The sequence below is a fragment of the ANME-2 cluster archaeon genome (assembly GCA_014237145.1).
Lineage (GTDB): Archaea > Halobacteriota > Methanosarcinia > Methanosarcinales > Methanocomedenaceae > Methanocomedens_A.
Window position 1 is genome coordinate 1 of the sequence record JAAXOC010000100.1, and the last position, 57,671, is coordinate 57,671.

At 43.2% G+C, this 57,671-nt stretch carries 65 protein-coding genes, 2 tRNA genes and 1 pseudogene (1 of these 68 running past the window's edge); 28 read left to right on the top strand and 40 right to left on the bottom strand.

Annotation, left to right across the window (positions count from 1 at the left end; genetic code table 11):
* Positions 1-149 precede the first annotated feature (149 nt).
* Positions 150-710 (bottom strand): hypothetical protein, encoded by a 561-nt coding sequence (locus HF974_13575; protein ID MBC2699331.1) that lies wholly within the window; start codon positions 708-710, stop codon positions 150-152.
* Positions 711-991: 281 nt separating this feature from the next.
* On the opposite strand from HF974_13575, the gene ccsA reads away from it, so the two are divergent.
* Positions 992-1,765, top strand: a complete 774-nt coding sequence (gene ccsA / locus HF974_13580; protein MBC2699332.1) for a cytochrome c biogenesis protein CcsA — start codon at positions 992-994, stop codon at positions 1,763-1,765.
* A 223-nt stretch (positions 1,766-1,988) separates the two neighbouring features.
* On the opposite strand, the gene HF974_13585 is transcribed toward ccsA, so the two are convergent.
* The 3 genes from HF974_13585 to HF974_13595 all read right to left on the bottom strand — a co-directional run bounded on the left by HF974_13585 (position 1,989) and on the right by HF974_13595 (position 4,819).
* Entirely contained in the window at positions 1,989-2,519 is a 531-nt protein-coding gene (locus HF974_13585; protein MBC2699333.1) for a tRNA (cytidine(56)-2'-O)-methyltransferase, read from the bottom strand.
* Positions 2,520-2,538: 19 nt separating this feature from the next.
* On the bottom strand, positions 2,539-3,774 hold the full coding sequence (locus tag HF974_13590) for an MBL fold metallo-hydrolase (protein ID MBC2699334.1): 1,236 nt from the start codon (positions 3,772-3,774) through the stop codon (positions 2,539-2,541).
* A gap of 280 nt (positions 3,775-4,054) precedes the next feature.
* Positions 4,055-4,819 (bottom strand): DUF1624 domain-containing protein, encoded by a 765-nt coding sequence (locus HF974_13595; GenBank protein ID MBC2699335.1) that lies wholly within the window; start codon positions 4,817-4,819, stop codon positions 4,055-4,057.
* A gap of 373 nt (positions 4,820-5,192) precedes the next feature.
* Here HF974_13595 and HF974_13600 point away from each other — a divergent pair, with 373 nt between their 5' ends.
* Both HF974_13600 and HF974_13605 read left to right on the top strand, forming a co-directional pair.
* Positions 5,193-5,342: a hypothetical protein gene (locus HF974_13600; protein MBC2699336.1), complete on the top strand. Its 150-nt coding sequence runs from the start codon at positions 5,193-5,195 to the stop codon at positions 5,340-5,342.
* A gap of 228 nt (positions 5,343-5,570) precedes the next feature.
* Complete coding sequence (locus HF974_13605; protein MBC2699337.1) at positions 5,571-5,723, top strand: hypothetical protein; 153 nt, start codon at positions 5,571-5,573, stop codon at positions 5,721-5,723.
* A 199-nt stretch (positions 5,724-5,922) separates the two neighbouring features.
* On the opposite strand, the gene HF974_13610 is transcribed toward HF974_13605, so the two are convergent.
* The 5 genes from HF974_13610 to HF974_13630 all read right to left on the bottom strand — a co-directional run bounded on the left by HF974_13610 (position 5,923) and on the right by HF974_13630 (position 7,639).
* Positions 5,923-6,294 carry a DUF2283 domain-containing protein gene (locus HF974_13610; protein MBC2699338.1) on the bottom strand — a complete coding sequence of 124 codons (372 nt, stop codon included), beginning with the start codon at positions 6,292-6,294 and terminating at the stop codon, positions 5,923-5,925.
* 2 nt (positions 6,295-6,296) lie between these two features.
* A complete protein-coding gene (locus HF974_13615) occupies positions 6,297-6,608 on the bottom strand; it encodes a hypothetical protein (protein MBC2699339.1) in 312 nt (103 codons plus the stop codon).
* 102 nt (positions 6,609-6,710) lie between these two features.
* A complete protein-coding gene (locus HF974_13620; GenBank protein MBC2699340.1) occupies positions 6,711-6,857 on the bottom strand; it encodes a hypothetical protein in 147 nt (48 codons plus the stop codon).
* A gap of 189 nt (positions 6,858-7,046) precedes the next feature.
* Positions 7,047-7,406, bottom strand: a complete 360-nt coding sequence (locus HF974_13625) for a DUF5615 family PIN-like protein (protein MBC2699341.1) — start codon at positions 7,404-7,406, stop codon at positions 7,047-7,049.
* The gene (locus HF974_13630; GenBank protein MBC2699342.1) at positions 7,403-7,639 is read right to left on the bottom strand and encodes a DUF433 domain-containing protein; all 237 of its coding nucleotides are present in this window, start codon (positions 7,637-7,639) and stop codon (positions 7,403-7,405) included. The genes HF974_13625 and HF974_13630 overlap by 4 nt, the downstream gene beginning before the upstream one ends.
* A gap of 29 nt (positions 7,640-7,668) precedes the next feature.
* Between HF974_13630 and HF974_13635 the strand changes: the two genes are divergently transcribed.
* Positions 7,669-7,875, top strand: coding sequence for a hypothetical protein (locus HF974_13635; GenBank protein MBC2699343.1), 207 nt, complete (start codon positions 7,669-7,671; stop codon positions 7,873-7,875).
* 208 nt (positions 7,876-8,083) lie between these two features.
* Here HF974_13635 and HF974_13640 read toward each other — a convergent pair whose 3' ends face one another.
* From HF974_13640 to HF974_13655, 4 genes are all read right to left on the bottom strand, one after another.
* Positions 8,084-8,671 (bottom strand): hypothetical protein, encoded by a 588-nt coding sequence (locus HF974_13640; protein ID MBC2699344.1) that lies wholly within the window; start codon positions 8,669-8,671, stop codon positions 8,084-8,086.
* A gap of 174 nt (positions 8,672-8,845) precedes the next feature.
* Entirely contained in the window at positions 8,846-9,655 is an 810-nt protein-coding gene (proC, locus tag HF974_13645; protein MBC2699345.1) for a pyrroline-5-carboxylate reductase, read from the bottom strand.
* 16 nt (positions 9,656-9,671) lie between these two features.
* Positions 9,672-11,534 carry an aldehyde ferredoxin oxidoreductase family protein gene (locus HF974_13650; protein MBC2699346.1) on the bottom strand — a complete coding sequence of 621 codons (1,863 nt, stop codon included), beginning with the start codon at positions 11,532-11,534 and terminating at the stop codon, positions 9,672-9,674.
* Positions 11,531-12,079: a 4Fe-4S dicluster domain-containing protein gene (locus HF974_13655; protein ID MBC2699347.1), complete on the bottom strand. Its 549-nt coding sequence runs from the start codon at positions 12,077-12,079 to the stop codon at positions 11,531-11,533. Before HF974_13655 ends, HF974_13650 begins: the two co-directional genes overlap by 4 nt.
* Positions 12,080-12,203: 124 nt before the next feature.
* Between HF974_13655 and HF974_13660 the strand changes: the two genes are divergently transcribed.
* The 3 genes and pseudogenes from HF974_13660 to HF974_13670 all read left to right on the top strand — a co-directional run bounded on the left by HF974_13660 (position 12,204) and on the right by HF974_13670 (position 16,206).
* Entirely contained in the window at positions 12,204-12,878 is a 675-nt protein-coding gene (locus HF974_13660; GenBank protein ID MBC2699348.1) for a metal-dependent transcriptional regulator, read from the top strand.
* A 67-nt stretch (positions 12,879-12,945) separates the two neighbouring features.
* Positions 12,946-14,880: pseudogene (gene feoB, locus HF974_13665) on the top strand (ferrous iron transport protein B).
* 417 nt (positions 14,881-15,297) lie between these two features.
* Positions 15,298-16,206: an Rpn family recombination-promoting nuclease/putative transposase gene (locus HF974_13670; protein ID MBC2699349.1), complete on the top strand. Its 909-nt coding sequence runs from the start codon at positions 15,298-15,300 to the stop codon at positions 16,204-16,206.
* Positions 16,207-16,385: 179 nt separating this feature from the next.
* Here the strand turns inward: HF974_13670 and HF974_13675 are convergent, their stop codons facing one another.
* The 9 genes from HF974_13675 to HF974_13715 form a co-directional block, all read right to left on the bottom strand.
* Positions 16,386-17,342, bottom strand: a complete 957-nt coding sequence (locus tag HF974_13675; protein ID MBC2699350.1) for a DNA polymerase subunit beta — start codon at positions 17,340-17,342, stop codon at positions 16,386-16,388.
* A gap of 97 nt (positions 17,343-17,439) precedes the next feature.
* Positions 17,440-19,113, bottom strand: coding sequence for a hypothetical protein (locus tag HF974_13680; GenBank protein ID MBC2699351.1), 1,674 nt, complete (start codon positions 19,111-19,113; stop codon positions 17,440-17,442).
* A 156-nt stretch (positions 19,114-19,269) separates the two neighbouring features.
* Positions 19,270-19,644: a hypothetical protein gene (locus HF974_13685; protein ID MBC2699352.1), complete on the bottom strand. Its 375-nt coding sequence runs from the start codon at positions 19,642-19,644 to the stop codon at positions 19,270-19,272.
* A gap of 1 nt (position 19,645) precedes the next feature.
* Positions 19,646-20,320 (bottom strand): hypothetical protein, encoded by a 675-nt coding sequence (locus HF974_13690; GenBank protein MBC2699353.1) that lies wholly within the window; start codon positions 20,318-20,320, stop codon positions 19,646-19,648.
* Positions 20,308-20,787 (bottom strand): hypothetical protein, encoded by a 480-nt coding sequence (locus HF974_13695; GenBank protein ID MBC2699354.1) that lies wholly within the window; start codon positions 20,785-20,787, stop codon positions 20,308-20,310. Before HF974_13695 ends, HF974_13690 begins: the two co-directional genes overlap by 13 nt.
* Positions 20,788-20,795: 8 nt before the next feature.
* Positions 20,796-21,656, bottom strand: coding sequence for a hypothetical protein (locus tag HF974_13700; protein MBC2699355.1), 861 nt, complete (start codon positions 21,654-21,656; stop codon positions 20,796-20,798).
* A complete protein-coding gene (locus HF974_13705) occupies positions 21,653-23,587 on the bottom strand; it encodes a hypothetical protein (protein ID MBC2699356.1) in 1,935 nt (644 codons plus the stop codon). The genes HF974_13700 and HF974_13705 overlap by 4 nt, the downstream gene beginning before the upstream one ends.
* Complete coding sequence (locus tag HF974_13710) at positions 23,587-26,061, bottom strand: type II/IV secretion system ATPase subunit (GenBank protein MBC2699357.1); 2,475 nt, start codon at positions 26,059-26,061, stop codon at positions 23,587-23,589. The genes HF974_13705 and HF974_13710 overlap by 1 nt, the downstream gene beginning before the upstream one ends.
* A 76-nt stretch (positions 26,062-26,137) precedes the next feature.
* Positions 26,138-26,557 (bottom strand): type IV pilin, encoded by a 420-nt coding sequence (locus HF974_13715; protein ID MBC2699358.1) that lies wholly within the window; start codon positions 26,555-26,557, stop codon positions 26,138-26,140.
* A 548-nt stretch (positions 26,558-27,105) separates the two neighbouring features.
* Between HF974_13715 and HF974_13720 the strand changes: the two genes are divergently transcribed.
* From HF974_13720 to HF974_13750, 7 genes are all read left to right on the top strand, one after another.
* Positions 27,106-27,972, top strand: a complete 867-nt coding sequence (locus HF974_13720) for a hypothetical protein (protein ID MBC2699359.1) — start codon at positions 27,106-27,108, stop codon at positions 27,970-27,972.
* Positions 27,932-28,693, top strand: a complete 762-nt coding sequence (locus HF974_13725) for a KaiC domain-containing protein (GenBank protein ID MBC2699360.1) — start codon at positions 27,932-27,934, stop codon at positions 28,691-28,693. The genes HF974_13720 and HF974_13725 overlap by 41 nt, the downstream gene beginning before the upstream one ends.
* Before the next feature lie 189 nt (positions 28,694-28,882).
* Positions 28,883-30,031 carry an SIS domain-containing protein gene (locus HF974_13730; GenBank protein MBC2699361.1) on the top strand — a complete coding sequence of 383 codons (1,149 nt, stop codon included), beginning with the start codon at positions 28,883-28,885 and terminating at the stop codon, positions 30,029-30,031.
* A gap of 9 nt (positions 30,032-30,040) precedes the next feature.
* On the top strand, positions 30,041-30,751 hold the full coding sequence (locus HF974_13735; protein MBC2699362.1) for a hypothetical protein: 711 nt from the start codon (positions 30,041-30,043) through the stop codon (positions 30,749-30,751).
* Positions 30,744-31,091: a peptidyl-tRNA hydrolase gene (locus tag HF974_13740; GenBank protein ID MBC2699363.1), complete on the top strand. Its 348-nt coding sequence runs from the start codon at positions 30,744-30,746 to the stop codon at positions 31,089-31,091. Before HF974_13735 ends, HF974_13740 begins: the two co-directional genes overlap by 8 nt.
* Positions 31,092-31,170: 79 nt before the next feature.
* Positions 31,171-31,839 carry a glutaredoxin gene (locus HF974_13745; protein ID MBC2699364.1) on the top strand — a complete coding sequence of 223 codons (669 nt, stop codon included), beginning with the start codon at positions 31,171-31,173 and terminating at the stop codon, positions 31,837-31,839.
* Between the two features lie 494 nt (positions 31,840-32,333).
* Positions 32,334-33,497, top strand: a complete 1,164-nt coding sequence (locus HF974_13750) for a methionine adenosyltransferase (GenBank protein MBC2699365.1) — start codon at positions 32,334-32,336, stop codon at positions 33,495-33,497.
* A 275-nt stretch (positions 33,498-33,772) separates the two neighbouring features.
* On the opposite strand, the gene HF974_13755 is transcribed toward HF974_13750, so the two are convergent.
* The 8 genes from HF974_13755 to HF974_13790 all read right to left on the bottom strand — a co-directional run bounded on the left by HF974_13755 (position 33,773) and on the right by HF974_13790 (position 39,096).
* On the bottom strand, positions 33,773-34,030 hold the full coding sequence (locus HF974_13755; GenBank protein ID MBC2699366.1) for a type II toxin-antitoxin system HicB family antitoxin: 258 nt from the start codon (positions 34,028-34,030) through the stop codon (positions 33,773-33,775).
* Complete coding sequence (locus HF974_13760) at positions 34,023-34,283, bottom strand: type II toxin-antitoxin system HicA family toxin (protein ID MBC2699367.1); 261 nt, start codon at positions 34,281-34,283, stop codon at positions 34,023-34,025. Before HF974_13760 ends, HF974_13755 begins: the two co-directional genes overlap by 8 nt.
* Positions 34,284-34,556: 273 nt before the next feature.
* Positions 34,557-34,706, bottom strand: a complete 150-nt coding sequence (locus HF974_13765) for a hypothetical protein (protein ID MBC2699368.1) — start codon at positions 34,704-34,706, stop codon at positions 34,557-34,559.
* Positions 34,707-34,750: 44 nt separating this feature from the next.
* Complete coding sequence (locus tag HF974_13770) at positions 34,751-34,891, bottom strand: hypothetical protein (protein ID MBC2699369.1); 141 nt, start codon at positions 34,889-34,891, stop codon at positions 34,751-34,753.
* A gap of 157 nt (positions 34,892-35,048) precedes the next feature.
* The gene (locus HF974_13775; protein MBC2699370.1) at positions 35,049-35,519 is read right to left on the bottom strand and encodes a methyl-accepting chemotaxis protein; all 471 of its coding nucleotides are present in this window, start codon (positions 35,517-35,519) and stop codon (positions 35,049-35,051) included.
* 2 nt (positions 35,520-35,521) lie between these two features.
* Positions 35,522-35,659, bottom strand: coding sequence for a hypothetical protein (locus HF974_13780; GenBank protein ID MBC2699371.1), 138 nt, complete (start codon positions 35,657-35,659; stop codon positions 35,522-35,524).
* 43 nt (positions 35,660-35,702) lie between these two features.
* Positions 35,703-36,344 carry an MBL fold metallo-hydrolase gene (locus tag HF974_13785; protein ID MBC2699372.1) on the bottom strand — a complete coding sequence of 214 codons (642 nt, stop codon included), beginning with the start codon at positions 36,342-36,344 and terminating at the stop codon, positions 35,703-35,705.
* Positions 36,310-39,096 (bottom strand): DNA polymerase elongation subunit, encoded by a 2,787-nt coding sequence (locus tag HF974_13790; GenBank protein MBC2699373.1) that lies wholly within the window; start codon positions 39,094-39,096, stop codon positions 36,310-36,312. The genes HF974_13785 and HF974_13790 overlap by 35 nt, the downstream gene beginning before the upstream one ends.
* 271 nt (positions 39,097-39,367) lie before the next feature.
* Between HF974_13790 and HF974_13795 the strand changes: the two genes are divergently transcribed.
* The 8 genes from HF974_13795 (at position 39,368) to HF974_13830 (ending at position 46,910) form a co-directional block, all read left to right on the top strand.
* On the top strand, positions 39,368-40,090 hold the full coding sequence (locus HF974_13795; GenBank protein MBC2699374.1) for a hypothetical protein: 723 nt from the start codon (positions 39,368-39,370) through the stop codon (positions 40,088-40,090).
* On the top strand, positions 40,060-40,698 hold the full coding sequence (locus tag HF974_13800; protein MBC2699375.1) for a protein-L-isoaspartate O-methyltransferase: 639 nt from the start codon (positions 40,060-40,062) through the stop codon (positions 40,696-40,698). Before HF974_13795 ends, HF974_13800 begins: the two co-directional genes overlap by 31 nt.
* Before the next feature lie 101 nt (positions 40,699-40,799).
* Positions 40,800-42,008 carry a hypothetical protein gene (locus HF974_13805; protein MBC2699376.1) on the top strand — a complete coding sequence of 403 codons (1,209 nt, stop codon included), beginning with the start codon at positions 40,800-40,802 and terminating at the stop codon, positions 42,006-42,008.
* A 239-nt stretch (positions 42,009-42,247) separates the two neighbouring features.
* Positions 42,248-42,874 carry a site-2 protease family protein gene (locus tag HF974_13810; protein MBC2699377.1) on the top strand — a complete coding sequence of 209 codons (627 nt, stop codon included), beginning with the start codon at positions 42,248-42,250 and terminating at the stop codon, positions 42,872-42,874.
* Positions 42,875-43,108: 234 nt separating this feature from the next.
* Entirely contained in the window at positions 43,109-44,167 is a 1,059-nt protein-coding gene (locus tag HF974_13815; GenBank protein MBC2699378.1) for a methanogenesis marker 9 domain-containing protein, read from the top strand.
* A 258-nt stretch (positions 44,168-44,425) separates the two neighbouring features.
* Positions 44,426-46,162, top strand: coding sequence for a histidine kinase (locus tag HF974_13820; protein MBC2699379.1), 1,737 nt, complete (start codon positions 44,426-44,428; stop codon positions 46,160-46,162).
* A 4-nt stretch (positions 46,163-46,166) separates the two neighbouring features.
* Positions 46,167-46,376, top strand: coding sequence for a hypothetical protein (locus HF974_13825; GenBank protein MBC2699380.1), 210 nt, complete (start codon positions 46,167-46,169; stop codon positions 46,374-46,376).
* A gap of 222 nt (positions 46,377-46,598) precedes the next feature.
* The gene (locus tag HF974_13830; protein ID MBC2699381.1) at positions 46,599-46,910 is read left to right on the top strand and encodes a DUF2627 family protein; all 312 of its coding nucleotides are present in this window, start codon (positions 46,599-46,601) and stop codon (positions 46,908-46,910) included.
* A 5-nt stretch (positions 46,911-46,915) separates the two neighbouring features.
* On the opposite strand, the gene HF974_13835 is transcribed toward HF974_13830, so the two are convergent.
* Positions 46,916-48,043, bottom strand: a complete 1,128-nt coding sequence (locus HF974_13835; GenBank protein ID MBC2699382.1) for a replication factor A — start codon at positions 48,041-48,043, stop codon at positions 46,916-46,918.
* A 148-nt stretch (positions 48,044-48,191) separates the two neighbouring features.
* Here HF974_13835 and HF974_13840 point away from each other — a divergent pair, with 148 nt between their 5' ends.
* Positions 48,192-48,962 (top strand): peptidylprolyl isomerase, encoded by a 771-nt coding sequence (locus tag HF974_13840; GenBank protein ID MBC2699383.1) that lies wholly within the window; start codon positions 48,192-48,194, stop codon positions 48,960-48,962.
* Between the two features lie 44 nt (positions 48,963-49,006).
* A tRNA-Ser gene (locus tag HF974_13845) sits at positions 49,007-49,091 on the top strand.
* Between the two features lie 65 nt (positions 49,092-49,156).
* Here HF974_13845 and HF974_13850 read toward each other — a convergent pair.
* From HF974_13850 to HF974_13865, 4 genes are all read right to left on the bottom strand, one after another.
* Positions 49,157-49,390 (bottom strand): addiction module toxin, HicA family, encoded by a 234-nt coding sequence (locus HF974_13850; GenBank protein ID MBC2699384.1) that lies wholly within the window; start codon positions 49,388-49,390, stop codon positions 49,157-49,159.
* Positions 49,387-49,608: a type II toxin-antitoxin system HicB family antitoxin gene (locus tag HF974_13855; protein ID MBC2699385.1), complete on the bottom strand. Its 222-nt coding sequence runs from the start codon at positions 49,606-49,608 to the stop codon at positions 49,387-49,389. Before HF974_13855 ends, HF974_13850 begins: the two co-directional genes overlap by 4 nt.
* 155 nt (positions 49,609-49,763) lie before the next feature.
* Complete coding sequence (locus tag HF974_13860) at positions 49,764-51,050, bottom strand: ATP-binding protein (protein MBC2699386.1); 1,287 nt, start codon at positions 51,048-51,050, stop codon at positions 49,764-49,766.
* A 73-nt stretch (positions 51,051-51,123) separates the two neighbouring features.
* Entirely contained in the window at positions 51,124-51,306 is a 183-nt protein-coding gene (locus HF974_13865; GenBank protein MBC2699387.1) for a hypothetical protein, read from the bottom strand.
* A 101-nt stretch (positions 51,307-51,407) separates the two neighbouring features.
* On the opposite strand from HF974_13865, the gene HF974_13870 reads away from it, so the two are divergent.
* Positions 51,408-52,781 (top strand): ATP-binding protein, encoded by a 1,374-nt coding sequence (locus HF974_13870; protein ID MBC2699388.1) that lies wholly within the window; start codon positions 51,408-51,410, stop codon positions 52,779-52,781.
* 133 nt (positions 52,782-52,914) lie between these two features.
* Here the strand turns inward: HF974_13870 and HF974_13875 are convergent, their stop codons facing one another.
* The 4 genes from HF974_13875 to HF974_13890 all read right to left on the bottom strand — a co-directional run bounded on the left by HF974_13875 (position 52,915) and on the right by HF974_13890 (position 54,130).
* Positions 52,915-53,088 carry a hypothetical protein gene (locus tag HF974_13875; protein ID MBC2699389.1) on the bottom strand — a complete coding sequence of 58 codons (174 nt, stop codon included), beginning with the start codon at positions 53,086-53,088 and terminating at the stop codon, positions 52,915-52,917.
* 180 nt (positions 53,089-53,268) lie between these two features.
* A complete protein-coding gene (locus HF974_13880; GenBank protein MBC2699390.1) occupies positions 53,269-53,487 on the bottom strand; it encodes a type II toxin-antitoxin system HicA family toxin in 219 nt (72 codons plus the stop codon).
* Positions 53,480-53,731 carry a type II toxin-antitoxin system HicB family antitoxin gene (locus tag HF974_13885; protein ID MBC2699391.1) on the bottom strand — a complete coding sequence of 84 codons (252 nt, stop codon included), beginning with the start codon at positions 53,729-53,731 and terminating at the stop codon, positions 53,480-53,482. Before HF974_13885 ends, HF974_13880 begins: the two co-directional genes overlap by 8 nt.
* A 75-nt stretch (positions 53,732-53,806) precedes the next feature.
* On the bottom strand, positions 53,807-54,130 hold the full coding sequence (locus HF974_13890) for a GNAT family N-acetyltransferase (protein MBC2699392.1): 324 nt from the start codon (positions 54,128-54,130) through the stop codon (positions 53,807-53,809).
* On the opposite strand from HF974_13890, the gene HF974_13895 reads away from it, so the two are divergent.
* Both HF974_13895 and HF974_13900 read left to right on the top strand, forming a co-directional pair.
* Positions 54,103-54,187: transfer RNA gene (locus HF974_13895), tRNA-OTHER, on the top strand. The genes HF974_13890 and HF974_13895 overlap by 28 nt on opposite strands.
* Positions 54,188-54,349: 162 nt before the next feature.
* Complete coding sequence (locus tag HF974_13900; protein MBC2699393.1) at positions 54,350-55,390, top strand: Fic family protein; 1,041 nt, start codon at positions 54,350-54,352, stop codon at positions 55,388-55,390.
* Between the two features lie 17 nt (positions 55,391-55,407).
* On the opposite strand, the gene HF974_13905 is transcribed toward HF974_13900, so the two are convergent.
* Positions 55,408-57,009, bottom strand: a complete 1,602-nt coding sequence (locus HF974_13905) for a tRNA uridine(34) 5-carboxymethylaminomethyl modification radical SAM/GNAT enzyme Elp3 (protein ID MBC2699394.1) — start codon at positions 57,007-57,009, stop codon at positions 55,408-55,410.
* Between the two features lie 216 nt (positions 57,010-57,225).
* Here HF974_13905 and HF974_13910 point away from each other — a divergent pair, with 216 nt between their 5' ends.
* On the top strand, positions 57,226-57,671 hold the 5' portion of the coding sequence (locus tag HF974_13910; protein MBC2699395.1) for a type II/IV secretion system ATPase subunit. The gene runs 1,645 nt beyond the window's last position; 446 of the gene's 2,091 nt are visible here — the first part of the coding sequence; the start codon lies at positions 57,226-57,228; its stop codon lies off the right edge, out of view.

Genomic DNA, 57,671 nt, shown 5'->3' on the forward strand with positions numbered 1-57,671 from the left:
ATATTTTACTTAGAATTTCAATTAAAATATTTATAAATAAATTTTTTAAAAATATACACCTTAACAATCTCATAAATCAAAAAATAACGAATATACTCTAGAATGCCAGAGCCTCAAATGAATTGAAAAAAAAGAAAAGTGGCGGGTAATTAAAACCCACCAAGTCCGCCAAGTCCAATTGCTGCGATAGATGCAATTATTACAGCCATTAGCAATGCAATGATCACTCCAAAGATTACTAATGGTAATAGTACCGCAATAGCAGATTTTACAGTGGTCAGATTGTGAACATGTTTTCCGCCTACGATATTAAGCCAGATACCATATAAACTGGCAATCCATCCGATTACGGGTATCCATGCGAAGACCTGGACTGCGCTTGAATATGATAATATCCTTACAGTACCTTCATATTCGCCTGTGCCACCAAATATCTTGAAGAATATGAACAATATTATTCCGCCGATGAACAGTCCGACAATGCCGCCAATCACAGCACCGACCAGGATTGACACTGCCGAAATAGCATCGGCGCCACTTATAATAACAGCAATAATTCCTGAAAGCAATCCAACGATTGCGAAGTTAATAGCTGCAAATGTTAATGGTTCCTGATAGCCCCCTTCTCTCGGCATTTCCGAATAAAAACCTTCAGGGTCGGTAAGAACCTTCTTTAATGTATCTACATAATTATCCAATGTATTATCCATCTTATATTTACCTCCGTTTGGTATAATAAGAGGTTTCCCCTCTTATAACAAGAATACAGTCTTTTACGGCTGTAACAAGAAAATGCTCATATCGTTCGCATTTACTTAAGTATACAAAGTTATACTCAATATACAATAAAAATTTATTTAGTGTCAAGGTATTTATACTTTGTGTACATTTATGTTGATTTTTCATTTGGAATTGCTGCTCATTCCGAAATCATTTATTATACATGAAACATCTAATGACACTGCAAATATCGCTGAAGAAGGGCTTTAGCATGGTAAAAAATATGAAAAACACTGATCGCAAGAAATACCTCTATGCTGCCACTGTTATATTTATACTTGCAGCCATCCTTATTATTTTCTTATATGCACCTGTACCTATAAACCCTGGCGAACGGGGTACATATACAGATACTGAAGGACAGGTTCTTTATGTATCCAATGATGCCCAATGGGCGAACTATGTATACAGTTTCTATATCGCATATTTCCATATCGCAATAGCCCTTACCTCATACATGGCCTTTCTGCTGGTAATGATATTCAGCATCCTCTACCTGCGGGATGGGGAACAGAAATGGGACCTTAAAGCTGCAGCATCGGCTGAGGTTGGTGTCATCTTTGCAGGACTGACCCTCATCTCAGGTTCCATATGGGCCAAGGCGGCATGGGGACACTACTGGCCGCCCGGTGATATACGGCTCAATACCTCGCTGGTACTGTTCTTCATATATATTGCTTACCTCATGGTAAGGCAAGCTGTTGACATGCCAGAGAAAAGGGCTCGTCTTAGTGCGGTATTCGGCATTATAGGTTTTATCAGCGTCCCTATCAGTTTCATGAGCATCAGGATATGGTCTGCTACCAATCATCCGACTGTACTGGGTCCGGGCGGCGGTGGAATTACAGGAAGTGCAATAATAATCCCTATGCTAATGAATATAGTCGCATTTTTCCTATTGTGTATTTCATTGATAATCTACAAAACAGATAATGTGACTTTACAGGAAGAACTTATAGCAGCCAAACAAAAGAAAGGCGTTTGATTCACCCGGCACCAGGCTGTTGATCTTGTCGGACATCCTCATCTCTATCCCCATCATCCGGTATAGCCAGAGCTTCAGGCCGAGGGAGGGGGATATCCTGGCCAGGCGCATAAGGATATTATTGTAGGTCACTCTTGCAGGGGATACTACATGCTTCCAGTACCACAGCGAATTGTATTTTCCATGTGACGGGAACCGTTCCAGTTTTCGCTGTGCTGTAACCCTATACCTCCTTTACTATTTTTCCCCGCCCGGATGGGACGATCTTCAGTGTACCTCCCTGGAATGCCTGTGTCAAAGGGTCCGTGCCCCGAATCGCATGAAGCCTGTCAAGGAACACTGCCAGGGATGCGATCTCTGAATGGGGCTGGTTTCCAACTGCCACGTTCCAGTCAGCCACCTGGTAGATATCAGGAGGGACCTTTTCAGCACCTACAACCACCATTACAGACTTTGTGCCTGATATCTCATCCAGTACACCGGGCAGGTTCTGGCCGTACATGGTCAGGTGCACCACCTTACCGCCTGAGTCCTGCCACTGTCGTACCTCCTGTTTCCACGAATCCACTGACCTGGCAAAGAAATCGCCGCCCCAACGCCCGGTCACTTCGTTTATGCTGTTAATAACACCACGGTCATCCGAAGCAAGCAGCATTCCCGACGCACCCAGAGCCCGGGCTGTCAGCCCGACATGTGTGGTGACCCGCTGGTCCCGCTCGGGCCGGTGGCCGAGCCTCAGCACTACAATATTCATGTTTTCAATAAAGGCCTGATTAAATATAAATCTGGTCACCGTTGACAGGTGATACCGCATTCACTTCCAGGTTCTGGCTTATCCATGATGCAAAACCCTGGGTATTGTCGCCGTGCATGCAAACCACAAGCTGGCAGCCGCCATTCACCTGCTGCGTGACCAGTTCCTTGAGGCTGCTGTCACCACTGTGTGCTGAGAAATCATAGAGTTCGATCTGTGCGCTGATCCGGACGGACCTGCCCCTGTCCTCGTAGTATCCCCGTTTAAGTGCCATTCTTCCGTTGGTGCCTTCTACCTGGTACCCGGTCAGTAATATCTTTGACCTTGGGTCGTCATGGATGTGCTTCAGGTAGTACAATACAGGACCCCCGTTCAACATACCTGCGGTGGTCACTATGACACAGGGTTCATCCATTAATCGTGACCGTTCCCTTGGATCCACTCTAAAAGCGTCCTTGAAAGCTTTATCAAGACGGCCCGGGTCCTTTAGGTATGAAGGATGTTTTTTGAGGAGCTTGTAGACATCCACTCCCATGCCGTCCACATAGGGCCGTATACCGTATTTTTCAAGTATCATGACCACTTCCTGGGTGCGCCCGATAGCAAAGGCAGGTATTATTGCCCATCCTCCGCCTTCCACAGTCTGTTTTATTGAATCTATAAAATCCCGCTCAAGCTTCGACCTTACTGTGTGTTCAGTACCGAAGTAGGTACTTTCCACTATTGCTATATCTGCAACTGGCAGGTTTTCGGCCGGACCAAGCAGGTTGGTGTCCCTGGTGTCTATATCACCTGTATACAGCAGGCTGCCGCTCTTGTTCTCAAGATATACGCTTGACGAACCCGGGATGTGTCCGGCGTCATACAGCATGCCTTCATAGCCTGAGGCATCAAATCCGGTGCCGTAATCTATTGAATAGGTATGCAGTTCAAAATCCCTGACATCTTCGATAATAAATGGTAGCACCTGGCCCTTTGCTCTTGCGATCTTCATGGTGTCCCTGGCCAGTAGTGATGACAGGTCTTTGGTTACTGGTGTCATGAATATGTTAGGTTTTATGTCCATTAGGTTGGGCACCACACCACAGTGGTCCAGGTGACCATGGGATACGATGACAGAATCCGGGCGCACACCACCGACCGGGTATAAGGGGGGTTCGGCAGGTTTCATGCCGTAGTCCAGCAGGACGTTATCGTCAAGTAGTATTGCAGAGCGGCCTACTTCACCGCAGCCGCCAAGGAATCGTAGGTTTATGTGTATCGCCTCTGTGATGTATGGTTTTGATTATGTAATAGTTAATTTATGTATAGGAAATTATAAACGCATTTCGATATCGATACAGGTAATTTCCTGAGTTTCAATCAAATTTTTTGACAGGATTTACAGGATATACAGGATTGGATCGTATCCTGTCAATCTTGTTTAATTTTACACGCTCTCGGATAAATGATCATTAAACACGATTCAAAGCAACAAACCGTTTTATTTAAGCATACAAAAAAAACACCAGACAATTGATGTTTGCAGGAACTCATCAAAATAGTAACCCAATATCCACAAAACCAAAAAGGTACAACAAAGCGATCAGTATTGGTTGATGGATCAGGTATATCAGTAATGATCTTCTCCCAAGCATGCAGAACAATCGTATCGGTAAAAACCCGGTGTGGTTTTTGATGTCAAATTTTCTCGTGTGATCAGGGTACAATGAATTGCCGGCAAATATGCCGATCAGGATTATGCCAAACCAAGGGAGGATCGGGAAATAGTCGAAAGTGTAGAATCCGTATGGCTTAAACCCAAGCCATAGCAACCAGGGGAAATTAAAAGCAAGGTCGCTTAAATACAGACCTGAAAATATGATGCCCGCACCTATCAGCAGGTTGTATGTGCGTAGTCCTAAAAATGGATATGCCAGTATGATCGAAAGGCCGATGAAATGAAGTATTCCGAATACAACAACGCCATCTTTCAAAAATAGCCACGTGATGAGGGTGATGATAAGACCCCATGAAAATATCCGGGCTCCTCTTTTTATGTATTTTTGATATATCTCCTGTTTCGAGATATTCTTTCCTGCTACTCTTGAGTGACTTAGGGTCAGGGATATTCCAACAACAAAAATGAACATAATGGCAGATGTACGCCCTACAAAGGACCATAGTCCTGAATGGAGATTAAAATTGTAGTTACCAAAGTAATTGAAGTCATATAGTGCATGAAAAATAATCATCAGGAGTATCGCAATTCCGCGAAGGAAGTCAATTTCCCAGAATCTTTTGTCTGCAAACTTATCCATCACATTTACCTCAATCTATGTTGCTTTAAGCCGAGACCGTCACATTACATGTTGGTATTATCAAACTAACCGCAGACGAACGCAGATAAACGCGGATACGCTACCTGAAAATCTGTGTTCATCTGTGTTTATCTGTGGTTTAATTAAATTCACCAACACGAATTGTAACGGTCTCTTTAAGCCACACAAGATATATAGGTGGTACGAAACAAAAAAAATGATAATGGGTTGAATGTTCCATACACACAATTTCGATAGACCACGATTTTCCCAGAGAATGCGAGTGATCAGATTAAATTGTTACTAAAATATTGTAGAATGGAATTATATTGCGAAGGCAGTGGCACCAGAAGAATTAATGGAGGTGTAATCCATGTGGAAAGACCCAATTGTCCAAGATGTCCGCAAAGCATGTGAAGAGCTTGCAAAACATGCAAATTATGACCTGCATATCTTCTTTGAAAACCTGCGAAATAATGAAAAGAAACGAAATTATAAAGTGATTTCGAGAATAAAGCAATAATAGACATTTAAGGATATCATACATCAATAACAGTGTATTATCATTAAATATTCGCAAAATGTTAACCAAATCCCACCCCACTTATGCTTGCAGTTCATCGCATTGCCCGATCTCCATCCTATGGATGCCTCAGACTTGTATGATGCAAATAATAAAAATCAGTAAAAAACAACAGTTCACAATCCCAGACCAATTCCAGAAAAAATCGAACATCATAGAGGCAGTGAAATGTTAATTGAAACGCAGGATAACGAACTTATTATACATCCTCTTGTATCGGACCCCATAAAAGAAGGATTTGGCTTATTTGGAAAAGAAACACTGGACAGTCGTGAACTAAAAATGTTTGCACAAACATCTCGTGTAATATCCAAAGTTTGATACCGATTTTGATCGTGTTGAATATTTCACAAGGTCAGGAATTTAATCCCTCAACCTCTCCCGCCCCACAAACACCTTTTCAATCACCCCATCAAGCCCCCTGGCCTTCTTTACATCACTTTTCCAAGCGGATTCCATTAACTTGTGCATCCTTCAAAGCTAAAAATGGGTATAGAAAAATATTCGAACTGAACCTAAATCAACAAGTAACAGCAATTCCTTGTGTGCTAGATGGAAGATTCATGGTATTTAATGTAAGTGCGTTCAAATTTGTATCAATTAATTTGTTTCTTTTATAATATTCCATCTTCATTCGTACATCTATGTTTTCTTTGCTAATTATTATAGTCGCATCAAAATTTTTAATGTTAAGGAGGTCAGCTTTTGAAATGTTGAATTTTTCAGATGCATCTAGAATTTCAATGCCTGTTAAATAATCTTCTTCATTAAAATCAAGAATAACACCTTCTAATTCAACGGAAGACTTGTACTTTTTGTCTTCTCCATAAAAGAAAATACTATCATTTTGGAGATCGTAATCGTATTTGCTTAATTTTGACTTTCTTACCATCTTTAACGTCTCCTTTTCTTAGAGTACTCTTTATAGCATGTCACCAAATTAATAGTAAATGGTTTTGGAGTTATTACATTTAAAACAATTATTAGATCGTAATTTTTGTCTAACTCATAACATAATCTAAATTTTGTGTCATCTTGCTTTGAGATGCAAACTGGCTTTTCATTGATAATTGTTTCATCTATACTGTTTAATTTTAACTGTATATTATCTTTACGTTGATCAACTCTTTTCTCAAAGTGGATCGTTTTATGTAGATTAGTTTTATCAATTTGTGATAGACAAACTAAAACATCATCTATATCCAAAATATAGCCACCTTGTTATTAATTGACTGAGTTCAATCTGTTTATAGTATTTAAGATTAATTAAAATATTATGCATAATGCACCTTTCATGAGGTGGGGAATTTAACCCCTCAACCTCTCCCGCTCCCCGAACACCTTTTCAATCCCCCCATTAAGCCCCCGGGCCTTCTTTACATCACTTTTCCAACCGGATTCCATTATCTTGCGAAGTTCCCGATGGTACGGACGGCCATCATCTCTGGGCTCCAAGCTGTTACCATGGCTCTGTGGGTGCTGGCTGGGATGTGTTTGAGAAGTATGTCTCAGCACACAATACATATGAGCATAATAGGAGGTAAATACAGAAAAATCGCTATTTACAGGTCCGGAACATTTGTCAGGGGTATACTGGTGACGCGTCCTTGGATGGATATCTTAACATTGTGCTCCTCAGTCTGATTAGCTCCCCCCACCAGTCCGCCACACACTTTGCATCACATCCCGCATCACAACCAGCGAATCACGCCACTCCTCTGCCGTAAATAAAGCCATTGCTTGCATGACGCGCTCGTGAATCTTGTATCGATTCGGCTGTTTGAGGCGCACAATCAGAATGCCGTGGTGGAGTTCCTCACGATGATGCGTAAACCCCTTGTCTGTTGTGATCAACAATCGCCCTTCTTGCTGAGCTATCTCCCAGAGAGCATCATCGGTCATACCCATCTGCGCTGTGCCGCGAATGTCTCGCACGTCGTGCCCCATTTCACGCAGCACCCGAACGGTCATCAATGGTATGTTTTCGTCCACGAAAATCTTCATACTGCACTCGCCAACGCCTCAATGGGAGTAACTTGCTCTTCAGCCAGTGACGCTGCGTAGTCAAGACAAGTAAAAATATCCTTCCGTTCGAGTGAAGGATATTCTTCCAGGAGTTCCTCAATTGTGTCTCCATTGGCCAGCATGTGTATGATCTGGTGGACAGGAATACGGGTCCCTTTGATGCAAGCCTGCCCGTGGCAAATCTTTGGATTGATTGAAATACGGGGATACATAACATCACCTAATAAACTTTGACAACAACATGAAGATAATTGCAGATAACGGTTTTGGTGTATACGAAGTTCCACCGAAGCTTATGGCTGAACTCCGATCATCGTTTACCTCTCTTCATTATTCTTCTGTAATCAACTTGCATCTGATGTCAATGGCGTGCCTTGAAGCATTAAAAGAAAAAGACAAAAAAACAGTTCACAATCCCAAGCCAATTGCAGAAAGAATCCAACATTAAAGAGGGCAGTGAAATGTTAATTGAAACACAAAATAACGAACTTATCATACATCCTTTTGTATCGGACCCCATAAAAGAAGTATCCGCCTTATTCGAAAAAGAAACACTGGACAGCCGTGAACTAAAAATGTTTGCAGAAACATCTCGTGTAATATCCAAAGTTCAACACCAATTTTAATCGTATTGAATATACCACAAACTCAGGAATTTAACCCCTCAACCTCTCCCGCTCCCCGAACACCTTTTCAATCTCCCCATCAAGCCCCCCGGCCTTCTTCACATCCCCCTTCCCGCCGGTCTCAATGATCTTGCGCAGCTCCCGCCGGTACGGACCCAGCCGCCGCCCGATACGCACATAATCATCCTGCGAGATACTCTTCTTACCCTCAAGTTCCTCCCCTGATATCAATTCGATCCTGGCCTTTATCATCTCAAGCTTTTCACCGAAATTTCCGGCATCCTTTCTGGACGCAGCCTTCTTTGTTTTCTTTCCTGCTGTCCGCTTCTTCCCGGTCTTTTTACCATCCAGTACCGCAGAAAGTTCCTCGACCAGCGCCGCCGTATCCTCACCTTTTTGGGTCAGCTCCACTCGTTTCACACGGTTATCGCTGCCGTCCTGTTCGAATATGACAATTCCCTGCTCTTCCAGCTTGCCCAAAATATTGGTAGTATGCGAAAAAGTAGACTCGATCTCCCTGGAAATAACAGATGCGTAGGTTCCACCCTCCCTACTTACAGCAAGCAGTACCCTTGCAGGCTTTTGCTGCAGGATCAGGTTGAAAGCATCGTTATCCATATATCCTCCCTATTTGCGAGACTTTGTATTATTTCCTGGAACGGTTTATAACCACAGAGTCACAGAGAAAACAGAGAAAACAGAGAAAACAATAACGCTCTGTGTGCCTCTGTGGTTTGTCATCTTTGCCTTGATCCATTTATTATACTTGATCAGAATAAATTAAAATGTCTCCTATTTGCCAAGTTCCCTGGACCTTTCGGATGCAGCTATCACCGCACTCATAACAGCACCCCTGACCTTCCTCTTCTCAAGCGCCTCAATACCCCTGATAGTAGTACCGCCAGGAGAGGTCACCATATCCTTCAATTCACCCGGATGCTGGCCAGACTCCAGTACCATCTTTGCCGCACCCAGCACGGTCTGGGCCGCTAACGTCTGCGCCGTAATCCTGTCCAGTCCCTGGTGCACGCCGCCATCTGCCAGTGCCTCTATTATCATAAAAACAAATGCAGGTCCGCTGCCGGATAGCCCGGTAACAGCATCCATCAGGTGCTCATCCACAACAACAGTCCGGCCCACTGAACCCAGTATCTTCCGGGTGGTTTCCACGTCCGCTTCAGTAGCTGCATCTCCCGGACATATAGCCGAAGCAGCCTCGCCAACTGTGGCGCAGATGTTAGGCATGACCCTTACAATCCGGGTCCCTCCAGGCAGTTCATCAGCCAGGCTGTCGATATTCACACCCGCTGCAATAGAGATGAACAGGTGCTCCTTTATGATTGATTCCTTGATACCCTGCAGCACATACCTGATTATCTGGGGCTTCACTGCAAGTACGACCACATCCGCCTTCTCCAGTGTATGCAGGTTATCGCAGGAAACAACAATTCCCAGTTCCTCTGCCATCGTACTTAGTTTCTGCTCATCAATATCACTGGCACATACCCTTTCAGGTTTCACCAGGCCGGCATTTATCATGCCCCTGATAAGTGCCTCCCCCATCTTACCTGTTCCAATAAATCCTATGGTCAAGTTTTTCATCTAAATCACTTCCGGTTTACTCTGCCTTTCGCTTAGGCTTCATATACTCTATAGCATCCTCAAGACCGCTGGCTTTCAGCGTCTCATCCGTGGGTATGCCATCATTATCCCAGCCCCTGCGCTGGTAATATATATCCAGTATCTCCCTGAACTCATCCCTGTTCAACACCTTTCCCGCATGGGGACCCGTCTTGATCGGGTCATTGAACACCCGTTCAGGCGGCCTGTCATCATCCCTGGTCAGTCCCAGCCTGATATTGATAGCACGGGTCAGGTTGTATACATCATTACTTAGTTTCAATAGTTCTTCCAGTGTGAACTCAATACCTACAGCCGCACTAAAGAACTCGGCATAGGTATTCTCATCAAATCCCAGTTCTATCCAGGGCAGCCTGCACACACCCAGCATATCGAACAGGGGACGTACGGTCTGGTGATATATGACCAGATCTGCCTTTTCGTTAAGGTCCCAGTTGCATCCCATCTCCAGTTCTTTTGCAACAGGCCAGGCTCTTGCATGGTGTGCCCCAATATCTGAAGTGGCATATCCCAGCGCCATGGTTATGGCAACCCTGGCATCGTATGCAGACTGGTCCAGTCCCTTCACATGGTTTACAATGGGTGCCAGTTGAGGCCAGCGTTCTATCACGCCATATGCACCCTCTGCCAGTGTATCACCAACACCTTCCCTGAAGGCTATCTTGCGTATCATTTCCATGACACTTTCGTCATCGCCCCAGTTCAGTGCCATGCCGTCCAGGTCTTCCAGTGTGACCAGGTCTTTCTCATAGGCCTCTATCATGACACTGATGAGGCTGCCTGCTGTAATGGTATCTATACCGTATTCGTCACACAGGTAGTTGGCCCTGAGTATGGCACTAAAATCACTAACACCTACATTGGAGCCGAACATGGCAGCAGTCTCGTATTCGGGGCCCTCGATGACCGTGCCCGCATACTTTCCGTCCTTGACCAGGTTCACATTACCACAGGCCATGGGACAGCCAAAACAGGCAGTATCACCAATCTTGTATTCCAGTTCCATGACGTCGCCGTTTATCTTATCAGCTTCCTCGAAATGGGTATCCTTGAAGTTGTGTGTGGGTATGATGCCTGCCGTATTGGCATAATCGATGACACTCATCAGGCCCTGGCGCTGCCAGAACTCGAACAGGTTGTGCCTGGAAAGTTTCTTGAATGATTTGTCACTGATTCCGGTAAGGCGTTTCAGGTCTGCAACAGGCAGGTCCCTGGTGCCCCTTATGGCAATGGCTTTCAGGTTCTTTGAACCCAGAATGGCACCCATGCCGGTACGTCCGGCATTGCGTCCCCAGTCAGCAGTAATACACGCCATTTTGACCATTTTCTCACCGGCAGGACCGATCGATGCCACCTTCACGGTCTCATCACCGATATCCTCACGCAACTGGTGTTCGGTCTCTATGCTGCCCATACCTGCATAGTTTTCAGCACTCTTTAACTGGATATCATCATCATCTATCCAGAGGTAGGATAACTCGGGTGCCTTACCCTTGATAACCATTGCATCGAATCCTGCCTGGCGCAGTTCCACTCCGAACATGCCGCCTATATTACTGTCCCCGTATATGCCTGTGGTCGGGCTGATGGAACAAATGGATGTTTTTCCGGCTGATGGCAGGTATAATCCTGACAGAGGGCCGGGAGCTATTACGATGATATTTTCGGGGCTTAAGGGGTCAGTATCCTCTTTCAAGTGCTCCCATACCAGCCTGGCACCCCAACCTCTTCCACCTATGTATTTTAAGGCAAACTCCTCATCTACTTCTTCTACATAGGTTTTGCACTCGTTCAGGTCAACATGCAGGACCTTCATGAAATATCCGCCATTAATGCTCACCTGGAATCACCTCTTGTACCGCCGGTCTCTATCTCGGCGTATCTCAGTTTTTTCTTCTCACCATGCTCAAAATATTCTACTTCCTGCATATTGGCATACTGTAATGCTGATGCTAAGCGGTGTGCCTGACCCAGGGTATGCTCGGGGACATACAGGATGGCTTTTTTGGGACATGCTGCTACGCACTTTGGGTTGCCGCCGCACATGTCGCATTTGAATGGTGTGTCGATATCTTCATGCACGAATATGGCACCGATATGACATGCGCTCACACAGGCATGGCAGGAGATACACCTATCCTCCAGTATGGTTACCACACCATCTGTGACCACAATGGCATCGGTGGGACATGCATCCCTGCATTTCGGCTTCTTGCACTGCTCACATACTATGGGCATCTTGATAACAGGATGCGGATAAAGTGAAATGACTCTTATGTTAGCCTTTTTTGGATTGTTAACACCGGCATGGGATATGGCACATACAAGTTCACACACCCTGCAGCCGGAACATCTTTCCGGTATCACTGTCAGCTTTTTGCGCAATTTATTTCACCTATATAAAATTTTAGTTATATTATATTATAACTATTACTTATTAGTTCTCTGGATACCTACTTTCACAAACTATATACTTAGGAAAGCCTAAACATGTCGCAGTGTATTTACAATGACAAACGAACGAATTGAAGAATATCTTGAAACCATACTTTACCTTACCAATAAAAACAAGGGTCCTGCAAAGACTAACCAGATAGCTGAAGAATTAAAACTCTCACCCCCAAGTGTTACTGAGATGATCCGGAAACTTTCCGGATCCGGTTATATTAAATACACACCTTACCACGGCGTAACCCTAACCTCAAAAGGATGCACTGAAGCAATGAGGATCAAACGCCGCCATCAACTGCTTGAAACCTTCCTTGTTGACGTACTGGATCTGGACCCTAAGTTTGCCCATACAGAAGCCTGTGAAATGGAACATTCCATCTCAGAGACAACACTTGAAAAGATGTGCGCCTACATGGGGCATCCGGAAATATGCCCTGACGGGAATCCCATCGGCCATGGTGAATGCTGTCCTACCAAAGCGCCCAACGCATCATATCGTGATTATATTCCGCTGTCAGAATTAAAAGAAGGTGAGCAAGGCACCATTAAGATCATATCCTTAACCAGGGAGATAAAAGACAGGCTGTCGTCCATAGGCCTCATACCTGACCAGGAGATACAGGTGAAACGAAAACTGGGGGAGGGCACCCTCTCTATCACAGCCATGGGCACCGAAGTTGCTGTGGGGAAAAATATAGCCAGCAAGATAATGGTCCAGAGCCATGGGGCGTGAATAATAATTGAGCTCCTGTTGTAATACCGATACCGATACAAACATTAATTCCGATGCTACCACCCCCATTACCATTGCACTGGTAGGCAACCCGAACGTGGGCAAGAGTGCTTTCTTCTCCAGGCTTACCGGTGTAGGTGTGGAAGTATCCAACTATCCGGGCACAACCGTAGAGATCATTAAAGGCACCTTGAAACATGAAGGTGAGTCCATCAATGTTGTAGATCTGCCAGGTATCTATTCATTATCAGCATCCACTGAAGATGAAAAGGCAGCCATGAATTACCTGATCAGGGAACGCCCTGATGTGGTAATAAATATTATTGATGCCACCAGGCTTGCCAGGAACCTTAACCTGACACTGCAGCTGCTTGAGATCGACATACCCATGGTAGTAGCATTAAACCAAGTAGATGCGGCTGAGCAGATGGGTATCAAGATCGATGTGGAGGCATTGGAGGCAGAACTGGGAGTGCCCGTGATCCCCACCATTGCTATTCGCGGCAAGGGTATTGATACTGCCCTGCACAGGGCAATTGAGGTGATACGTCCCCTGCCTGTTGAATTACCACACTTCGGGCGCAAACGGTGCAGACGCTGCCAGGTGAAATACGACGACCATGTAGAGCAGGCTATTGAAACAATTAGGGAGCAAATTCCTGACATCAGCCGTGGCATCTGTATCAGGGCTCTCGAAGGTGACCGCGACTTCATTAAAGGATTCTGCGAATATCCGGAACAAGTGATGGAAGCCGCCACTATACCGCCCGGGATCGAGGAAACCCACGGCCAGCCCATCAAGGATACCATCATAAAGGACCGCTATGGCGAAGCCGGTGCCATTGAGCAGACTGCCCAGGAAAAGCATCAGGTGCCAAGGCAATTCATTGACCGGATAGATGAAATACTGACATCCAGCCGCTGGGGGCTGCCGATATTTGCCGTGCTGATGCTAACAATGTTCTATGTAGTATTCAAGGTGGGCGGGTATCTGGAGACACTTATCATCGATATTTTCCAAACGTACCTGATAACTCCGGTATCTTTGGCATTGAGCGGGGTACACCCGCTGGTTGTAAGCGCTATAATCTTCGGACTGCTGGGCATGGAAGCGGGGCTTGCTATTGTAATACCCTTTATAGGCACGTTCTACATCTTCCTGTCGGTGATGGAGGATACGGGATACCTGCCAAGGGCAGCATTCCTGCTGGACCGGTACATGCACAGGTTGGGACTGCACGGCCGCGCTATCATCCCCATGCTGCTGGGATACGGGTGCAATGTCCCTGCCATTATTGCGGCCCGCACCCTTAACACCCACAGGGAGCGCATCATCACTATAACCATGGTCGCACTGACGCCCTGTTCTGCGCGGACGGTAATAATCATGGGGCTTGTGGGTGTCTTTGTTGGATTCTGGGCTGCTATGTCCATCTATTTCATCGAACTGGTGATCATACTGCTGACTGGGTGGATGCTGGGTAAAGGGCTGCCTGGGAAGCAAATGGGCTTTATCATGGAAATGCCGCCACTGCGGTACCCTGATATGCAGGTGATAGTGAAAAAGACTTGGTTCAGGATGAACGGGTTCGTTTATGTGGCATTCCCTATACTGATAGTGGGCAGCAGCATTCTGGGCGTGGTTGATGAGCTGGGCATGCTGGCAGTATTCGAGGACATGTTAAGTTCTGTATTCGTATGATTCCTGGGGCTGCCGGCATTTGCTGCGACGGCATTCATATTTGGCATCCTGCGTAAGGAGATGGCACTTGAGATACTGGCTGTACTGGCTGGTAAGGCTGTGTTCATTGATGTGATGACACCCCTGCAGATATACGTATTCGCACTGGTGGCAACTATCTATGTTCCCTGCGCTGCTACCATAGCAGTGATAGGTAAGGAACTTGGATGGCGCAATATGGTGCTTATCTCCGGATTCACTATTGTACTGTCTATTGCGGTAGGTGGTGCTGCCAATTTCCTTGGGCTGGCGCTGCTGTAAAAAAAATAGTGGGATAAAAGCCAGAGCCTGGCCGCGATGCCTTTGAAAACTGCCTCGTTTTTTTTTAATATCCTGCGGCGGCAGGTATGATAGTAAGGGTTGTATCTGCTGCGATGTCCCTGCCATATTATTAAAGTGAAGGGGTGCCGGCCCGAGTCATCAGGTCACGGAAAATTTAGGTGGTGGATAAAATATTTATCACCATTGCCATGAATTACTGCAAGGTATCCTAAGCACCTCATATGATGTCCAGGAAAAAACCGAATTGACTCAATTCTAGGAGGATAAAAGGAAAAGGAGGATCGGAGGCTTTTGATGATAGTTCAAAATTGATCGAATACTTTCACCATGCTTAGCTAACCACTATTACCAATATAGCCGTTATACAGGGATAGCAATACAGCAGGTGGAAATAGATTGCAGAAAACTTATGACATTACTCTTAAATTTTTATCGAGTAAGTTCCCGGAACATTTCGTGAGCCTCATCTTCGATGAGTTTGAAGGTGATGTTATGCCTCTGGATAAGGAATTGCCGTTTAGTGGACATGATTCTGACTATGTTGTCAAAATTGAGGACAAACGTGCTGATTGTGAAGATGACAAATTCATTTTGCATATTGAATTCCAGAGTACACGTGATTCGAATATGCCGCTGCGTATGATGTCGTACTATGCCAGAATTGTTGATAAATACGGGTTACCGGTTTATCCGGTGGTGATATACCTGAATTCAGACAATTTCGGACCCAATACTCCTGATACGTATGTGAATTCAATATATAATGAAGAGATTATGAGATTTAAGTACAGGGTGTTGAAAGTCTGGGAAATGGATCCGAAGATGATCATCGATAAGGATTTATACGGTTTGTTCCCAATACTTCCATTAACAAATCATGGAAATACAAATGATAATAAATGTTTGGAAGCATGCTTTGACCTGATACAGAACGCCGATATAAAAGATGGGGCTTTAAAAGCGGATATGTCTGTATGCACCGGCGTACTGGCAGGATTGAGATACCCGAAGGAATTAATTAAAAGCTTGATGAAGGTGGAGATAATGCAAGAATCAGTAATATATCAGGATATTCTCAATGAAGGAATTGAGAAAGGAAAGAAAGAAGGAATTGAGGAAGGAAAGAAAGAAGGAATGGAAGAAAGCATCATTTCTGTATTATCAGCCAGGTTTGGAAACATTTCCACTAATATGGTTGATATGATCCATCATATCAAGAACAAGTCCAGGCTGAATGAACTTTTAAAATTAGCAGCTACGAGCAGGACCATTACCGAATTTGAACAGAAGATACGAACTGCGTAGTTTTTTCGCAGCTCCTTATCTTATTTTTAATGTGGCAATACGAGAGTATAATCAAGGACATTATATTCATTACATATCATATGACTACTTTGCGCTCATTGCGTACTTTGCTGTAATGAATGTTTGAATAGCATTATGTTAAATTTCTCCCGCTGCTTGAGATACAGTTCAGTATATTACTATTTACCAGAAGACCCAAGCAGGGTCAGCGAGCGGATCCATTCACCTTTTGGTTCCCTGCTTGTACCCACAACCAGCCGCATGTGGCCATTCACCTCTTCCACCATGCCCCTGGCCTCTATGGTCTCGCCTGCCAGTGCCTGCCCGGCATAGGTATGGGTGTAAGATAACACATACCCGATCTCTGGATGGTCCACTTTATAGACTGAGGGGCTGTCAAAAGCCAGTTCCGAATCCGTTACCACTGCCTCTATGGTCTCATGACCCAGGTCAGTGCCCCTGCCCAGTGGTTTACTGACCTGGTCCCAGTCCCTGACAAAGAGCAGGTCGAAATATGTATCTCCAACCATTCCCCTGTTACCTTTTCTCATCTCATGGAGTTTGAACTCCCCGAAATCGATCTCAGGAATTCGCTTATTGTAGATACGCTCCCACATTCCCTCGTCCAGGTGCTCGATGCTGCTGTGGGGATCGTCCTTTGCCCGGGCTATTATATCCCTGGCCCTGAACCACTGTGGACCGTATACCACAAGATCAATGTCAGAACCACTTATCTGTAATCCGGGCAGAAATGACCCTGTTACTCCTATACTGTCCATGGGAATCCCGGCCTTAAGCAGGGTATTGGTTATCTCTTCAGTCCTTGGGTCCAGGCGCCATATCTCTGCCAGCCGGTCTGTGGGGCTCAATACACGTTCGACCTGGTCCCAGGGTATGATATGGACGTCCTGCACCCACTCTGGCTTGTGGATGTCCATGTAATCATATGCCTCGTCAAAATCGTATTTCCGGTAATTCCGGTTGCCGTCTGTACGCTCGCCTTTTGGGTCCGGTACATAGCGAAGCACGCCCCTGACACCATCGGGATGGTGGTAATCGGCTGATGAGAATATCCACCCGTCCCTGGTGACAATAAAATCCCTTAGACGTATTCTCGGATGATCTGAATAATTCATGCGATTTAATTGTAGATTTTAGCTTCCTTAAATATTATTATATCCGAGTTTCGCATTAAATATAAATTTCAATTGTGTAAATGAAATGTTTCCAATTTTACTTATACCACAGCACCATTCGAAGTTCCCTCATGAATCCGAGTCCACTACCCTGGTTGAGGTGGATGAGTTTATTTACGGTCACTGCTTCTCCTGTGGGATAGCCGTTGATCATCTCTTCAAATTCCGGACAATCGTCACATAACGTGCCGTCCGGATTGATCAGGTACAGATTATAATTTACATATGCCGGCATGTTGAAGCGCATGTAATCGTTGAGCTGTGTGATATTGATACCACCACAATTAGAATCGCTGTAAAGAGTATTTTTGCCATCGATTGGGAGTACATGAATTAGGATTGTGTTGGTCTCTGCCGCTGCTGCAGGGTCCGTTCCACCAGTAGTTCCATAAAATATGTAATAATCTCCTGATGTATTTGCTGTTAATTTTACATTTTGATTGCCGTTGAATGGATCTGATAACGATAATTTATTACGATCGTAGTTAGGACCGTTATATCTCTCTAAATTAATATTGAATTTATTAGTGTTCTGGGGGAATGAATTTAAACTCCCACCTAAAATAAATGTGAGGAGTGTTGAATCCCCTTCATAAATCACATACTTATCGCTAACAATCAAACCATCATCAGAAAAAATTATTCTATGTCTATTAGATGTATTCTCATCTAAGTCTATTGCTTGTATATAATATGATGCTGCCTTATTGGTAAGATCAGGAGGCCAAATATATGAAAATCGCCCTTCTCCTGCAATTAAATTGTCGAATAAATAATATTCATTGTTGGTGATGTTTGAAACTTTTATTTCAATTGTGTCAGCATCTTCAACTGTTATGTTGCCTTCAGCTTTAGAAGGATATTTCAATATTGTATTTATTTTATTCCACCCCGAGCTTAAGGGATTAGTATTATTCCAAGTAAGTTTACCAGTGACACTTGCACTACTGTTGGACAACTCCACATCAATCGTTTCATTCTCATTTATTGAAAAAAAGTAAAATGATAAAATATCATTTTGATCAAAATTATATGTAGTGCTTATAGTTTTTTTAAGCCAAAAACTTGAGCCACTATTTACAGATATCGAATGACTTTCATTAATATTACTAACATTAGTACTATTCAATCCTAAATTGCCTGATGAGGTCCACAAACTGAAATTTTCACAATCATCAACAATTATCCCATATGTCGTGTTACTCACAGGAGATTTTATAACAGTTGGTTTATAATTCAAAATCTCTATACTCAAACCGGGAACTCCCGAACCCTTTGAATCGTATACAACCCCACTTACATTCTTATCACCAGCAGCAGATATTCCACTTATATCAGTATCCAAAAAATAATGGCCAACCTTAATTGTAACATAATTTGACCACGTTGATTCATCGTCGTCAATTGCTCTTACATTATATTCACCAACAGAAGAAAAATTCGTTACCATCGTTCCATTTATGGTTCCTATATTCGTTTCAGTTTTTAATCCCAGAACTGACCTTTCAAGTGAAAGATTCTGGTATAGTATCTCAGTATAGCCCAATGTATATACTGTAAATGTGACATTCTCCCCTGGTTCCACAAATGTCTTATCTGCCACCAGGGTATAATTCCTGTAAATAAGACCGAGACCAGCCCAATATCCGGGAACAATATCTACAACTGGTGTTACTTCTATCAGGTCAAGATTATCCCTGCCTATGTTCATCAACTGCACCTTAGAATGTTCACCTGTTTTCTGCGCCACGTCAGGCAGGCTGTTGGAAAAGAACAGGACTGTACTGATAATGAGGGCAGCACCCAATATCGCCTCTAGCGTATAGGTCAAAGCGTGCTCGTTCTCGGAAAGTTTCGGTGACATTATTCACACCTCTGGCAATTCTTCTTCAATTCTAATATCTTTATCCACAAACACAATAGTGGTCTTTGAGCCATTGTCATTGTGTATGAAATCTATACTATAACCATGCAAAATGGCAAGGTCTTTCATTTCATTTTCAAACACTGTGAGATTAATTGGTTTTGAGTAATTCAAATATTCCGATTTATCGTAGATATTAATATATCGTTCCCTGACATCCTGGTAGTAATAAGTTGAGTCCATATTCTCACGATTGATAGACTTCTCGCCGGTAACAAGCGTTGAATACTCATACGATGTTATCAACACGATAGCAAGCGCTACAGTTACACATGCTATCAATATCAACTGCCCTGTTTCATCATCAAATTTCCGCATGCTACCACACCCACATGTTAATTCTGTAATGAATCACTTTATTATTATTATTATCATTAGATTTCAGATACTCACCCGTAATAGGATCCTTTATGTAAACATACCTGTCCACTGCTGATACAGTATTGAGGCGGGCCCCATTCACATTACTGAGATTTGTTTCAAGAGGTGTCGAACTAAATTGTAGTTGTCCGACCGGATGTATTTGCATATAGAAATCGTACCCTGTGAGACCCAGCGCCCTGGTGGCGTTCTCACGCTCGGCCATTGGCGTGCTAGAGTTAGGGAATTCCCACCATTTAACATTAATCTCACTGGAATTATAGCCAGGTCCCATTAAAGCCTTCACTTTTGCCACATCAAGTACTTTATGTGCCGTATCCTGATTGCCAACACTATAGACCAAACCTATATTCGTTACGTTTGAGTAGTTTCCAGATTTCCATTCATCTTCCCACTCCGGCCCCCCGGCATTCTTCGACTCCCCTATATTCTGCACTAAATTATCCGTAGCCCTTGTGGCAGTCATATACTGTTTGATACGCCAGTCCCTATCTTCATAGGATATATTTGGCATGATCATAAGTGCGCCTATCATAGCCGAAATAACAAGTACTACTGCAAACATTAGATCGATGGTGACCGATGCATTGTCATTCCTGGTTATTCTATCCAAAGCCATGCCCCTGAATTGTTCTTTATCATTTTGATGTTCATCTCACCTGATCCGCTGTACACGAGTCCCTTAGCGTTCACATGAGTGTCAATAGAATTGAGCATAGTGATGACCTCATAATTTCCCCCTTCAATGTTCACCGATGCCACACCCTCGGATGTCGCATTCTTTAGCATGATACTGTAACCTTTCCCTCCCAATGTAAGAGGTATGTCACGTTCCATGTAAATAGTGATATTGTTAGCTGTTGGGTGTGCACTTGTGATGTACATATTTGTTATATCACGGCCAATTTCACTTCCAAGGTCAGAAAATTCAGTATACATTGCCTGTTGGGATGAATGTTCAGCGCGCACGTAAAACGCACCTGTGAAGGATGCCATCAATACCATAACCAAAAATAGATTAAGAATATAACCCAGTTCGATATTAACAGCATTATCATCGTCAATGAATTTTCGAACCATTGTCGCACCTACTCTATCTCCTGGTCAATACCCGAATCATACACAGAAAGAAAAATATCCAGCGCGTTTTTGTTACCATTCGTACCATATACCTGTACTTCAAGAGGCATTGTTCCGCTGATATTGTAACCTGTTGTGTCCCCTTTATTTCCTGGTGTGAGTCCCGCTCCTGAAAGTTCTTCATCAAAGAACTCACTCCATGCACTGGGATAATCGCTGAATATCAAAATATTTGATTGATTTGAGTTTTGATCACCTGTGGATTCTATTGTCTGGTTGTAATACCTCAACCTGGTCTCCACTATTGCTTTACTTTCACCTGCAGTTGAGGAAATTGACCCTCTTAAATTGATGGCATGTATCGAGATGATCGTGCGATCCGTCCCACTATTAAATATGTTTATCAGCGGGTCTGAGAACATTATCGGGGTTCCGGATCCATACATTCGTATAATTGCTCCATTCTCATATACAATAAACTCATCACCTGACTTATATTCTATCTTCCCTGTTGAAATATTTGTCGTATATTCCCCCCCATTTGCAGTATGTGTAAGATTCGTGCTGCTTGGAAATTCGGAGAGTGTACCATCCATTAATTCAAAATGTGTTTCCCGCGAAGGCGCAGTCCCTGAAATATCAGTAATATTGGAAGGGTCTTGCACCCATATTGGTCCACGCACTACCTCCTCGATGTCGTTCTGGAGTGATAAGAACGAGTTCATAGCCACATCCATCTTCGCAGTATGCTTGGCAGAATCGATCATTGGTACTCCAACCACCATGATCAATCCAATAACGACCATCATTGTAGATAAGATCAGCATCATGCCCAGGACTTCAGATGCGGCTTTTGTTGAGTTTATCATCCTATCACCAATATTTTAAATGAAGCAAATGCAATCAACATCATGATGAGCGAATGTTTAAAACCTAACCGTGGGTCACCTTCACCAAGGACACCAGCCATCATGCCTGAGAAGAAGCCTTGTATCAGTACTGTGTGGTAAAAATAAACTTCATAGAACGCAAGGTCAAAGTTCCTGACAAATCCCCCTCCTACTTGTCCTGCTGCTGCCATCTGGGGGAGAAAAGATGTTGCAAGTGTATGCACAATATACAGGTATACGAGGAATGTGACGTAAATGATGATCACATAGATCAGCATGTTCGTGAATTTATCCTTTTTGAGCTGTAGATTGATATTCGTGTCTATCGATGCAATATCCAGAACCTCACGAATATCACCGCTTGACTCACTTGCTTTTGTGATGAGTGCCGTCAAACGTGAGAGCATATTTATTTTTAATTTATTGGCAAACCGTGTGAAAGCTTCTTTTGTGCTTGCACCCCATGAGATGTCAGTATACATTCTCTCAATGTGAAAACGAAGCGCTCCACTTTCACTTCTGAGCAGGATTCGCAGTGATTCAGAAAGGGAGACACCGGTTTCATTAATGATTGAAAGGTTTTTCAGGAAATGTGGTATTGCCCTCTCGATCTTTCGCATCTTATATGCACGGATCTCATAAAACACGATATAAGGTATAAGTGCTATGATAACTGCAAGTAAAATGTAATCGGTAAGATAAGCAAATGCCTGGGCATACCCACTTGAAAGTGTATCCTGATTTGAGAGTGTAGGGATTGCAAGTGCTACGATTGCCGCAGGAATGCTAATGTAAAAGCTGAGTGCCGGTTCTTTATGGAAGGCATTCAGCGGATGTTTTATAATATTTAAATAATATAACCGTTTTTTAGCTTTCTCATATTCGTCGAAAAGTTCCTGTTCATTTCCTGCTGGTATTTCAGCTACTCTTAATCCCACAAACTTTTTCACTTTTTTAAGGCTCAAACTCCCGATGATCTGTTCATCCTTTGGAAGCATGAGGTCAATTAAGAATATGAACGCGATCGAACTGAATGGTATGATGACGTATGTCATACTCAGTAATAACCCTGTCATTGAGCCTTTCATGGCTCCGAGTGTTACGGCTACGATGAGTATAAAAAGAGGGGCTGCGACAAAACCTGTTACATAACTTTCTGCGATCATGCCCAGCATATCGAGAAAAAGCGAATGTTCTGATTTTGTCTTCCTCCGGTAACTATCTATCTGGATTTCCAGGAATTCAGGTATATCACCGCCGTTATCGATAAGAGTTATAAGATTTCCTATGAACTGGCTAAAACTCGGAGATGGCGTACTCATCTGGAGATTCTTAAGCGCTGTCATGAAGTCTGCACCCAGGAGTTCTGTATCACGTAATACTATGGCGAACTCATGTGAGATCTCTCCGTAGACGTTTGATAATTCAGCGATCGAACGGATGATCTCGATAATATTTGTTTCTCCTTTACTCAATGCATACATGTATGTAATGGTACTCGGAAGTTGAGTTTCAATTTTTACCTTCCTGATATTGGCTTTAGCAGAAGGATAGATCATGAATACAGAGTAAATAAGACCCATAAGGACCACAGAGGAAACCACTCCGGTTAAGACGATCAGGATATAATCCTTATAGGGCGTGAAAAAACGTAAGAATTCTGCTGCACCGGGATTGTAGAGCATCAGTGGCGGCAAGTCGACCAGCGTAGTTATTATAATCCCAATTATTGTGCCTATGATCAAGGTTGCGATTGCAGCAATGATCGATATCGCAATTGCTTCAGAGATATATTCTTCATATGGCTTGAAGATATGAGCACTTCTGAGCTGGCCCCTTGTTTTGAGGTACCTATCATGGTGGGATACAAAATTTCCGAACTTGTCGAATGCAAACTGGTTAAAGTTCATTAGCTGAACTCCTCACTTTGAATTTTCTGTATGAGTTTTTCCTGATTGGTGCTGAACTCTTCACTTTGAATTCTCTGTACGAGTTTTTCCTGATTGGTGCTGAACTCCTCACTTTGAATTCTCTGTACGAGTTTTTCCTGATTGTTGCTGAACTCCTCACTTTGAATTCTCTGTACAAGTTTTTCCTGATTGGTGCTGAACTCATCACTTTGAATTCTCTGTATGAGTTTTTCCTGATTGGTGCTGAACTCTTTGATTATATTAACAACTGAATCATAATCTGTGATATTCTGGTCGACCATATACTGAAGTACCAGTTCCCGGTGGTATAAAGTCAATTCCAGATGTTTTTTAGTCCATCCCCGCCGGTCTCTTATGTCCTCTAAAACCTGGGAGTCCCTTATTGTGCTAAAATCATCGTTGATCGGATTCCATCTGGATAATTCAAGTGTGTTAAGACTTCTTGTTTCCTGGTCAAGGTCAATGATCTCTATTAAATTCACTGAGCGCCTGATTCTTTTTCCCTTAATGTAGATAGCACTCTGCACAATAAGGATATCAAGTGCCGTGATCATGACCCTTGGCACGTTGATGGGTTCGTTCTCCAGCCTGTTGATGGCTGCCTGCACACTGCCTGCATGCATTGTTGAATATGTGGTATGTCCGGTACTCATTGCCTGGAAAAGAGTGAGGGCCTCTTTACCCCGGACTTCCCCGACAAGAAGGTATTCCGGACGCTGCCTTAACCCCTGGCGAAGCAGGTCGTACATGTCAACGGAGCCTTTACCTCCGTCCGTGAACGGTTCTCGTGTTAAGCCTGCTATCCAGTTTTCATGGTAAAGCTGCAGTTCCCGTGTATCTTCCAGGCTGACTACTTTTGCCTTTTGAGGGATAAAAAGGGAGATCGCATTAAGTGAGGTGGTCTTCCCTGATGCTGTGCCGCCTGCCAGGATAAGGCTCTTATTGTTCTCGACGGCAAGCCACAAATATGCCATTATCTCCACATTGTATGTCCCGAAATTAATGAGGTCCACAGGAGTGAGGGGTACTTCCTTGAACCTCCTGATCGTAAAGGAACTCCCGCGGGTTGTAATCTCTCTTCCCAGGGTCTCTTGAAGGCGGGACCCATCAGAAAGCGTGGCATCCAGAGACGGTTTGGCTATTGAGATATTCTTACCGCTTCGCTGTGCCATTAGAAAAACGAAGGAGTTCAGTTCTTCTTCTTCGTAGATGAGATTGGTTTTGATGTTCTCATATCTTCTATGGTAAAGATACACTGGTATATCCGGCCCACTGCAGGATATATCCTCGAGTTCCGGATCTTTCATTAACGGATCGATACGACCGAATCCAATGTTGTTCCTTGTTAAATAATATACAATCTTGTGAAAAGTTTTGAAATCAACGTCCTGGATATATTTATCAATCAGTTCCCTGACTTTACTTGTCAGGACCTCTGTCCTGTCAGCTCCATTGATCAGGTCCTTATATGACAGCAGGTCACGGGACCTTTCATAGATATCCCTGAGAAGTTTGGCCTCGAAGGTTGACATTTCAGGCTCGGCAATAAAATAAATATAATCATCATCGGTTTCGTTGTGCTGGATAGAAACAAAAGAGAAGGGGTCATTTACCCAATAACGTTCAATTTCTGTGTAGCCCGGAATACCTTCAAAGTATATGTTGAGTCTGTCATCTGCTGTTTTTACTATTAATTCATCTGTTCTGTCGTCATCGATTTTCAGGCAAACCCTTGTTTTTTCGTCATCAAGTCTTAGCGAAAGACTGTTTTTCACATCTGAATATATGTTAAACTTATCATTTACTGTCTTTACAGTAAATTCATCAGTTGTAACACCATCGATTTCCAGGCTTACACTGGTTTTTTCTTCGTTAAGTGTAAGGATAAGCCAATGATCTTCACCAAATATTTCAATGATATTACCTTCATTGATGTTATCAATTCCAGTGGTTACACCTTCGTTGATGTTATCGATTTCAGTTGTTTCAGCCGAATCCGGATCATCATGATTTTGTTCATCAAATGTTCCAGTGGTTGTATCTTCACCGATCTTTTCAATTTTAGCTGTTTCCACCCAATCCAGGTCATATTTCTGTTCCAGGATTTTTTTAAATCTTTCTTCATCTTTTCCCGGAATTTCGTGCCAGCTGAACAATAACCCATCAGATACTTCAATGGTCATATCGTCATCGGTTTTTTCAATTCCGGCAATTTCTAACCAGTCAAAACTATAATTCTTATTTAGAAAATCTCTAAGTTTTTCGTCATCATTCCCGGGAATTTCATCCCAGGTGAACAAAAACATTTCCAGATCTACAATTTCCCCTTGAACCTCTCTGTCATATGGCTCAATTTCAGTGACTTCTTTATCTTCCGGCAAAGTGTCATTTTTCCTCAACGCTAATTGAGGGAATTTGATTTTTTCGAACTCGGTTTTTATATTTTCTAACATTATGGTCCCTCCCTGTTCCTGGCAGAATGTATGATTATAAAAAAAAATGCCCCAAAAAAGGGGCATAAATTAAGGTTTATTTAACAACCACTTGTACGTTTGCAATTAACTGGCCTGTAGGTTCGTCCATGACCATTATCTCTATGATGTCACCTGCAGTAGTTGAAGTTGTATAATTGTAAGCAATTCTTCCTCCAGGTGTTAACGTACCTGACCCATTAAGAGGGTCATTAACCGTATTAAGTGAGTTGCTATTGTCTGCATCTGTTATAGTTATCAGACATTCTCTCAATAATAATGCATCTCCACCTTCATGTTTGATCAAAACATCTGATGTATTAGCTGAGAATTTCAGCTTTGCCTGCGGTGCTTCATCAGGTTCTCCTACTCCAAACATGAACACGGCTATGATCGTTGCTACTATCACTGTTATTGCCACCATCAGGATAACCCCAAGAACTGGCGATACTGCTTCTTCGTTCTTTATATGTCTCATTTTTTTTAACTCCTGTTTTTAAACTCCTATTTTTTATCTCCAATTTTAAACCACTGAACAAAAGAATAATAACTTAGTTTTATTATTTCCTTTGTCCAGTGATTTTAATCACAATTAATTAATACATTTAATTATATATAAATCCTTTGTATAAATATGGTGCACTCATCATAGTAGTTCAATAAGTTGAATACCAGTTTCCTGGCTAAAAAATAAGGAACAGATTGAGTAGCAGTAGAGGTGATTGTTTCCTTCTTTACAGCCTGTCCGGAAACAAGATGTGTATACAAACTAAGCATAATTTATCCAGTTAAAGAAAAATACTGTTAATAATTTTAAAAAATATTCCAGTTTGAATAATTAATACTAGATGTAATATCAACTCGTTTTGGCACAAGTTGTTCAAAAGAGTTTTTCCACATTAATAGCAGAATAATTGGATTTTATGTGCAAATATTCATTCGAGTCTACGATAAAGACTTGTAGGCAGGTATAAATATGCTGAAGTGATTTAAAATTGAATATGGTTTTACCTGGGATTTACAAGCATGGCACTTAATAAGATACCTTCAGGTATAAAAACGCTGGATACCAACATCAATGACGGTTTTCCGGCAGGTTCAGTAATACTGCTCCTTGAAGATGTGGGCGCCGGTGCACGTGAATTCGTCTACACCTCTATAGTTAACAACCTCAACCTGAAAGCTGATCCCTCCTATTTTGAAATGATAAATAGGAAGCATGAGAAACAAAGCCATGAAGGTGAGATCAATACAACACTTGCACTTCCTGATGAGATATACTACATCTCTTTATCGAGATCAAAAGAAGACATATTAAATGAGAATGCCTATGCTTTCCACGAAGACTTTTTCAACACCTTAAAAGAAGGAGTGAACTTCAAAGAGCTTTCTGATATCTACTTCCGTCAAAGTATTATCAAAAATCTATGGCTCACAGATAAGAACAAAAACCTGGATTTCGATAGTAATTCTAATAAGAACATCCTTGAAGAGATTTCAGATCTATTTGAGGAGTTTGCCGCAAACAATATCGTGATACTTGATTCACTGACTGAACTTATGTTATATGAAGGAGATTATTTAAGCAAGAATGATGTTATTATGTTCTTAAAAAGCCTGGTACGAATTTCAAAAGAATGGAATGGTTTAATATATTTATTACTAAATACCAGAATCCTCGAAACCAATATACAGGAAATTATTAGTGATACCGTTGATGGCGTGCTCACTTTTGAATGGGATAAAAAATCAGTGAAATTGCAACGCAACCTTTGCATCACAAAATTCAGGGGGCTGTTGCCCCAGCTCGAACAGAACAATATTGAAAAATTCGAAACAAAAATAACTTCCAATGATGGATTCGAAGTCTCAAATATCAGGAAAATTATCTGAGACCTGTCCAAACGGACGTGTCTCTTCGGGTATATCCGGACTTGATAAAATGCTCAATGGTGGTTTTCCACAGGGGCATATTGTCGTTGCCATGGGTGATCCCGGTACTGGAAAGACCACACTGGCACTCCAGTATATCCACGATGGCCTGGATAAAGGAGAGTCCTGTATTTATATTAGTATCGAAGAGGAAAAGGAATCTTTAATTTCAACTGCTGCCTCCTATGGGTGGGATCTGCAGGAATACATCGAAAACAATAAACTGGAATTTTTAAAACTTGATCTGTCAGACATTAAAACCCTGGCCAGAAGGATCAGGGTCGAATTACCGGAACTTATAGAATCATCTGGAGCAAGTCGTATTGCAATTGACTCGATCTCTCTTTTCAACATTATGTTCGATAACTCTATTGAAAGCCGCATAAGGTTAGTTGATTTAAATAAGACAGTCAAAAAGTCAGGAGTCACAGCTTTATATACCTCTGAGATAGGTATGAAAAATTCTTTTCATTCAAGAGACGGAATTATCGAATACTCTGCCGACGGCATATTATTTTTACAACAAAGTGAAATTGGATCGGATATACGATTAGTAATTCGGATCATAAAAATGAGGAGAACCTTGCACGATCGGCTGTACCGGCCTTACGACATTACCGAAAATGCTATTACAGTGTATCCTACGGAAATGGTATTTCAGGATGAGGGGCCTGGTGTATAGATTGTCTAACTTACTATTGTCATATCATTTTTACTCTGACTGAATATGGAACAGATACTGCTTCAGGCAAGAAGGAAGACAAGGTGCCCCACATTGCGTTTCGCCCCTTAAGATCCAGCGCCTGTTCATGTCGTTTTAGATAGGATAAGTTTATTAAATTCAAAACATAATAACATTAAAGGATACAATATGACTTCCACTGCTAAATTTTATGATTCGATTGACATCCAGCTCAAATTTCTTGAACAACTCAGGCATATCCCGGAGGAAGAGATTGGCGGACTGATAAAAGTCCTGAGAGATTTTATTTTCCAGGCCGATACAAAACAAAAGGTCATATACGGCATCGGTGAGGGCAGGAGTGCACTGGCCCTATATGATTTTCTCCACCAGTTATTGAAATATGAACCGCTTTTCCCTGCCACCCTTGACGATCCCATCCGCCGCTACTTTGACCCTGACAGGTCCAACATGATATTGTCTGCATCGGGCTCAGGTGGCACTGAAAGTGTTATCAACTATCTTGAAGATGCCCACCGCCTGGGTGCAAGTGAGATACTTATCACTGCTAAAAGCAACTCGCCTGCCTATACAAAAATAAAATCACACAATGGTTTTGTCTTCCTGATCGAAGATATAAAACTTGAAAAGCCCAGCGAACTGGCAGTCATGGGTTCTGAGTTCGAACTGAAACTGTGTACTCTTTTAAACAGCGTACTGCCTGCCCTGGACAGCGGCGATGTCAGTTTATATTACCAGCAGATGGACCATTATCTTAAAAATGCCAGGCTGCTTCGGAATTTAGAAAATGAATACCTGCGGTCGTGGATAGATAAGCTGCTGAACCGCAGGGGGCATTTCATAGTGGACGGCGTAGGACGGTCCGGATTCGTGGCAAAAGCTTTAGGGATGCGTATGACACACCTGGGCCAGCATGTCTACATCAAAGGCGATGCCACCACTCCCAGTTTTGTCAGGGGCGACGTATATATTCCCATCAGCGGAAGCGGCAATACCAGGGAGATCCTGGAAGGGATGTTGAAGGCCCGCAGCAAGGGAGTGGACGTGTTCCCTATTACTGTAAATAAAAGCTCCAGAATGGTTGAACTCCTGGAAGAATGGGGATATGAGGATAATATCATTTTCATACCTGTGGAAGAAGGAGACATGGGCATCTTCCACGACAAGACGCCCAGTAAGATCAGAACTACAAAGTTGAACCAGATGCGTCCATCTATTTCTGAGATCAACTCATATATTTTCACCAATGCCATTATTGCCTCGGCCATTGATTTTTTAGGCGTTGATGAAAAATACATGAAACGAATACACTGGTAGGGATAAAGGATGGGATTTAAACACACGTTTAAAAAACTAATAGGCCAAAGTGTGGCAGATGATTCCGGTGCTGCCCGGGAAGATAATAAGCAGGTAGTAACTGCCATGGAAGATAAAAAGCTAGTAGTAGCTGACATGGAAGATAAAAAGCCAGTAGTAGCTGCTGGGAATGTACATACCGCCCCGGATTCTGCAGTTGAACAGAAAAATGTAGTATCGAAGGCATCACCCGATAGCTCAGGTAAGGATAAAGATCAAACAAAGCAAATCAGGCAGGTGGGCAGCAAATGGGAACACAAGCATAACGACCTGGACTGGCACTCGATGTCCATACCCCACCCGGTCCCACCAAAGGTGCAGGCCGAAAAAGAAGTGCCAGGTGAACCTGCCGCACCGCTAAGAGCCCATCAACCCCGACCACCCGACCAGGGGCAGGATGGAAATAAACCCATATCAAAACAGGACATACTCTGTAAGTTCGTGGTGCAGCGCGGGCAGAGGATCGGTGAGACCATATCTATTGATGGCGGGCATCTTGTGTTCAAGCACGGGGCTGAGAATCTGTACATTCCTATGTCCTCCATATCCGGATTCACTGATGAGGACGTGGAGATAGGTGATTTCAACAGGGATGAAGCCTTGAAGCTTGGTGAAGAATGGCACCAGCGAACCACGGACACATTGAAATTCGATGGGAATGGGATGCTCATAAATGACTGAATACAAGCAGTGTATCGTAACCCGTGATGACCTTAAACTCTCAAAGGGCAAACTGGCTGTACAGGTAGCACATGCAGCCGTAACAGCCTCTGATTTTGCTGATAAGAAGGAACGTGATGCCTGGATGAAGGACGGGCAAAAGAAGGTCGTACTTAAGACCGGCACCCTGCAGGACTTATTTCTGTTAAAGGAGTCAGCGCGCAGGGAAGGACTGTCCACTGCTCTTATCACTGATGCCGGGCTTACGCAGATACCTCCCGGGACCGTCACTGTACTGGGTATCGGGCCGGCAGCGGTTGAGAAACTGGATAAAGTGGTGGGTAAGTTGAAACTGGTGTAGTGCCTTTATCGACATTTAGATATTTGATCAATTTCAACTATTATTTGAAAATTCAAGGGAAGCAGCAGGAGGTTATTGTATGGCAGTGATACAGGACAAAGATAAGGAGAATATTAAGAAAAAGCTGGATAAAGAGCTTGAGGGTAACGTAAAATTAATAATGTTCACCCAGGAGAACGAATGCCAGTTCTGTGCCGATACCAGGGGCATGGTGGAAGAGTTGGCAGGCATGTCACCAAAGATCGAAGCCGAAATCCATGATTTTGTCAAGGATGAAAAACTGGCAAAGTCCTACGGGGTTAAGAAGATCCCTGCCATTGTGATGCTGGGGGAGAAGGACTACGGTATCAGGTTTTACGGCATCCCGTCGGGTTACGAATTCAAATCGTTCCAGGAAGACCTGGTCGATGTGTCCAGGGGCAGGACAGACCTGTCAGATGAGGTGGTGAAAAAACTTGCAAATGTTAAGAAGCCAGTGCATATACAGGTGCTTGTGACCTCTACCTGCCCTTACTGCTCAATGGCTGTTCGAACAGCCCATAAACTTGCCATTGAGAATGAGCACATAAAAGCAGATATGGTGGAAATGGTAGAGTTTCCCCACCTGGCCCAGAAGTATATGGCCATGAGCGTGCCCAAGATAGTTATCAATGAAATAGTGGATTTCGTGGGTGCCCAGCCACCTGAGCATTTTGTGGAAGAAATTATGAGGGCACTGCGTGCAAGCGACAATCCGATGTATTCATAAATATGTGTCTATCGCAATCATTACCGGGATTCCTGCACCCACTGTTTGATCTGCCTGGCACCAGGGTGAAATTGGGGTGACATCAGGGATGTTTTTAGTAATATGGTTGAGTAATTGGGGTGGAATAAATGGAAACTATACAATGCTCCTGTAGAGTACGATAAGCCAATTGTAGAGCATAGTCAGCCATAATACTGCGATTTAGAGACTTTTTATTATTTAGCATGAAAGTACCCTTGGGTTCTTTCATCTTTTTGTGCATGTTATTCGAAGAATTTTATGTAGGTTTTCTTGTTACACTTAATTATCAGTTCTCTCAACCGTGGATGAACACAGATAAACACTGATACTGCATGCAAAATCTGTGTTCATCTGCGGTTCGTTATAGTTAAAAAGACCAGAAAATATTTAAAAGACTTGCGATTTATTCAGATATTGTTATAAATACTAAAGGAAATTCAGTTACAAAAATAGGTGAAATAATGATCTCAAATATGGAATACAGTTTATTGACCTCAGAGTCAGTTACGGAAGGGCATCCGGACAAAGTATGTGACCAGATATCAGACGGCGTGCTGGATGAGATCGTGAGACAGGACCCTACAGCTAGGGTGGCATGTGAGGCATTTATCAGTGTTGGTTTTGTGATAGTGGGCGGCGAGATCACAACCTCGGCTCATGTTGACGTACCGTCAATAGCCCGCGGTATCCTGAAGGAAATCGGTTATACCAGCGAGATATATGGTTTTAATTATAAGACATGCGGAGTGCTGAATGCCATTGGCAAGCAGTCACCTGATATTGCACAGGGTGTGGATGTGGGTGGTGCCGGTGACCAGGGTATGATGATAGGGTATGCCTGCAGGGAGACAGAGGAACTGATGCCCCTGCCCATCATGCAGTGCCACCGGATGTGCCAAAAGCTGGCCGAGCACAGGAAGAACAAGACACTTTCCTACCTTGGCCCGGACGGCAAGTCCCAGGCTACAGTAGAGTATAAGATGGGTGTACCCCAGCGGGTGGACTCGGTTATTGTCAGCTCCCAGCATACCGAGGAGATACTTGACAGCACGGGTGAGCGCATCACCCAGGATGCAATTGACGAGATCATTGATAAGGTGATCAAGGATGTCATTGACCCTGAACTGCTGGATAAGGATACTAAATATTATGTGAACCCGACTGGCAAGTTCGTGGTAGGCGGACCCCAGAGCGATACCGGCATGACAGGTAGGAAGATCGTAGTGGATACTTACGGCGGACTGGTGCCCCACGGCGGCGGAGCTTTCTCAGGCAAGGATTCTACTAAGGTGGACCGCAGTGCTGCCTATGCTGCCAGGTATGTTGCCAAGAATGTGGTCGCATCCAGTGTGGCAGATCGGTGTGCAGTATCTCTTGCCTATGCCATTGGTGTGCCTGAGCCTACTGCTGTTATGGTCAATACTTTTGGGACAGGTAAGATGAAGGATAGAGATATTGTGGGGCTGGTGCGCAAGCATTTCGACCTGACCCCTAAGAGCATTATCGAAACCCTTGACCTGAGGCGTCCAATCTTCAGGAAGACTGCGGCCTACGGGCATTTCGGCAGGAACGACCCGGACTTTACCTGGGAGCGGACCGATGTGGCCGAGGATATTGCAAAGTCGGCCGGGATTTAGGTTTTAAGTTATTGGTTTTGGGATTTTAGTAAATACGACCCGATATCAAACGATTTAAAAATTATCGAGGATTATAGCGAAAAACTGTATAGGGTGGGGGTTGGAGATTATAGGATTTTATATTTAAGTTGACTTAAGTGGCTATCTAATTGGTATTGACAAGAGATCAAGGGTATACTTACATTAATGTCAGATTGACACCGACACAGCAAGTCCTTGTTCAATATCATCATCTGTTCTTTTGCTGAACCCATGATAAAAATAATTGATGAATTCTACGCCAGTTCTCCATAAGTAGTCTGTAAATGTTGTTTTTCAAAGAGTTCTTTGAGGAGTTCTTTTCCATGAGGTTGTGGTATTTTTGTACCTTCTTTTTGAGCTACTTTAAGCCAGAGTTCCATTGCAATTTTAACTTCTTCTAATGATTCTTCTTCGGTATTCCCGAAAGCAGAACATCCTGGTAATTCAGGGACGGTGGCTATATAACCCTCATCTTCCTCGCTATAAAAAATCTCTATTGCGTACTTATACATCGCTGCCATCTTCTTCAGTAAGATTATATTTATCTATAATCTTGATTAATTGTCTGACCTGATAAGGCTTTGCTTTACCGGATACATTCTGGAAATTCAGCATTTCATTTATGTCCTTTCGTAAATAAATTCTATGGCTTCCTTTTCCACCTTTGAATTGAAAACCGAAAGCTTCGGCAATCCTGCATAGTTTCTCAAATCGAATATTTTTAGGATTATTTTTTAAATCCTCAAGCAACTTTTGTTTATGCATCTAGACGAATGGAATATATTTGAACTATAAAATAACTTCCTATATTTTTATCTAACGCAGCCATTTCTATTTAGCTGTAATTATCTCAATAACGTGAAACGGGCTTTCAAAGCACTACGCACCCACCAGTTCACCCATCACCGCCTCCATCAATATCCCGCCGCTGGTCAGTGATTGCTTGAGTTTCGCTTCAATCTCGTCGCAGAGTACTATGGAGCTGGTCTACCCTGACGACGGTGCCGGACTGAAATAATGATTTGTCTGAGGTTTAATTCAATCTAATAATTCTTCTGGCTTCGCGCCATACATTTTCGTTTTTATATTCTTTATGTTTTTTTTATTTCTGGTAACGAAAATCTCACATCCAGCAGTTTCTACAATCGCAAAAGCTATCGAATCATATGGGTCCAATTCATATTCCATCTGGTATTCCAGACATTAAAAAAATATTAGTGTCAATGTATATTTTAGTCATATTGGCTTTCACGAACCTTCTTCAAAAAATCTACGCTACTTGTGCATTCAGGAATAATTCCTTTGAATTTTCCAACCATTTGCTCAGCTACATGCACACCTGCTTCTGGTTTTAGTTTCTTCAGGAATTCCATAAGATTATATGCTTCCTGTGTGTCAATAACCATTTTCAATCACTAAATAGATTATTTCATTTACATTAGATAAAGCAGTCTATTGAGAAAATAACTTTTGAATACTATTTTTGCGCTACCAACTCACCCACCACCGCCTCCATCCATCATATCAAATTTATTCCTTCATGTGCTTCACATACTTCACCCAGCGCCTGGCATCTTCCAGCTTGTCCCTGAGTGCAATCTCATCAAAATCAGCCATCTTAATCTTACCCTCCTCCAGATCCCGCAGATCCATAATAGCCCTTACCAATCCGGCCGCCTCATCATAGAGCTGTTCAGCCTGGTCCCTGGTAAGTTTTGCCTTCTCAAGGCGCTCCTCATCAAACTTTTCCTTCTGGTCCAGGTGGAGGATCAAACCACTCACACACTTTTTTTCCTTCTCTGTCAATCTTCTTTTTTTGGTTAATTTCCATACCAGATTACGCAGCTTTATTTCACGACCATCAACAGTAATTTCTTCCGGCACAACCTCCCCCACCCATGTCAGATACCTGTGAAGTCCATGCAGCATATGGTCACGCTCTTTCTGGGGTATGAGCTCCTCAATGTCAAACTCTGTTAAATCATCATCCAGTTCATTCATTGCTAAAAGCCTCCCTGGAACAGTCCATCAACTCCCCTATACTGCGCACCCGTTTGGAAATATATTCTCCCTGCCCATGATGGGATACTGATCCTGCATATCCTGTGCTCCCACCACGTATGTACTATATCGTATTCCATATACGTTCAATAAACTGCCAAATAAGATAACTATTTTGGGATCTCACAAGTACGTCTGTGCAAGACGCATTGACATACTTATCTGGCCGGCAACATCATTATCAGTCACATCCCCATGCCCGGGATACATAACCTTAACATCCAGCCCCAAAAGAAGCTTCAGCGATTCCACAAGCTGCTCCTGGCTGCCGCCGGTCAGGTCAGTGCGCCCGAAACTGCCGCCAGGGAATACAGTATCCCCTGTGAACAGTATCTTTGATCTGGCATGGTACAGGCTGATGCTACCTGGTGTGTGGCCGGGAGTATGGATCACTTCCAGGCTGCTGCCGTCCCCCAGTTCTATCAATTCTCCGCCACACAGCAGGCGGTCCGGTGTAAAACCTGCCCCATGAGCCCCGAACATTGCAGACACGTTCGACACATCATCATCCAGTAGATAAATATCATCCTCATGCAGTGCCACACTTGCCCCAGTCCTCTTCCTTACTTCCTCCACTGCACCCCAGTGGTCATAATGCCCGTGGGTAAGTATGATGTTCTCAACCTCGTCAGGCTCCATTATTTCCGTAATCCTGTCCAGGATATATGATGCATTCATTCCCACATCGACCAGTACAGGTTTTTTTGTAACGACCAAAAAGGCATTGGCATCATAAGGTGAACTGTTGATCTGGTATACTTTCATATTGTGCTCCATTTTTTTTTAAAAAATCAAATAACCGGGCCTGGTTTTTCTTTACCTTAGTCTTACTTTTTTTTGCCTGGTTGCCAGTATGCCCCGTTTCCAGGCCGCCCCCGAAATCCGCAAGTCCTTTTTGCTTCTCATCATAATCCAGGACAGATGCATCCACACCCAGTTCCCTCAGGATACGTTCCACAGGCGGAAGTATCTGTTTTTTGATATAATAATCAACATCAAGGGCAATATTATTCTCCTTCACAAATTCAGGGTCCTCTGCCCTTTCAACAAACAGGCCGTTGCCAGCTGTTATCACAAAAGGTATCCTGTCCCCAACCGATGGCACAAAACCTGAGCGCCCCCTCATTTTCTCCACAACAGTCACATGGGGCTGTTTGTTGCGGTAACTTTCAGTCTTTTTAGTATATTTCCTTGTCAGCACCAGGTCATTTATAGCCGAAGGCTCGGATGCAATATCAATATTCCTCACACTATTGATGACCTGCCTGACATATGTAACAGCCTCTTCGACCCTGCCTTCCTTTAACACCAGTTCCAGTACATGGTTCAGGGTCTTGCTTGTAAGCTCACACCAGTCGCGCCTGACTGTTTCCATACCCTTCACCTTGATACTGTCAGACCATCCATCGACGCCCGGTTCAAATACCCAGACCGCATATCGCTTCTTTGCAATGAAAATGGAACGCCTGGAAAAACTCTCGAACTCCAGCTCCATCGGGTCAGGCAGTGTAGCAGATACGATACCTGAGATCTTGCGCCCCACTGCACCTGCATCATCCAGTGATATACCTTCAGGTGACAACTTTACGAACACACTGTCAGTATCCCCGTACACCACTGACAGGTCGACCTTCCGTGCCGTATCCCTGTCCAGTCCTTTCTCTGCCAGTTCCGTATCCCGATACGCCTGGTGGTTAATAATGTATATACTGCCGATCTGCCCTTCCACAACTTGCTTGGTGTTCAGGATGTTCTCCCTGCCAAAACTGGTCACTGAATTGGCCAGCGTGAGACTGTACAGTTTTGCCCTCGTGTAACCTGAATAACCGTAATAACTGTTCAGCAATATCTTCAGGGCATGTTGTGTGGCATCCAGTACCCGGGCTTCATCGCCTGAAGCATCTTTCATCCTCAGCTTGGTCTCGATGCGCTGGTTCAGCAACTCCTCAAGTATAGCGGGCACAATGCCGCGCTGAACATCTGATGATACATACTTGCCGCCCGAAGGGGTTACCACCACATCGCCATCAGGCACATCACCCACGATCTCAGTGGTATAGCACAGGTTGTGCGCCATCATGATGGTGGGATAGAGCGACTTATAGTCCAGTATGACCACATCCTCCATCAGGCCCTTTTTTGGATCCAGCACCTCGCCGCCTTTGAGTTCTTCACTTTTCACCCGGCGCTGGTGGGCCAGGTCGCTATCTGGCCTGGGCGCCATGACCCTGTTGTGGGAACGGTACTCCCTGAGCAGGATGTTCTCTACCATATTTGTCTGCCCGCCGTCCAGTATGTCCTGGATCAGGGTGCCACTGACCCTGGATAATGCCATGAACCTGTCCAGCAGGCTTAACTGCTGCAAAAGGTCCATTGCCAGTTCAGCATCCCGCCTGGCATAATCTATAAATTTCCTGAACTTCTCACCTGTATCGTTCCAGTATTCTTCCATATCTGCCGGACTGACATCCAGCTTCTCCTTATCCAGCAGTTCCCTGGCAGTATTCTTCAGCGTATATTGTTTCAGGCTGAAATCCCGCCTGAGGATGGGTAGTACGTCCACAGCAACACGACCAGCCATATAGATTTTTGTCACATATCCGATCTTGCGGTAGAACACTGACCTGCCGTCACGGCCCATTGCCGATTTTATCTTGATCTTGCGCCCAGCCTCCAGGGTCTTTACTCTGTCTACGATATATGGAATATCGAACCCGTTGGAATTGTATCCAACAAACATGTCAGGGTCATATTCCCTGACAATCTTAAAGAAGCGCTCAAGCATTTCCACTTCATCAGGGAAGCTTTCAGTGTCACTGTCCAGCCCCTCCGCTTTTTTTGACAACAGAACAGTAGTACTGCTGCCATTGAATTCTGGCTCGAATGTGCAGCTTATCATGATGATAGGGGCTTTTTCAGGCACAGGCATGCCGCCGTCGATTGGCAGGCATTCGATATCGAATGCCATGTATCTCAACTGGGAATTTGGGATAATATCCACAGGTATAACAGTATCTGCCACGATCTTAACCTGTGATTCCACCTCGAACAGGTTGATACCATTGAACTTATCCTCTTCCAGCGGTTCCGAATCGGTCTCGACCCAGGACATGCCGCCAATACCCGAATCGATCATGAACCGGTTCCTGAACAGTATATCGGTTTCATATATCCCAGAGACGCCCCTGATATCCAGGATGTCATCCCTTATGGCAGGTACGCCTTTTGGATCCTTGAGGATGAGTTTCAGCATGGTGGTAGGTTTTTCAAAATATCCTACGGGTTCGTAGCGTTCTGTTAGCTGTACGTCGGTTACGTGTTCTGTGAACGTTGCTTTGATATTTTCTGCCAGTTCGCTTGCCTTTCCAGGGTTATCAGGTTTTAAAAAGAAATACGGTTTAAAGCCTGGTACAAAACAGCAAATACTCTGCCCGGCTTCGTTCTTACCGTACAGGCGTATGACCGGGTTGCCCAGATCATCATAGGTATAGTCTGCATCCAGGATCTGGAATTTCATCTGGTCATATAGTTAATTTGGAATTGACTTAAGAGTTTCCAAAACAGGATGAATATTGGCGGTATAGAGGCTGTCCCACATCCAATTTCCACATTGCTCAATCCCCTTGTCAAAAAGTCTCTTAATCCCAGATCCTGTTTAATATTTCCAAAACCATCCCACCGTTTCCTTTCGTTTACAGATATAAAGATTAACTTGATCCACCTTTCATGCTGGCATCGAAGTGTTTACTATCATTCGGTACTATTAGAATGCGAGGAATGAAAGTAGAATGGTACATGAGATTATTCAGGCACAGTGTCCCAATTGTTCACCACATGAACCTGTGCCCCACGATATACTGAAAGAAAAACCAGACATATTGATAAAATGCACACTGTGTGATGCAATCCATCCTTATTACTCTGAAAAAAAGAAGAAAACAAATATCAGGGTTGTTATCAGTGCAGGCGATAACTCCACCAAAAGCACAATTGTCCAGGATAATGATGAGATCATATCCGTGGATGATGAGTTCATAGTGGAAAGCGGACCCGAAGGCGATGCCAGTTTTGTGCTTGTCACATCAATCGAATCAGGCGACAAACGGGTAAATAGTGCCAGGGCCGATGAGATCGATACAATATGGACCAGATATACGGATACAGTCACGACCAAGATATCCATCACACGAGGCTGGCAGACAGAATCCATTGAAATGGAAGTGCCTGGTGAACGGGAGTTCACAGTCGGGGAAATGTTGTCGTCAGGGTCTAACAGTTTCGTAATAAAAAAGATAAAGGTGCGTGATGGGAAATTCCTTAAAAGGAACGGGGAGTGCATCATGGCAAAATACATCAAACGTATCTTTGCCGACTCCTCGGAACGGATGGAATGGTTAAGGGATTACAAAAAGACCGGGAAAAAAAGACCGGGAAAATCATACTCAGGCGGACCTGTGATCAAACCACGGGGGCCTTCAACATGGACCTTGAAAAGGAAAGAAGGCAACTAATAAATGGATTAAGATCAAGATATCCGGAAATCCGGGACAGGGTTCTTGATGCAATGGTACGTGTGCCCAGGCATAGTTTCATGAATGAAAGTGAGCAGAGGTTCGCATATGCAGACAATCCGCTTTCGATCGGGGAGGGACAGACCATATCCGCACCACATATGGTGGCCATAATGTGTAACCTGCTGGAGCTTGAGCCCGGGCAGAAAGTGCTGGAAGTGGGGGGAGGTTGCGGATATCATGCTGCTGTCATGGCCGAACTGGTCCGCCCTGGCGGACATGTATATACAATTGAACGTATCCCATCACTCGCCGCGTTTGCAGGAAAAAACCTAGCCAAAACGGGATATGAAGATGTAACTGTCATAATCGAGGACGGCAGCCAGGGATTGCCTGCACTTGCTCCTTTTGACAGGATATCTGTTGCGTGTTCTGCGCCTGAAGTGCCTGAGGTCCTGGTCGAACAACTGGCAGCAGGTGGAAAAATGGTGATACCTGTGGGCCGTTACATGCAGGAACTTTACCTGATCACGAAGTCGAACGGCGTAAAAAAGGAAGCAAAGGGTGGGGTCGTGTTTGTACCCCTGGTTGGAAAATACGGATTCTGATTCCAATAAGAAATTTGTTACTACGGACCAATCATATCCTTTACAACCATATCCTTTACAGTCACATCCTTTAATGTAGCCGCCCCCCAATATACCTGAACATGCCTTCGCTATGTGTATCCTGTAAGGGGAAGGGGCTGTGCGGCCGTCCTGCCTGCCCCATACTTGAGAGGTTCAAGTCACTTGGCACAACTGCCAAACTTTCTGATAACATTTTCGGTGCATCTCCGCCCTCGGTCTTTGTGGGACGGTACGGGTATCCACAGGTATCTGCAGGACCACTGATACCGCCTGAGGTCACGGGCAGTGATGCTGCTATCTATGACAGTCCGGGCTCATGGAACAACTTGGGTATCAGGGATATTGTGGGACTCAGGTCCAGCCTGGTCAGGTCAAATATGAAGTTCAATATCAAGGATGCTTCAAATCCTGATACCATGCTACAAAAGACCCAGGAACTGGCATTATCTGAAAAACCTGTAGATACAGAGGTATGGTTCAGCAAGGTGCCCCGCGTGGGACTGCGTTTCGATGGTGTACTCTCGCCCATGGGCCCGGCCGGAGAGGTTACAAAGCTGGATATTGCACAGAACCCGGTAGTCCCCAGGCAGGTGGATAAAGCAGTAAGTGATACCGATGCCAGGGCTGTTGATGAAATAGAGGAACTCTATAACGCAGATATCACTGTGGATCACATTAACAGGTTACTTTCTATCGGACTGCTGGGAAAACAGCGCAAGATCGTGCCCACCCGCTGGTCCATCACCGCCACAGATGATATGGTCGGGAAGATGTTGATCGATGAGATCCGATATTTCCCTGAGGTGAATGATATCCTGCTGTACAGCGGAGGATTGCACGGTAACCACTTCGAGATACTGGTATTTCCAGGTGCCTTTGCGTACGAATTAATAGAGATATGGATGCCAAAGGCTGTATGGTCAACCGGGGCAACTTCGGTAGAATCGGATTGGGAGGACTATAGTGGCAAGAAAGGATACTCGAACCTGGGCGGCGGGTATTATGCAGCTCGCCTGCCTGTGCTGGAGCACCTGACCCGGATGCGCCGCAGTGCCAATGTGTTCGCGATCAGGGAAATTACGCCCGATTACTGGGCACCCCTGGGGGTATGGGTGGTCAGGGAAGCTGCCCGGGAAGCAGTGTCATCGGTCCCGGTGAGATTTGATTCAGTTAACGATGCACTGGATGATATGTCTTTGCGGATTAATACCGTTAGCGAGATGTGGCGACCCGAATCAAAACTGCTGGACAGGAAGATGAACCAGAAGAGGCTAATGGATTTTCTTTAGGATTGTGTAAATGAAGACATAATTGAAGACACAAATGAAAATACAAACGAAGATAGAAAGTCAAGAAAATGCTCACTTCGTTCGCATTTTCTAAGCCTACAGGAAAGTATATACTTTCCTATTACGTTGAATAATATTAAATCATAGTATCCTCATAGGTTCTTTCTATGCCTGAAATTGAACAGTCCCAGGTGAGCGGTCTTGAAGAAGTACATTTCCAGACTGTGCGCTCGAAAAAAATGGCCATATTCAATACAAGCAGTACTGAATTGAAACATCTGTTCATTTCCTGGGTGGCAATATCCTATGCATTCGCCATTATGCTCGCATGGTCGGACCTGGGTGGTAGGAGGCCCACGAGCTCTGAGATATTCGGGCCGTTTATCACTGACCTGTTCATAATCTCCCTGATCACAGTGGGTATATCCTTTATATTCCATGAAATGGGGCACAAGTTCGTTGCCCAGCAGTACGGTGCATGGGCCGAGTTCAGGATGAGTTTCGGGATGCTGCTGCTGGCCATTTACATGGCATGGCAGATCGGTATACTGTTTGCAGCACCCGGGGCCGTGCAGATATTCGGACCTCATATTACCAAAAAACAATACGGTAAGATCGCTGCCTCCGGTCCTGTGATGAACCTGTTTTTGGCTTTTGCTTTCATGCCGCTGTTAAATGGTACCGGGTTTTTAAACGATATAGGTCGCCTGGGTGTGATCATCAACCTGTTGCTGGCAGGATTCAATATGCTGCCGATCAGCGTACTGGACGGGCGCAAGGTGCTGGCATGGAGTCCGATTGTATACATCGGGTTGTTCATGACAATAATTGTTGTAGGTATGTTCTTTGTTGCCATATTGATATAAGAATGGAAAAGACGTCACTCCTGCAATAATTAACAAATAATCACTTATATTTTCAATTTGCTGTTCGATTCCAGTAAGACTTTTATAGTTTAAACAATCTGGAAGATTCCTGAAAAAATTCGAATTACCATTCACATTGCCTGTGAGGAATCATAATTGAACACAGAACTGATTGAACCATTCGATCTGAAGATCGGATATCTTACTCCAAAAAACCCTATTGCTCTTGCCCCTATGGCAGGTATTACCAACAGCAATTTTGCACAACAGTTCACTGACCATGCAGGACTGGTGGTACTGGGTGGTTATAACCTGGATGATAGTACAAACGATGCTGCAAAAAGAATTGCCCAGCGCGGGCGCAGTGAGTTCGTAACAGATTCACCAATGGAATTCCTGACATCTGAGCTGGAAACAATTACTGGTAACTCTGATGATTGTGCTGTCCTTGTTAATGTCAGGGCGGCAGATATCGATGCATATGTTGAGGCTGCCCGTATCGCTAAAAAATACGGAGCAGGTATTGAAATAAATGCACACTGCCGCCAGCCCGAGATCATGGAACTGGGCGCAGGTCAATCCCTGCTTGAGCATCCTGATACCTTGCGCGAGATCATTGAGGCGGTCAAGGGTACAGGAGTTGTAGTGTCTGTCAAGATCAGGGCCAATGTGGTTGACGACTTGATGACTGCCTATATGATTGAAAAGGCGGGTGCCCATATCATCCATATCGATGCCGTGGGCAGACATGGGGCTGACGTCAATCTCATAAAAAGGATACGCAACATTACATCCCTGTTTATTATTGGTAACAATTCGATCGTTGATTATTCTGGAGCCAAGTCCATGTTCTCCAGGGGTGCTGATATGGTCTCTGCTGCCAGGGCAGTATTAAAAGAACCCAACACCCTGCGGTTCCTTGTGGACCAGATCACCTCATACCAGATAACTACAGGCTGGTATAATTCGCCAAAGCACATATGCGGCGGTGGGGACCTGCGGGCACTGGCTTTTTGCTGCCTGCCAGTAAAACCCTGTGCAGTTCACAATGCCCTTAACCAGATCGGTATGTCAGCCGAGGAGTTTACAAAGCTGAAACTGCAAATCGTGGAAGGCACACTCCTGGAATATGGGGATAGTACCTGTTTCGGCAGCATGGCATGGTGCTGCAAGATCACCAAACCATGTTTCTTAAGGGACGGCGTGCTGGAAGTGGTGGGTCTTTCTGATATTGACTTTATGCGTCTTAAAAAGCAGATGTCTGAAGAAATACTGGCACACCGAAAGCGATAAATAGTAATTTTTAATCTGGAAACATACTGATCACAATCAACTATGAAGGTGAAAAGCAGTTGTACTTTTAGCCGTACTTTTTCAAAACTTTGATGATTCAATACAATATAAAGAAAATGCTCACTTCGTTCGCATTTTCTAAGCCTACAGGAAAGTATATAATTTCCTATACGTTATAGAAATTGAGCAATTCACACATTATTGGATCTATCTAAATTATGGTGGTATAGTATTAAAAAAGAAGAAAAATTCTCACTAATGGAAAAACATGAAAAAAAAGTAATTTTCGCAATCGTAGTTATTAGTATCCTTTTTTTACTTTTAATTGTCTTTACGGGAATAAAAACCCACAATGATGTAGATAAAGTTGTAAAGCAGGAATTCAGTAAACAACAATTGCTCCTTGCCAAGCAGTTTTCAACTGGTGTAGTGGAATTCCTGAATGAAAAAGTTGAATTGACAGAATCAATAGCCAAAAACCATGCAAATGATTCTCCGGAGGGATTCCAGGCATTATTTATAGATATCTACGAAGGTAGCACAGGTTATCATGCCCTGGAGTACATCAATGCCAGTGGTGTGGTTGTTGCAGGTTATCCAGAAGAGAATGTTCCTATTGGATATAACCTGTATGAAAATAACAGGGAATATCCTATTGAACATGCCAGGGACACCAGGGATACATATTGTACGAATCCGGTTGGTCTTTTTGAAGGGGGTCTTGGTTCGTTTATCTGGGTCCCGATCTTTGATGGAGAGGAGCATAAAGGAACCATACTTGGGATAATACGAATCTCCACTCTTGCAGAAAAATATCTCGAACCTTACGATTCTTCCGGTTATGTATATCTTGTTGACAGGAACACACAGGTATTGTATGATGGGTCCGGGCAATATAATGCAGGAGATAATTATTTTGATATACTTAATGAATCAAATCCGGAATGGATGCACATCATGGAAGAACAGTTGAACGGGGCAGAAGGAACTGCAGAATTGACTCTAAATGGAAAAAACAATACATCAGAAAACAAGATGATAGCATTCTCCCCTATAGAGTGGCGGCGGCGGTTATGGTCAGTGGCGATTGTAAGCCCTTCAGAGGAATTTGAAAAAATTGTAAACCCGGCATTAGTGAAGCATACAGTCCTCGTATTATTCTCTGCCAGCATCACCTTACTTGGTGGATTCTCCCTTATCCTGCTGCTTACAAGCTGGAACAGATCCCTGAAAGTTGAAGTTCACAATAAAACCTATGAACTCAAGCAGTCCAATGAATTCCTGGAAAAGGCAAACCAGAAGCTAGAGGAACTGGATGGACTGAAATCCGACTTTGTTTCCATGGTTTCGCATGAACTCAAAATGCCCCTTGCTGCCATAAAGACTTCAACCGAACTGTTGAAAGATGCTGACGGGAGCGAATTGATCGATAAAGATGAATTGATCGAAAGGATAATGCGAAATGTTGACCGCCAGACACGTATGGTCAATGACCTACTGGATCTTTCCCAGATCGAATCAGGTATGATGAACTTCAAGAAAGAAGAGGTAGATCTACACGAAGTTATCAGTACATCTATCGAGACTGTTGAGAAAACCGCCTATGACCTGGGAATAGGTATTTACACATCCGTTCCCGAACACATGCCCGGCATTACTGGAAATAAGGATGCCCTTGTATCCGTATTTGTAAACCTGTTGAATAATTCCCTTAAATTCACTCCCTGGGGGGGCAGGATCGATATTGACATCGTGGAACTTGACCAGTATATACAGGCCACTGTAAAAGATAATGGAATTGGATTGGGAACTGATGATATTGAAAAAATATTTGAAAAATTCTATCGCGTGGGTAATGATATATACAATGATACCAACGGGACAGGCCTGGGTATTGCCATCGCAAAAGGGATTGTTGAAGGGCATGGAGGTTCGATCCAGGTAGAAAGCAAGGAAGGCAAAGGTATAACATTTACCTTCACAGTAAAAAAGTAGCATTATGATCGTACAGGAAGATGCTGAGGATTTCAATGAACTTGACAGGAAGATCGAGGAGGAAGCCCGGAAGAGGACTAATTCTGTCCTTGTCTGCCCCCAGTGCAATTCGACAAACGTCACGTATTACATGGGTCTTAAGACCGGTGTCCAGTACCAGTGCAAGGAATGCGACTATGTGGGTGCATTCATAATTGAAAGGGACAAAGAATAGAACTTACAATTAAATTCTCTGTTCGGTCGGATTAACTTGACTAGATAATCTTATAGATCATATACTACGAGAAAGGTATAACAAGTCATAGAAAACGTACATGAAATTCTTCGAATGACATGCTCAAAAAATGAAAGAACCCAAGGGTACTTTCATGCTAAATAAATACAAAAGTTTTTTTACCTAAAAGCCTTCAATGAAAGGATGAGGAGATAAAACAAAATGAATGCAGAAATCGAAAAATGGGCTTCACAACAGGACTTACTTGCACTGCTATACTCACTGATCCTGGCAATAATATCCACTGCTATTATCTGGATACTTGATAAGTTCATGTTCAAGCACACGGATTTCAGTCCGCTGACCGAGTTCCAGTTCTATGGTGTTCTTTTTATTGTGGTTTTTGGCTTAATTGCGGGTCTTATGTTTTATAGGGAAAAGAAAGAGACTGCAGAAGAAGTAAGTGAGTTCAGGACCAAGATGGACAAAAAAAAGCTGAAAAAAGCCAAAAAGGCAAAGGTCAGGTCCCGATAAATCTTTTATTTTTCAAGTATTGTAATTGTACTTCTCTCGCCCACACTCAATTCCACTTCGTCATTCCATCCTGACTTAGCATAGCAGTCGGTCACCTGCAATTTAGTCCCGATGTCTATATCATGTATGATCTCGGTCTGCTTATCCCAAAGTGCAGTCTTTATCCTGCCAGAGTCATCTGATAAGTGGATGTTCACTACCCTGCCACTTGAGCCGTCCTTGCGCTTAAATTCCCTCAGTTCATCAAGCCCTGTAACATATCCTATAATGCTGTATGACTCATTGATCTCGATATCACCAATGAGGGTGATCTTCTCACTGAACTCCACCTGCTTACTGGTCTTTTTTATTGAACTGTTATTCCCCAGGTTGATCTCCACCTGGTTGTTGAAGGAATTCTCTTTCGAATAACCCCCGGTTATTTCTATGGTGTCACCCAGGTTCAACTGATCGGTATGTTCCACATTTTCATCCCATAACGTGAGGCGGATCTTACCTGTGGAGTCGCCCAGTGTCAGGTTCCTGACCTTGCCAGTAGAATTATCCTTTCGCTGGAATGTCCTGGTATCTGCCATGTCCAGTATCTTTCCTACCAGGTGTATATCGCTCATACCTGATTTTATCTCCTCGATACGGTAGGGTTCTGTCCTTACCCTGATCTCTTCACTCATGGCCACTTTATCCACACTGCCGCCCCTGCCAACACTGACCTCAAGACCATTACGCCCCTCCTTGACAAAACCGGAAACCTGGACTGAATCCCCAAATACGATCTCTCCTACCTGTACCAGGTCTGCAACACTTTCCCATAGCACGACCCTGATAGAACCAGTTTCATCCGCAACTGTCAGGTTGGCAACACTGCCTGTGGAACCGTCCTCACGATTGAATTCCCTGGCATCTGAACATACCGTGATCTTGCCCACTATTGTAACATTAGAATTATCAATTGTTACCTGTCCTATCTTTACCTTATCATCGTACTCGCCCATATCGTAGATCACAAGGGTTGCAAGAGTTTTATCATCCGGAAGTCCGCCAAGGAGTTGTTTTTTTTCTTCCATCCGGGCAAGGAAATCTTCCATGCTCATGCGGTCTTTTACTTTCTCATATATTTCTGTTATTTCATCCATAGCTATCCCCGTTGAAAGATTGATTGGAATGAATTGATTTAAGACTTTTCTATCGGTCATACATGTCGTCAATTGTTGTAAACTTTTATGATACGGCATGGAAATGTTTTTTACCAATCCCGTTATCTTAGACCCCGGTGTAATTATCATGACGATCAATGAAGGAGATTTTATTAAAATATCATACACAGGTAAACTTGAGGACGGTACTATCTTCGATACTACAAATGAAGAGGTGGCAAAGGTCCATAATGTATATAATCCCAATGGCAGGTATGGTGGTGATGTGATCATTATTGGTGTGAACCAGATGATCGTAGGTCTTGAGGAAGACATAAAAGAGCATGAAGTAGGCTATAAAGGGACTGTCACAATTCCACCTGAAAAAGCTTTTGGTGTACACCTTTCCAAGCTGATAAGGGATTTACCTCTCAGACGTCTTGAACAAAAACCACAGGTAGGGATGATGGTTCAATTCGAAGGTAAACAGGCTAAAGTACTCAAGGTCATGGGACGCCATGCCAGATTGGATTTCAACAGCCCTATGGCAGGCCAAATGATAACATATGATTATAAGATCGAAGCCATGCTTGAGGAACTGAAGGAAAAAGCAGTTGGTCTTAGTGCACTTTATATGGCCCAGGAAATGGACATCGAGATCGATGGTACTGTTGCCAGGGTCAATGTGCCCCTGGAATTTAATTATTCACAGCATTGGTTGAATACTAAAGCACAACTGGCACTGGACATGTTGAAATATACTGAACTAACAGAAGTGTTATATGTTGAAACTTATACAGAAGAACTGTTAAAGCCTGATTCTGAAGAACAGGAGCAATCAGAAGCTGAAGAGTCTGATGAATCCGAATCAGATGAACCGGAAGACTCAGAAGAATTAGAAGGACCTGGAGAGGAGTAATCCCTCTCCTTCAATTATATTTTGATCCAACCTGAAACCACGTTGCTGAGGTAGCCAAGCGGACCACGGCGCCGGTCTTGAAAACCGGTGGTGCACTGCGCCACGGGAGTTCGAATCTCTCCCTCAGCGTCTTTCTTTTTTAGGAGTATTGTTCTGGTTATTTGTCTTTATATATAAAGAAACCCAATAAAAAATCATATTTTTTTCAAATATTCATCATATTCTGCAGTACTTACTTCAATTTCTCTTAGAATTTCTTTGATTAATGGTTTCGCCAAATCACTTCTACTATGATGAGGAATTGTTGTGGTTCTCCCATCCGGATGTCTATAAAATACATGAATTCCCTTTTGACGAACTCTTTCAAAACCTAACTTATACAATAACTTCTCCATTTTCCTGGCATCAATAACTTGAAGTTTGGTCAACAAGTCACCTCTACCTGCTGGATTCCCACAAATTCCGGCAGTTCTTGTTTTGCATCTGGTTCCATTTCTTCCAAGCACAATTCAAGTACTTCCTTTAAATTATTTTGCAACTCATCAAGAGTCTCCGCTTGTGTATGTGCACCAGGAATTCCAGGAACTATAGCCACATACAAGCCTGATTCTATATCTTTTTCAATATATGCAGTTATTCTTGGCATCTAAATACCTCGATAATTTTCATTGATTTACTAATTACTAATTTGTCTTATCTTTATTTAAATAGAGATGATAGAATGGTTTATTTCAATATAATAGCCATCCTGCAGTCAAAGACCCCGGACGACGCTATTATGGTTTGTGCAAGAACAAAACACTAATCAAGAAGCCACTTACACAGGGAAACATATCTAACATTCTTCCCGGAAATAATTTCAACCGCCTCATAATCCCATGTAATGATCAGCAGATTATCGCATCGAAGTTCCTCTGAACCTTGCAGGAGAGCTTTTACTTCACGCTCTTTTGTTACAAAATCATCAAGTGTGTAACATACCTGTATAAGTTCAGAGACCTTTTTCCCCTCCTTAATGATAAAATCAATTTCCCTGCCAGATGTAGACTTATAGTAAAACAGATCTCCTTTGCTTCTTCTTTTTAGTTCAATAAAAACAATGTTTTCAATAAGCCTCCCATAGTCGCGTATACCTTGCAGGGACAGTAGTCCATTATCGACAAGATACATCTTTGATATACTTGATTCTATATTTTTGTAAGAATAAGAGAACCTCTTGAGTGGAAAAACAATAAATGAATCTTCAAAATAACCGAAATATGTATACAGCGTATTCTTGCTTACCTTATGGCCTTGCGATTTAAGGAAATTATAAAACTTATGGATTGAAAATTCCTTTGAATTGAATATAGCATTAAGGAAGAGTTTCAGCATCTTTATGTTTTTCACATCATACCTTTCCACAATGTCCCTGAATATTGTCACATCTACTATCTCACTCAATATCCGGTCCCACTCTTCCCTGTAACGCACTGTTTCAGGAAACCCGCCGTATCTGACATAATCTTTTAGTTTTTGGATAATTTCCCCCATTTGTGCTGATGAAAGATATTCTTCATACTCAAGTTTGCCTGCTTTCAGGACTTCGGCGAAAGAGAAGGGATATACATTGTATGTCAGGCTTCTTCCCCTCATGCTTGTGGCAATTTCTTTACTCATAAGCTTGGATGATGAACCAGTGACAAACACATTGACATTTTCCATATCAACAAGTGTCCTTACAAATCGTTCCCAATCAGGAATCACCTGTATCTCATCAAGAAATACCCAGGTTTTCTTATTCCTATCAGGACAAAACTCAAAAAACACTTCGAGGAGTGTGTTCAGGTCCTGTGACACTGCACCCACCAGTCTTGAATCTTCAAAGTTCACATACAATATACTGTTTTTGTCCTCTTTGCGTGCTAACAGCTCTTTGATTCCCAGATACATGAGATATGTCTTACCTGACCTTCTGGGACCTGAAAGAACAACAGCTCTGTCCAGTGGGATGTCAAGAGGGTAGTGTATATCCCTCTGTACAATGTCACGATATCGCCTTTTCTGGAAATCTTTAATTATGTTTCCCCAGAGTGTCTTTGAGATCATAGTATTATGTAAGTTGAAATAATTAATAAATATTTCCCTTTATAGAATACTATTTTATCTGGCCACCAGCAGATCATATCAATATCTGCACTGAACTGCCGCCGCTATCGGCGCAGCCTACTCTCAGTAGTGCCAAAATGAGGATTTCTGTTGCTTCAGCCAGCAGTTCTTCCCCGTATCCCTTGTGCTGCCATTCCCTTGCCTGCGGTTTTAGCCCCACACCCACCAGCGGCCCGTAGACATGAAGTTTCCGCACCAGGGCCGCACCCTCAAGCTCGGGCCTGTGCGGGGCTTTTGCTGATAATTAGAATATTAAATGCGAAAAGACCGTATAACTTAAATACTTTACACAAGATTATTATAATCGTGGGTAAAGTGATACCATTCGTAAACAGAAAAAGAGAACTATCCTCTTTAAATAAATTTTTTAATTCTGACCGGGCTGAATTAATAGTTATCTACGGAAGAAGACGTATCGGGAAAACAGAACTTATAAAAGAAGCCATAAAGGGACAAAAAGCAGCGTACTTTTTTGTTGAACAGGCACTGGAAAAGGATAACCTGGACTCGTTCAAAGAAATCATATCAAAAACAATTGATAATCCGTTAATAGCAAAAGCTGACTTCACATGGGAAGAACTATTCCAGCAGATAGCAAAAGAGGAAAAATTGATCATTATTTTAGATGAATTCCCGAACCTCATAACAGAAAATAAAACCCTGTTATCAAAATTCCAGAAGATATGGGATGAAATCCTGAAAAACACCACCATCAAACTCATATTATGCGGCTCATCAATATCAATGATGGAAAGTTACCTGCTGGACCACAAAAGCCCGCTGTATGGAAGAAGAACAGGACAGTTGTTTATAATGCCGCTTAAAGCCGGATATATACTTGATTTTGGCGTTGATTCAATTGAAGATGCGATAAGGGTATTTGGTATTACTGACGGCATACCCGAATATATCAAAGATGTATGCTACCGGCTCAATAGTGGTGAGAGATTAGAAGAAGTTTTCCAGCAGGATAAAGTCCTGTTTGCAGAAGCGGAGGTGCTGATAAAAAGTGAGTTGAGGGACCCGACAAGATATTTCAAGATACTGAAAGCTATTGCTTTTGGCAATACTAAATTCGGCGAGATTGCAAATTATACTGAGTTTCCTGCACCTACTGTTTCGAAATATCTGAGCAACCTGATAAACCTGCATATTGTAAATGAGTCCTATCCGGTCCTGGTTGACAAGGAGAGAACAAGGAACCGGAGATATCATCTTTCTGATAATTATTTTGACTTTTATTTCAGGTTCATTTACCCGAATAAATCTGAGATTATTTCTACAGACAGGATTTCTGGTTTTGAAGCTGACTATAATCGATACCTAGGCAGGATATTTGAAAAGGTGTCTGAAGAGTTCCTTAAGTTAAATACCGATATGCTGCCTTTTAGGTTTAACAGGAAGGGACGGTGGTGGTTCAGGGATAAGGAGATAGATATTGTAGCACTGAACGACAATACGAGAGAGATTCTTTTTGTGGAATGTAAATGGAGCAGTTTGAACCAGAATGATGTAAAACATATCCTTGAGTTGTTGAAGCAAAAATCAGGACATTTAAGGTGGAATAATGATAATCGAATTGAGCATTTTGGCATAATCGCAAAGAAACTACAGGATAAGGAGAAGTTTAGAGCACAAGGTTTTGTGGCGTTCGATCTGGATGATTTTTAAGTTTAAGAAAAGAGATGGAACTGCCCACCCATATGAACCTGGACATATAAGGTCCATCCCGCTCAAAGCCCAGTTTCCGGTAGTAAGGCCTAACACCTATCCCGCTGATAACGGCAAGCTTACTAAAACCTGCCTATCCGGCCCTTTTTATAGCTTCTGCCAGCAGTTCTTCCCCGAATCCCCTGTGCTGCCATTCCCTTGCCTGCGGTTTTAGCCCCACACCCACCAGCGGCCCGTAGACATGAAGTTCCCGCACCAGGGCCGCACCCTCAAGCTCAGGCCTGTGCGGGGCACTGGAATACCTCAACCCGGAACCACATTGCTGAGGTAGCTAGGCGGACCACGACGTCTGTCTTGAAAAACGGTGGTGCACTGCGCCACGGAGTTCGAATCTCTCCCTCAGCGTCTTTCTTTTTTACATTCCAGAATTTCTTCTGCAATTATGTGCATTTTGAACCTTTTTTAGTGACAAACGAACTATTTTATTTTAGTTATTCAACCATTCTTCTCTGGATATTTTTGCCTGTCTTAATATTCTTGATAATAAATCCACACTAATTTCAGCCTTATGAGGATTTGGAATTGTTAAAACCAGATCATTTTTTACCATAAACGGGTGTTTCCCACCAGAGTAAGGACCTTCAAAACCCAGCTTATTAAGGCGTTTGACTAAAACATTCCAACTCACTGGAGTAAGTTTAGGCAACTACCAGTTCTCCCGTGGTTTCGATATTGAAATTTCCAATGGGAGGAATCGGCAATCTCTTCCTTAATCTAATTATTATCCATTCATCGATCACTTCTTCAAGATTTTTCCTGCATTCTTCTAGAGTCTTTCCACTAGTCCATACACCTTGAAGTTCTGGCACTTCGCCATAATATGGTTCTTCGTCATCTATTATTTCATATTTGGCATGTTCAAGTGCAGCCTTAATATATTGGATTAACATGTCGAATACCTCTTCTTCTTTTATTATGATCTATTATATTATATTTTTGGCGCCCGGTTTGAGACTTTTTGTTATTTACAATATGAACCTGGACATATAAGGTCCGTCCCGTTCAAAGCTCAGTTTCCGGTAATACGGCCTTACACCTATCCCGTTGATAACTGCAAGCTTAATATAACCTGCCTGCTGTGCCCTTTCTGTAGCTTCCGCCAGCAGTTCTTCCCCGAATCCCCTGTGCTGCCATTCCCTTACCTGCGGTTTTAGCCCCACACCCACCAGCGGCCCGTAGACATGGAGTTCCCGAACCAGCGCCGCACCCTCAAACTCGGGCCTGTGCGGGGCACCGGGACACCTTAATCCGGAACCACCTTGCTGAGGTAGCCAACCGGACCATGGCACCGGTCTTGAAATGTGGTGGTGCACTTTGCCACGGGAGTTCGAATCTCTCCCTCAGCGTCTTTCTTTTTTACGACTATTGTTCTGGTTATTTGTCTTTCTCTATTATGCTTCAAGGCATGTTTGTGATGCTCCCCACACTAAAGGTGCGAGGCATCGGTCGGGTGCATGGTGACTATCTAACGGAAGATTTAAATAAAGGGGTCATACAAATAGAGAAATATGGGTCGAAAACCATACCGAGTTGAAATAAATTATCCAAAAAATCGGAAACCTCAATATTACCTTGTTAAAGATGTAAAGGTAAAAGGTAAAAAAAGAAAAATAAGGAAATATTTAGGAATAATACCTCCTACGGCAGAGGACATTGAGAAGTATCGTAAGGAATACGCTTATGAGATTGAATTAAAAGCAGCATTGAAAAAAGCAGAATTAAGTTGTACATTTTATTCATCAGATTATTTATCTATAGAACAAATGAAAACAATTGAAGAAATTCGATATATATATAAAACATTTACGAGTTTACTCACCACCAATGAAATAGAAGCTTATGAACGAAATTTTGATGTTCATTATATTCAAGGTACAACTTCAATAGAAGGAAATACACTATCTTTAAAAGAAGCTTCTGATTTACTCATACATGGCATTGCCCCCAAAGAAAAAACTTTGAGGGAAATAAACGAAGTGCAAAATTTCAGAAATGTAAAAGAATACCGTGATAAATACCGAGGAAAAGTAACTTTAGACTTTATAAAAATGCTGCATTCTTTGATTATGAATAACATAGATTTTGAGTCTGCAGGAGTTTTTAGAAGGACTGATATTATTGGTATATTAGGTTGCGAACATCGAGTAACTCCATCAATTTTAATTGAAGATGAACTCCAACAAATCATAGATAAATATTATTCAAGACTTGATGAAGGAAGATACCCATTCGAAGAATCTGTTTTGTTTCATTATGAATTTGAAATGACACATCCTTTTGCGGATGGCAATGGAAGAGTTGGAAGAGAAATTATTAATTATATGCTTACAAAAGCTGAATACCCAAAGTTACTCTTCTCAGGTAAGGATAGAGATATTTATATCAAATCTCTTCAACTAGCCAATCAAGGTAGATATATGGATATGGTCAAGATATTTATGAATTTGGTAGCATCACAACGATATGAAATAATGAAAGATAATTTAGAAAAGGTTGTCAATCCACCACAAAAAACAGGTCAAATCAGGCTAACAGATTTTGAATCGTGATGATTGAAAATTCCCCCCTATATGAACCTGGACATATAGGGTCCGTCCCGCTCAAAGCCCAGTTTCCGGTAGTAGGGTCTCACACCTATCCCGCTAATAACAGCAAGCTTACTAAAACCTGCCTGCCCGGCCCTTTTTGTAGCTTCTGCCAGTAATTCTTCCCCGTATCCCCTATGCTGAAATTCCCTTGCCTGCGGTTTTACCCCCACACCCACCAGCGGCCCGTAAACATGGAGTTCCCGCACCAGGGCCGCACCCTCAAGCTCAGGCCTGTGCGGGGCACCAGGATACCTCAACCTTATAAACCCTACCAGTACATCATGTTCAGTATCCTCAAATGAGATGAAATGCTCATCACCGCCGCATGAACGATATGAGCGGGATATCATCTCCACATGTCCGGGCTTGATACCCTTAAGACCCTTATGACCTGCCTCACGGCACCGGATACAATGGCATTTCCCTCCCTGTTGTGCAAGTCTTTCCCCTGCCAGTTGTCTTAAGTTGCTTTTTGTCACGCCTGCCTGGATCTGGTATGCAGGTATATCACGCTGCACCCGCTGCAGCCTGACCCAGGGAGGCAGCAGGGCTTTAATATTTGCGACCAGTTCAACCGCCTCCTCAACTTCCTGGGCACGGTAGCCACCCGCATCCCACAGTTCATGCAATCCGGTCCCCGGCGTGACCAGCGTGGGATAAATCTTCAGGTAATCTGGCATGAACTTCTCATCCTCAAACAATCTCCCAAACATCCGAAGGTCCATATCCGAAGATGAACCCGGGAGGCCCGGCATCATATGAAAACCAACCTTGAAACCAGAATCCCTCAGCACCCTGTTTGCCAGTTCAGTTTCATAGACCCCGTGCCCCCGGTTGATCCTGCCCAGGATAAAATCATAGGTACTCTGCACGCCGATCTCAACCTTGGTTCCTCCCAGGTGCAGCATCTGGTCCACTTCATCCCTGGTTGCCCAGTCCGGGCGCGTCTCAAAGGTAATACCAACATTACGTACTACAGCCCTTTCATTTTCGGCCTGCACGTCTTCAATATATTTGAACTTACCAGCATCGGGCCGTACCGTGAAATCATTCATAGCCTCAATGCAACGCCTGACAAACCATTCCTGGTAACATAGGCTCCTGGAAGTGAAACTCCCGCCCATTACAATAAGTTCAGCTTTATCCACAGGATGACCTATCTGTGTAAGCTGTTCCAGGCGCCCTGCAACCTGTAAGTAGGGGTCAAAGTCATACCGTATGCCCCTTTTTGCAGCAGGTTCCTGCCCCATATAGCTCTGGGGCGATATATATTCTGAATCAGGGCCACCAGGACATGGCAGGCAGACGCCGTGTGGGCAAGGTGCAGGTGAAGTCATCACTGCTATTACAGCCACACCCGATATGGTCCTCACAGGTTTGAGCTGCAGTATTTCAATGACCTTACCATATTCTACAGGAAGGGCCCTGGCAAGGATTTCGGCATTGCTCGGCAACCCATTAAACTTATATTTTGCACTCACAGTCTTTTTGTGTCTGTTCAAATCCAGTTCAGAATCGATATTTCCCAGTATAATCTGAAGAATAAGTTCCCTACATGCTAAATGTAGATTACCAGGCATAAGAATATATTATTATGATTGTCGTTACTTATAAGTACTTAATAACTCTAAATATAATATGAAAAATTATAACTTATTATATGTAATATATGTAAAAAGGATTGGAAATATCAAAAATTATTTCGGCGGGATGAGTGGAATATGAATGACAAAGAAAAGGGTGAAAATGAAACCAGTGTTGATGAAAAATTGAAGCCCTTTAAGGACACACAGATTATGAGTGATAATCAATCAGTAATCAATGATGCCGCGGATATTGATAAGAAAAATGACAGCCAAGAGCCAGAATCCTTAGAATCGGATGAGAGCGAACAAACAAATTCTGTTGATGGAACATCCAAGATAAATGAAAAGGATGAAACAACAGAAACACCTGTTGGTAAGTCGCATGATTCTGAAGAAGTACCAGATGAAACGTCAGGTGAAGAAAAAACTGATGACGAAGAAGTTGATAAGGGGCCCAAAATAAGGGATTTAACAGAAAAAATTGGTGAATCAGAGAAATTGTTGACAGACCTGATCATACCCGGTGGCGATAAACTGGACATTGAGACGCTGAGAACCCGTCTTGGCGACAGCCGTGTCCTTGAACACAGGAGGGTAATGCTGCCCGAATCTGTTGAATCGGTCTGGGAAAAGACCCTGATGGAAATCACCCAGGT

Excerpts from the sequence above, each read along its gene's own strand:
- HF974_13635 (MBC2699343.1), top strand. The coding sequence starts at position 7,669 with ATGAAGATAATTGCAGATAACGGTTTTGGTGTATACGAAGTTCCACCG.
- HF974_13720 (MBC2699359.1), top strand. The coding sequence starts at position 27,106 with ATGGCACTTAATAAGATACCTTCAGGTATAAAAACGCTGGATACCAAC.
- HF974_13595 (MBC2699335.1), bottom strand. The coding sequence starts at position 4,819 with ATGGATAAGTTTGCAGACAAAAGATTCTGGGAAATTGACTTCCTTCGC.
- HF974_13885 (MBC2699391.1), bottom strand. The coding sequence starts at position 53,731 with ATGTTAATCCAATATATTAAGGCTGCACTTGAACATGCCAAATATGAA.
- HF974_13625 (MBC2699341.1), bottom strand. The coding sequence starts at position 7,406 with ATGAAGATTTTCGTGGACGAAAACATACCATTGATGACCGTTCGGGTG.
- HF974_13695 (MBC2699354.1), bottom strand. The coding sequence starts at position 20,787 with ATGGTTCGAAAATTCATTGACGATGATAATGCTGTTAATATCGAACTG.
- HF974_13610 (MBC2699338.1), bottom strand. The coding sequence starts at position 6,294 with ATGGTAAGAAAGTCAAAATTAAGCAAATACGATTACGATCTCCAAAAT.
- HF974_13835 (MBC2699382.1), bottom strand. The coding sequence starts at position 48,043 with ATGGATGAAATAACAGAAATATATGAGAAAGTAAAAGACCGCATGAGC.
- HF974_13855 (MBC2699385.1), bottom strand. The coding sequence starts at position 49,608 with ATGCCAAGAATAACTGCATATATTGAAAAAGATATAGAATCAGGCTTG.
- HF974_13825 (MBC2699380.1), top strand. The coding sequence starts at position 46,167 with ATGATCGTACAGGAAGATGCTGAGGATTTCAATGAACTTGACAGGAAG.
- HF974_13815 (MBC2699378.1), top strand. The coding sequence starts at position 43,109 with ATGGCAGGTATTACCAACAGCAATTTTGCACAACAGTTCACTGACCAT.
- HF974_13805 (MBC2699376.1), top strand. The coding sequence starts at position 40,800 with ATGCCTTCGCTATGTGTATCCTGTAAGGGGAAGGGGCTGTGCGGCCGT.
- HF974_13795 (MBC2699374.1), top strand. The coding sequence starts at position 39,368 with ATGGTACATGAGATTATTCAGGCACAGTGTCCCAATTGTTCACCACAT.
- HF974_13715 (MBC2699358.1), bottom strand. The coding sequence starts at position 26,557 with ATGAGACATATAAAGAACGAAGAAGCAGTATCGCCAGTTCTTGGGGTT.
- HF974_13575 (MBC2699331.1), bottom strand. The coding sequence starts at position 710 with ATGGATAATACATTGGATAATTATGTAGATACATTAAAGAAGGTTCTT.
- HF974_13760 (MBC2699367.1), bottom strand. The coding sequence starts at position 34,283 with ATGCATAAACAAAAGTTGCTTGAGGATTTAAAAAATAATCCTAAAAAT.
- HF974_13725 (MBC2699360.1), top strand. The coding sequence starts at position 27,932 with ATGATGGATTCGAAGTCTCAAATATCAGGAAAATTATCTGAGACCTGT.
- HF974_13730 (MBC2699361.1), top strand. The coding sequence starts at position 28,883 with ATGACTTCCACTGCTAAATTTTATGATTCGATTGACATCCAGCTCAAA.
- proC (MBC2699345.1), bottom strand. The coding sequence starts at position 9,655 with ATGAAAAACTTGACCATAGGATTTATTGGAACAGGTAAGATGGGGGAG.
- HF974_13860 (MBC2699386.1), bottom strand. The coding sequence starts at position 51,050 with ATGATCTCAAAGACACTCTGGGGAAACATAATTAAAGATTTCCAGAAA.
- HF974_13700 (MBC2699355.1), bottom strand. The coding sequence starts at position 21,656 with ATGATAAACTCAACAAAAGCCGCATCTGAAGTCCTGGGCATGATGCTG.
- ccsA (MBC2699332.1), top strand. The coding sequence starts at position 992 with ATGGTAAAAAATATGAAAAACACTGATCGCAAGAAATACCTCTATGCT.
- HF974_13780 (MBC2699371.1), bottom strand. The coding sequence starts at position 35,659 with ATGGAATACGATATAGTACATACGTGGTGGGAGCACAGGATATGCAGG.
- HF974_13840 (MBC2699383.1), top strand. The coding sequence starts at position 48,192 with ATGACGATCAATGAAGGAGATTTTATTAAAATATCATACACAGGTAAA.
- HF974_13585 (MBC2699333.1), bottom strand. The coding sequence starts at position 2,519 with ATGAATATTGTAGTGCTGAGGCTCGGCCACCGGCCCGAGCGGGACCAG.
- HF974_13600 (MBC2699336.1), top strand. The coding sequence starts at position 5,193 with ATGTGGAAAGACCCAATTGTCCAAGATGTCCGCAAAGCATGTGAAGAG.
- HF974_13605 (MBC2699337.1), top strand. The coding sequence starts at position 5,571 with ATGTTAATTGAAACGCAGGATAACGAACTTATTATACATCCTCTTGTA.
- HF974_13685 (MBC2699352.1), bottom strand. The coding sequence starts at position 19,644 with ATGCGGAAATTTGATGATGAAACAGGGCAGTTGATATTGATAGCATGT.
- HF974_13770 (MBC2699369.1), bottom strand. The coding sequence starts at position 34,891 with ATGGAATTCCTGAAGAAACTAAAACCAGAAGCAGGTGTGCATGTAGCT.
- HF974_13640 (MBC2699344.1), bottom strand. The coding sequence starts at position 8,671 with ATGGATAACGATGCTTTCAACCTGATCCTGCAGCAAAAGCCTGCAAGG.
- HF974_13680 (MBC2699351.1), bottom strand. The coding sequence starts at position 19,113 with ATGAACATAGGCAGGGATAATCTTGACCTGATAGAAGTAACACCAGTT.
- HF974_13675 (MBC2699350.1), bottom strand. The coding sequence starts at position 17,342 with ATGAATTATTCAGATCATCCGAGAATACGTCTAAGGGATTTTATTGTC.
- HF974_13630 (MBC2699342.1), bottom strand. The coding sequence starts at position 7,639 with ATGTATCCCCGTATTTCAATCAATCCAAAGATTTGCCACGGGCAGGCT.
- HF974_13755 (MBC2699366.1), bottom strand. The coding sequence starts at position 34,030 with ATGTATAAGTACGCAATAGAGATTTTTTATAGCGAGGAAGATGAGGGT.
- HF974_13660 (MBC2699348.1), top strand. The coding sequence starts at position 12,204 with ATGACAAACGAACGAATTGAAGAATATCTTGAAACCATACTTTACCTT.
- HF974_13820 (MBC2699379.1), top strand. The coding sequence starts at position 44,426 with ATGGAAAAACATGAAAAAAAAGTAATTTTCGCAATCGTAGTTATTAGT.
- HF974_13830 (MBC2699381.1), top strand. The coding sequence starts at position 46,599 with ATGAATGCAGAAATCGAAAAATGGGCTTCACAACAGGACTTACTTGCA.
- HF974_13800 (MBC2699375.1), top strand. The coding sequence starts at position 40,060 with ATGGACCTTGAAAAGGAAAGAAGGCAACTAATAAATGGATTAAGATCA.
- HF974_13710 (MBC2699357.1), bottom strand. The coding sequence starts at position 26,061 with ATGTTAGAAAATATAAAAACCGAGTTCGAAAAAATCAAATTCCCTCAA.
- HF974_13740 (MBC2699363.1), top strand. The coding sequence starts at position 30,744 with ATGACTGAATACAAGCAGTGTATCGTAACCCGTGATGACCTTAAACTC.
- HF974_13705 (MBC2699356.1), bottom strand. The coding sequence starts at position 23,587 with ATGAACTTTAACCAGTTTGCATTCGACAAGTTCGGAAATTTTGTATCC.
- HF974_13745 (MBC2699364.1), top strand. The coding sequence starts at position 31,171 with ATGGCAGTGATACAGGACAAAGATAAGGAGAATATTAAGAAAAAGCTG.
- HF974_13785 (MBC2699372.1), bottom strand. The coding sequence starts at position 36,344 with ATGAAAGTATACCAGATCAACAGTTCACCTTATGATGCCAATGCCTTT.
- HF974_13750 (MBC2699365.1), top strand. The coding sequence starts at position 32,334 with ATGGAATACAGTTTATTGACCTCAGAGTCAGTTACGGAAGGGCATCCG.
- HF974_13905 (MBC2699394.1), bottom strand. The coding sequence starts at position 57,009 with ATGCCTGGTAATCTACATTTAGCATGTAGGGAACTTATTCTTCAGATT.
- HF974_13900 (MBC2699393.1), top strand. The coding sequence starts at position 54,350 with ATGGGTCGAAAACCATACCGAGTTGAAATAAATTATCCAAAAAATCGG.
- HF974_13810 (MBC2699377.1), top strand. The coding sequence starts at position 42,248 with ATGGCCATATTCAATACAAGCAGTACTGAATTGAAACATCTGTTCATT.
- HF974_13735 (MBC2699362.1), top strand. The coding sequence starts at position 30,041 with ATGGGATTTAAACACACGTTTAAAAAACTAATAGGCCAAAGTGTGGCA.
- HF974_13775 (MBC2699370.1), bottom strand. The coding sequence starts at position 35,519 with ATGAATGAACTGGATGATGATTTAACAGAGTTTGACATTGAGGAGCTC.
- HF974_13790 (MBC2699373.1), bottom strand. The coding sequence starts at position 39,096 with ATGAAATTCCAGATCCTGGATGCAGACTATACCTATGATGATCTGGGC.
- HF974_13765 (MBC2699368.1), bottom strand. The coding sequence starts at position 34,706 with ATGGAATATGAATTGGACCCATATGATTCGATAGCTTTTGCGATTGTA.